A 55943-nucleotide genomic window follows, 5' to 3' on the forward strand; every position below is an offset into this window, starting at 1 on the left:
CCGGATCCGCCGGTCCCTTCAGCGCGGCGGCCGTGGCGCCGCCCTCGGTCAGCAGTTCGTCGCCGTCCAGGTCGTCGGGCAGGCCGAGCAGGCCGAGCAGGACGCCCCTGGCCGAGGGCCGCCGGGCGGGATCCCGTGAGAGCGCCGCGGCCACCAGCCCGCCGAGAGGCTCCGCCAGGCCGTTCAGATCGGGCCGGAAGCCGAGCACGCTCCCGATGACCGTCACGGGGTCCTGATCCTGTACGGCGTCGCGCCCCGACGCGGAGAACAGCACCACCAACGCCCAGGCCCAGATGTCGGCGGCGGCCGTGGCGCCGCGCCCCGTCAGAACCTCCGGCGCCATGTAGGTGGGCGTGCCCATGATCGGACCTGTCGTGGTCGGCCCCACCTGCCGGGCCACACCGAAGTCGATCACTCGCGGCCCGTCGGGGCCCATGATGATGTTGTCGGGCTTAAGGTCGCGGTGGACCACCTCGACCTGGTGGATGGCGGCCAGCGCGGTGGCGACCCCGACGGCCAGGCGCCGCAGCGCGTCCCCTTCGTACGGGCCCGTCTCGTTGACCACCTGGCGCAGGTTGGGCCCGGGGACGAACTCGCTGACGATGTAGGGCTGGGCCGCATCGAGACGGGCCTCGATGACCTTGGCGGTGCAAAACGATGCCACCCGCTGCGCGGCCGCGGCTTCGGCGGCCAGCCGACTTCGGGAGGCCGGGTCGTCGACCCTGGGCACCTTGACCGCGACCCGCTCGCCGGCCTCGCCGTAGGCCTCATAGACCACTCCCTGACCGCCGGCGCCCAGCCGCCCCGCCAGCCGGTAGCGGCCCAACCGCTGCGGATCAGAAGGAGTCAGAGGAGTCATCAATATGGAATTCTGAGGACCAAATGATCATCTGTCCGTCGCATTGAGGAAATTCACATGGAATTTCGCATCATGGGCGCGCTTGAGGTGCGCGACGGTGCGGAGGACCGCACCCCGACCGCGCCCAAGCACCGGGATCTGCTGGCGCTGTTCGTGCTGAACGCACGGCGGCCACTGACGGTCGGGCGGCTGCGCGCGCTGCTGTGGCCCCACGAGGACGGGGAACGCTCCGACTCGCTCGTGCGGGGATACGTCGGCCAGCTCCGGCGGCTGATCGGCAAAGATGTGATCACCACTGTGTCGGGGACCTACACGCTCGCCATCGAGGAGGACCAACTCGACGTCGAGCGTTTCCGGCGGCTTGTGGCGCGGGGATCGCGGGAGGACCTCCGGGAGGCGCTCGCCCTGTGGCGAGGGCCGGTGCTGGAGGACGTCGACTCCGACGCCGGTCGCTGGGCGGAGACCGGGCTGCTGCGTGAGGAGCTGCAGGAGCTTCGCCTGCTGGCGCTCGAACGCCGGATCGGCTACGAGCTCGACGCGGGTCTTCATCGTGAGGTCCTGGCGGAGCTACGGCGGCTAGTCACCCAGCACCCGCTCTGGCAGGGTTTCCGCGGCCAGTACATGCTCGCGCTCTATCGCAGCGGCCGCCGGGTGGACGCGCTGAACGCCTACTCCACGCTGCGCGACGAGCTCGACGACGGACACGCCATCGAGCCCGACGCGGACCTTCAGCTGCTCTACCACCGGATACTCCACGACGACGTCTCGCTGCACGTCTCCGCCGGCCCGCCCGTGCTCCTGCCTCGTGACGTGGCCGACTTCACCGACCGACGGGACCTGGTCGACCGGGTGATCGGCGACCTGGTCGTCGTCCACGGCCCGGCGGGCGTGGGTAAGTCGGCGCTGGCCGTGCACGCCGCCTGGCGGCACAGGGAACGTTTCCCCGGGGGAATCCTCTACGCCGACCTGCGTGAGACGACCACTCCCGCCGCGGTGCTCGAGGACTTCCTGCGCTGGCTGGGCTGTCCCGCCCAAGCCGTCCCCACCACCCTCGAACGGCGTGAGCGGCTGCTGCGTACATACGCGGCCAACCGGCGGCTGCTCGTGCTGCTGGACAACGCCACCGACGAGGGCCAGGTCCGGCCACTGCTGACCTCGTGCCCGACGGTCGTCACCAGCCGGTCCACGCTCGGCGGACTCACCGGCGCGACCCACGTGCCCGTCGGCGTCCTCGGTGATGACGACGCCTGCGCCCTCATCACCCGGCTCGTCGGGCCGCGGCGGGCGGCTCCGGACGCGACGGCACAGCTCGTGCGCCTGTGCGGCGGCCTGCCGATCGCGCTGCGCGTCGCCGGGGCCCAGCTCGCCACCCGCCCCGCCTGGACGGTCGATCACCTGGTGGGCCTGCTGGAGGACGAGCATGGGCGGCTCGATCGATTGCGTGTGGGTGACCAGGCCGTCCGCGGGGTGTTCCGCCTCGGCTACGACGGCCTTCCCGAACCGGCCAGGCGCGCGCTGCGCCGGCTCGGCGCGCTGTCGGCGCCCGACTTCGCCGACTGGGTGGCTACGGTCTTCGGCGACCACGCGGAGGCGCTGGTGGAGGCGGGACTGCTGGAGACGCACGTGATCGATGTCGCCGGCCAGGTCCGTTACCGGCTGCACGACCTCACCCGGCTCTTCGCGCGAGAACAGCTAGACGCCGGCACCGCCCAGGAGGCGCTGTCGGATCTCGCGGCGGTCGCGATGGCAAGGGGCAGGGCCTCACGATTCACCCTCGTCTCCGGCGAGCCGGTCTCCTCGCCCGCCGCGACGACGGACATCAGACACTCGATGGAGTGGCTCCACGCCGAGCGGGTGTTCCTGGTGAACCTCGTCGACGACCTGCACGAGGCCGGACTATGGGAGGAGAGCTGGCGGCTGGCGCACCTGCTCACCCCCTTCCTCGAACGACAGCGGTTCCTGTACGACTGGCGGCGGATCTGCGAAACCGGCCTCGAAGCCGCCCGCCGCGCGGGCAGCGCCCGCGGCGTCGCCCTGAGCCTGCGCGACCAGGGCGACCTGCACCGCGCCGAACAGCGGTGGGACCTGGCGCACGACCGGCTCAGGCTTGCGCTGAGCGCCTTCCTGCGCGAGGGCGCCGTGCGGGATGTGGCTCGCACCCGGCACAGACTAGGCCTGGTCTACCTGGAGCAGGGGCGACTTGACGAGGCGGAGCGTAGCCTCGTCAAGTGCCTGGCCGTGGCCGAGAACGCGAAGGACACGGCGGAGACGATCTGCGCCCTGGGCTCGGTGGCGCACCGGGCGGGCCGCCTCGCGGAGGCGGCCGAGCGGCTTGCGGATGCGGCCTCGCGCCTGGCCGGTCTGGGCGACCGCCACCAGCACGCGGACGCGCTGCTGGAGCTGACCGCGGTACGGCTGGCGCAGGGCCTGGTTCCCGACGCCAGGCAGGCGGCGCAGCAGGCGAGGGGCATCGCCGTACGCCTCGGCGATCGGCTGCTCGACGCCGATGGGCTGGTGATGTTGGCGCGCGTCAACCTCGCGGAAGGCGTTGCGAGCCGAGCGCGCGACCTGGCCGAGGAAGCACTGAAGATCTTCGACGGAGTCGGTGACGATCGGGGCAGGGGGGAGGCGCTCGACGTGCTTCACCGGGCCTGACGGATCCTCGACGTTTTCTCGACACGCACGGCCCGCCTTCCTCTCACACCGCACGACACGAGAGGAAGACGGCGTGAACCGCTGAGGTTGAAGGGCTGAAGTTACCTCGCTGAGAGCGTGATGATCGCTCCATAGCGGTCATACCGGAGGCATGAGGTACCCCGAAGGCGGCGGGCTGACCGCCGCCGCACGCGCCAGACGAGAACAGCTGCGTTTCGAGGCCGCTGGCCTGTTCGCCCAGGGAGTTGCGGCACCGGAGGTGGCCCGCCGGTTCAGGGTGAGCCGGATGTCGGCCAACCGCTGGTACCGGGCCTGGCAGGCCGGCGGCACCACGGCGCTGGCCTCCAAGGGCCCCGGCGGGGAGAAGTGCCGCCTGGACGAGGCCCGGCTGAAGCGGTTGGAAGCCGAGCTGGAGCGCGGCCCGGCCGCGCATGGCTACACCGAGGACCAGCGCTGGACCCTGGCCCGGGTGGCGGACCTGACCGCCACGCTGTTTCACATCCGCTACACCCCTCGCGGGGTTTCCTATCTGCTGCATCGCCTCGGCTGGACTCCACAGATGCCCGTCCATCGCGCCGCTGAGCGCGACGAGGAGGGGAAGCGAGCAGTGGACCATCGAGCAGTGGCCGGCGATAAAAGGACGACGCTCGACCTGGGCGCCTGGCTGTGCTGGGAAGATGAGGCCGGACAGAACCTGAGACCGCCCAAGGCCACCACCTGGGCGCCGCGGGGCAGGACCCCGGTGATGCGCGTGACCGGCAAGGGCTACGGCCGGGTGGCACTGGCTGGGCTGGTGTGCGCCAAGCCCGGGCAGCGCACCCGGCTGATGTATCGGATGCTGATCCGGCGCGGGCGCCCCGGGGAGGTCAAGGGTTTTGATCCCCGGCGGTTCGCAGCTCTGCTGGATGCCGCGCACGCCCAGCTCGGCGGGGCGATCGTGCTGGTGTGGGACAACGACCGCCGCCACTTGTCGGCCGCGATGCGCGCGTTGATCGATGCCCGCCCGTGGCTGACGGTCTTCCAGTTGCCCGCTTATGCGCCGGAGCTGAACCCGGCCGAGGGCGTGTGGTCGGCGCTCAAGCGCGCTTTGGCCAACCTCGCGCCTCGCGACATCGACGAACTCGCCGAAGTCGTCGCCACCAAGCTCAAACGAATGCAGTACCGATCCGGCCTGTTGGACGGATTCATTGCTCAGACCGGCTTCATCCTCAAACCGCTGTAACTCCAGCCCTTCAACCTCAGAAGCACCCGATCCACGTGATCAAATACCGCTCTGCCCGGGACGAAGTTTCGGCGCGAGTTTTGCACAGGTCGAAACTCAGCACACAGCCCGAAGTCCTGCTCAGCATGTCTGCATCGCGGCCAAGCTTCGCGCAGCGGCCTCCGTGCTCACCTTCGCCGCGGCCAGGAGGTCGGCCAGCAGCTCCTGCGGCATCGTGCCCATCCCGAGCCCGGAGGCGGCCACCACCTTGGCCAGCGCCTCGCGCGGCGCATCGGTCAACCCCGTCAGAGGGCTCCGGTACCCGAGCACGTCGCGTGCGGCGTATCCGTCGCCGGCCTCGATCGCCTCCGAGGCCACCCGGGCGAGCAGGCGGCCGGCCGCATCCGGATCAGCGCCACTGACGAAGGTGACCACGGTCAGCCCGAGCCGGGCCCGGAAGAACGCATACCCCCGCACCGGCTCCCGTCCGAGGAAGTGCCCGACCATCGCGGCGATGTCCCGGTCGGCCGATGCCCCGTCAGGCTCCGCGCACATCACGGTCAGGCAGGCGGCGACCTGCTGCTCCCACGGCTCCGTCAGCGTGCTCTCCTCCAACACCGTGCGCGCTTGCGGCAGTGCACCGCGCAGGCAGTGAGCGATGATCGCGGCTTGCCGCCCTTCCATGAGGTGCAGCCCGATCCCCCCGTCCGCCTCGGCGTGCGTGACCGCCTCGTCCCAGCGGCCGGCGAGAGCCAGGGCGCGGATCCCGTCGGCTAGGTATTGCAGCCACACCCACTCGCGTAGCTTGCGATGCTCATGCTGGGTGCCGGTGAGGTTGGCCAGCGGCAGCGTGCGCCCCTCGACGACCAGGTCAGTGTTCGCCGTAACAGCTCGATGAACCGCTCCCAGCAGGTGCAGAGCCTGCCGGCCGTTGTCGGCACGGATCTGGAGCCGGGCGAGGTTAAGAACGGGTTCGAGCATGTATCTGGCTTCGCGCACGGTGAGCCGGGAACCGGCCTCGCGGTAGAGGTTGATGTGCTGCCAGCACAGGTCACGGGCGAGATTGGCCAGGCCGCAGTCGCTGGCCAGCAGCGCGGCCTTGTTCAGGGCGTGCGCGGCCTCGGCGATAACGTCTGCGCCCGGCCGCCCGGTGGCGTCGGCGATCTCGGTGACCTCGGTGACCCGGGCGGGAAGCGATGGGCAGACGGGCCGGGGCCAACCCACGAGCGGGAAGCGGCGTATGGCGGTCAGCACCGTGGTGTTCATGGTCAGCTCCTCGGGAGGGTAGCGGTGCTCGCGGCGCGGGCGAGGATGCCTTGAGTAGTGGCCGACAGGCCGAACCGGTTCCAGTGGAAGATCACTATGTGGGTGAGGAGGGCCCGCAGGCCGCGGTCGAGGCGCCCCTGGGTGGCTGCGTGGCCGAGCTGGCGGCCGACCGTCTGATGCGCGGCGAGCCAGGGCGCGGCGAACGCGGTCGGCCCGCCGGGCGCGAACAGGGCACTGTCGGCCTGAACGGGTATGGCCAGCAGGGCGCGCACGGAGTCGGCGAGGTTGGCGAGGCGGGTGTCGTCAGCGGGGGTGGGGCGTAGTCGGGCCACCCGGGCAAAGACGTCGCCGCGTTCGAACCAGTCCAGTCCGGCCGCGCCCAGCAGCGCGCTGATCAGCAGGAGCGACAGCTCCCGGCGGCCCAGGCCGGGCGCGCTGCGGCGCAGGTAGTCCAGCACGCCGCGGCTGTCGGCGCAAAACAGGCTGTGGGCGGCGTGCATTCCGATCGGTCCGCCGAAGGCGGTGGTCTCCGGCTCGTAGAGGGTCGGCCACCAGCGGGTGATCAGACCGGCGGCGGTCAACTCGTCGAGCAGGCCCTCTACGGCCGCGGTGTCGGTGCCGCGCAGCCGTAGCCGCCAGCAGGGGTATTTACGTAGGAACCACCATGCGGTCACGGCGCCGCTGCTTTGAAGCTGGTCCAGGTGCGGCCCGAGCTGCGTCGCGCCGATCGTCTCGGCGGCGCTCCAGTCGGTGAATTCGATGCGTAGCTGGCGCCATTGCGTGTCCGCGCGCCGCTCCAGCGCGGCGAGCCCGGCGGCCTGATACACCTGCAAGGCTTGGAGCAGGTCGGCGGGGTTAACGCCGGTGCTGGCCGCGGTGGCTTCAATGCCTGCGCCCGCGAGGATCGACAGGACGCCGGCCGCGAGCTCATGGTGTGAGGTGGTGGTCAGGTGATCAGTAGACATGCGTCCCATTCCGAGCGTGGTGGTGTGGTGTGCCGCACGGTTTCCAGCGCCAGGTCCACGCCGGCGCCTCCGGTTAGCAGCCCGGTCTCGTTGGTCCGGGTGGCTGCGGCGTGCCGGGCCAGCGCGGCGGCCACCGAGGGAAGGCGGTGGCCGATCGCGGGGTTGTGGGCGTCGCGGGCGGCTCGGTAGGCGCTCTGGTAGACCCCGGCCATGCCGTGGCACAGTCCCGCCTCGGTGATGCGGTGAAGCTGCCGCTCGCCCAGGCACGCGGCCAGAGCGTCTTCGGCGGCCGTGCGCCGGACCGCATCGTGGGTGGCGATGGCGGCGAGCTGCTGGGCGCGAGCGATCCCGGCCGCGCCGTAGCACCACGACGGTCGGCCAGGATCGTGTTGGGTGGGGCGGCCGGTGCGCAGGTTCTCGCGGGTGAGCCACTGCGGCCACCATGGGCCGTCCGCTGAGTCTTGGCGCCATCGGTCGAACCAGGCGCTCAAGCACCGCAGCGCCTGGTCTTGGCCATCGACCACGCAGTCGTGAAGGGTGGCCAGGGCGAGCAGGGCGAGTAGCCCGGCCGCGCCGTGCGCCATCCCCAGGTTCGCGTGCCCGCCGGGAGTCGGCAGGAGCGGGTCCGGGTCGTGGGCCACCCACCAGCCCGGCACCTCGCACCCGTCCTCACGCCGCGGTGAGGTCAGCCGGATGACGTAGCGCAAGACCTCGGCGAAGGTGTCGCTGCCGGGCGCCCGGCGCAGCAGTAGCACGCCGATCCCGGCCAGCCCGTAGAAGAGGTCGTATTCGCGGAAGGTCGCGCTCTGGCCGCGCTGCATCCGCTCCGCGGCGGCCGCCAGGCGCCGGTGGGCCACGCTCCGCACATGCTCATCCAGGGCTTCGGCCGCTGACCGGTAGCCGGGGTGCCCGCCGGAGCTGGCGGCGTGCAGCGCGAAGGCGACGGCCGGCGCCCCGTAGTACAGCCCGGCGTGCGGAGCGGCGTCGACCGGTCCGGCCGTGGCCTGCCGCAGGAGGGTGTGCGCGCTCCCCCAGTCTCCGGAGCCGCTCAGGGCTCGCTCGATATGAAGGAGCGCGGTCCCGATCGCGCCGGCGGCCAGGGATTGGCTGGTCACCTCGGCGGCGGTGAGCTCCACCGGGCCGGTGCCTGTGCCGGGCCTCACAGGGCACCGGCCAGGGCCAGGCGGCGCAGCGCGGCGGCACGGGCAAGACGGCCGGTCACCTTCTCAAACTCCGGATCGACGCCAACGGCGCGCACGTGATGCTCATGCAGCAGGGTCCGCAGCACAGTGGCCGGATCGCGCTGGGAGGTGAGGATGTGGTGGTAGGCGGCCAGCGCCGCATCCCGGGCCCGCCACGCGGTGGCCACCGCCTGGCCGCCCGGCAGCGCCCGTACAGCGTGGAAATCGTCGGCGGGGTCGGCCAGGCGGAGCGCGTGATCGCGAAGCGTCTGCTCCAGTGGCCCAGTCTGCTGTTTCAAGCAGCCGACCAGCGCCCGGTATCCGGAGGCGCTGTCGGCCGCGAACGCCGCGGCCAGCTGCGTCATCGAGGCGGCGGCCAGCGCTTGAGCGGGCAGCCCGGCGGCGGCGGCCATCGTGATCTGCGCGATGGCGGCCGTGGTGTCGGCGGCGAACACCTGCTCGGCCGCCGACAGCGCCGGACCGTGGCCGTAGCGGGCGGGATGCTGCGGGTAGGAGGCCAGGGTGAGCTGCGCGGGCAGGCCGCGCCTTTCCAGGGCGGCGGCGAAAGCGGCCAGCCGCGCGGCGACCGGCCCGTACTGCTCAGGGCAGGCAAGCCGCAGGGTCACGGCGAGGTACTGATCAGCATCGAGCCGGATCATGTCGCGGTGCCGGCGCACCCACCAGCGCTCGGTCAGGCCGCCCAGTTCGCCGACGAAGGCGGGCAGGTGAGCGGCCAGGAGCTCGTCGAACCGGGCGGGGTTGCCCACCAGGTGGGCGTGCACCAGCGCGCAGTCGCCCGGCCGAAGGACGGCTCCCGGCGCCGCCATCGTCGGGAGCCGGCGCGGCGGTGGGGCGATCGCGGTCATCGGGATCAGCAGCTCCGCCGGCCGGCCGACCCACCCCTGACCGCCCGGCGCGCCGTCCTCGGCGACCTCGATCCGCTCGGCGCGCTCCAGCCGCGTCCGCAACAGGGCACGGTCCATGGCCTGGTCCAAATCGAGCGGCAGGCGCAACTCCCCGCCGCACAGCACGATCCGCGCCGGTACCCGCCACCGCTGCCACCAGGAGCACAACGCCGCATCCCACGACTCGCCGGGCGGGGCGTCTGATAGGTCGGCGGGAGCGAGGATCCACCGGGCGGCGGCCAGCACGGTGCGCCGGTAGCGGATACGCGGCACGTACGGCAGGGTGCGGGCGGCCCCCAGGTTGAAGGGTCCGAATACCGCGCTGCGCGCGTCGGCGACCTCGGCCAGGAACCGCGCCAGCGGCGGACTGTGCACGCTCGTCTCCAGCGCATGCGGGATCCGGGGGAGCACGCGCCGACCGGTGGAGCGCTGCACCAGATACATCTGCTCGGCGTCGGCGGTGACCGCCAGATCATCCACACCGATCACGTCGCCATCGGGGTGCTCGCCCAAGGCCACCACGTCGGGCAGGAACCGCGGCACGCGGACCACGTTGGCGTTGTGCGGACGCCGGGGCGGAAATGCTAACTGGACCGCCACCACGGCGTCCCGCCCTGCGTGGGCACCGTTCACGCGGTAGGAGGCGGCGAGCCGTGCGCGGTCGTCGGCCTCCAGCAGGGGGGCGAACCGGCCGGCCATGCTCGTGTGCGCGCGGGGCGCGGCGGTGACCCACAGCTCGAACGCGCCGCGGTCGATCGCTGCGACGTTAGTGGCGTGCAGCGCGACGCCGAGCTCGATGCGCTGCGGCGGCACGAGGTCGGTGTGCTCGCCCACGGTCAACGCCTCGACATCCGCCTCGGTCAGAGTGATCTCCTCGGCCCCGTCCAGGGTAGCCTTTTGGATCAGCGCCAGCAGGGCGGCGTCGCGCTGGGTCAGCATCCGCCAGGCGGGCCGGGCGCGCGGCGCACCCAGATAGCCGCCGGGGTAGCCGAGCCCGGAGTCGGCCACCAGCTCCCGCACCGGCACCAGCGTGCCGGGGCCGTAGCGGGTGCGGAACCGAGCGTGGTAGTCGAGCCAGGCCGCCGAACCGAACGGCTGGGTGGAAAGGCGCAGCAGGACGTCGGCGGCGTGCGCGGCCTCGGCCAGCACTCGCTCGGGGACGACGATGTGGGCGTCCAGCCGTACATCGGTGGCCAGCACGGGCCCGGCGCCGGGGGTGAGCGCGCTCATCTGCGCGGCGGCCGACGCCCGGAGTGCCGCGGCCTGCTGCGGGTCGGCGCCGGCATTGTGGCGGGTCAGTTGCTCGCTGATCTTCTCAAGCCGCTCCAACACCGCCGCGATGTCGGGCAGGTGGTGTCCGCCGGCGGCGCGCAGTGCGCCGATCAGGTGGGTCACGGGGTCAGCGGCCGTCATCGGCGGACGCAGGCTGGTGATCAGGACGCGCTGGTCGACCAGGCTGTGCAGCAGGGTGTGGATCGTGCCGGGCGCGGTGGCCGGGAAATGACCAGCCAGCTTCTCGGCCAGCGCGTCGAAGCGGATCGGCGAGGCCGCCAGGGCGAGCACGGCCTGCAGGGGCCGGGTGTGGCCCACGGAGAGTTCTCGCGGCGACCCGGGAGTGTGGGCGCCGAGGTCTGCCTGCCTGGCCACGATGAAGCGGCCGTCGCGGACGACGCCGGTGTTGTCGGCCACCACCATCAGGTGCGGGCGTAGCTTCGGGTGCCGCTCGATCTGGTCGATCAGCATCGTGATCCACTCGGCGTCCGCGCGCACCATCGCCCGGTGCCTGGTGCCGATCGTCGCCGATGCCGGGCCGATGAGGGCGGTGGTCACCCCGGCGAACAGCCCGAACGGGGTCGCGCGTCGCTGCCAGCGCAGCAGGTAAGTGGCTGCGGACACGATGGCGCGGCGCAGGTCTCGGGCGGCGGCCGGGTCGGTGGTGAGGAGCTGGTCGATACGTGCGGCCAGGACGGGGCTGGCCATCTGCAGGGCTTCACGCACCTCACCGCGCGACCACACCCGCGTCAGCCACGCCCGGCCTTCCTGCTCGACCTGAGCCGTGGCCGTGTCGGAAATCTTCAGATGCGTCGGCGGGTCCAGGTTGCCGGGGTCGGTCGTAGCGCGTACCAGCACCAGGCCGGTGGGCTGATAGCGCGTAGGTGTGCTCACGTGATTCGCCTCCTGTTCGGCTGGGGGGAACCGCACCGCCGGCGCCCAAAGGGTGGGCGCCGGCGGCAGAAGGGGGCAGGGTCAGGACGGGTCGTTGGAGCCGGTGCTGCACGCGGAGCCGTTGCACGTGCTGCCGCACCCGTCGCCGGTGTCGCACATCATGGTCACGAGCGGCGTGGTGGCCTCCACCACGCACATGTCCAGCACGAACTCCTCATCGTCGACGACGCCTACCGCGGCGGTGTCGAAGGTCATCGTTGGTGCCATGACTCACACTCCTCACATGTGGGGGTTGGGTGTGGTGCACCTGGCCTACACCGAGCGGATGGTTCAGCTCGGTGTAGGCCAGGAGATCGTGACCTGGCCGTGGGTCTTCTCCAGGACCGCGGTGCCCTCGGACAGCTCGGGGCGAATGCCGGTCGGCCAGAAGGCGATCGTGGGCGCCGGACCGCTTCGAGCCTGGCGGTCCCACGCCTGGATCTGCTCGACCATCGCGGTCGCGGCCTGCTTGCCGTGCAGCCCATAGGCGCGTGCCCCGAACTCCACCCCGGCACCCTCCAAGGCCGGGCGCACCGCCAGGTAGGCGAAGCTGTCGCCGCGCACCACGGCGAAGGGGAACCAGGTGCCGCGCTCGCTGGCCAACTCGGTGTCCTCGTCGGCGGCGACCTTGCAGAATCCGGGCAAAAAGCAGGCGAACCACAGATGCAGGTCGGCGAACGAGACCCCGTTCTCGATCGTGACGCCGGACCACACCGCGGCGCGCCGGGTCGCGAGCACCCCATCGAGCAGGCCCGGATTCTCCGGCGCCCCGGAATCGAAACGGAGGCCGACGTGGCGGCCGCGGGCATCGGGCAGCTGAAAGATTCGATCGGCGTGCTCTCCGGCGCCCCGCATCGCAACTTATGGGGACCTCGGAGTTATGCGGACTCAGCCTGCACATGCTGGTTGCGGTAGGTGTCGTATCGGTCACATATCGGCATAATCGCAGGACCTTGGCCTGTTGTCTCTTTGGTTTGTGACCGAAGGGATGGCCATGGTTGATCTTTCTCGTGTAGTGGCTTCGGGGCCGCTGGCTCCGTTTGTCGAGGGCTATGCGGCCGAGTTGGCGGGTCAGGGGTACGCGGCCAGCTCGGTGTTGCATCACTGCCGGCTGATGGGTCATGTGAGCCGTTGGCTGGGGGTCCGGAAGGCCGAAGTCGGCGTGTTGAACGAGGAGAAGGCGCAGGAGTTTCTCGCTGAACAACATGCGGCTGGTCGTCTGATGGCCTTGAGGGTCGGTTCGTTGGAACCGCTGCTCGCGCATCTTCGCTCCGTGGGGGTGGTCGGGGCTCCGGTTGCGGTCCGGCCTGCGGGCGCGGTCGACGCCGTGCTCGAACGCTTCGCTGGGTACTTGGCCGAGGAGCGGGGGTTGGCGGAGTCGACGGTCGAGATCAGGGTGAAGTTGGCCCGCCCGTTCCTGGACGGACTCACTGACGGCGATGATCTGGACTTGCGCTCGGTGACCGCCGAGGAGGTGACCGAGTTCGTCGTCGGCCAGGCGCGGCTGCGGCCTGCGTCTTTGCCGCCGACGGTGACGGCGCTGCGGTCATTGCTGCGGTTCCTGCACCTTGACGGCGCCATCGACTCAGGGCTCGCCGCGGCAGTGCCGACGGCCAGCACCCGCAGGCTCGCCGGGCTGCCCAAGACGCTGACCAAGGACCAGGTCGTGGCGATGCTGGAGACATGCGATCCGGCCACGGCGGTCGGCCTCCGCAACATCGCGGTTTTGACGGTGCTGTCGCGTCTGGGGATGCGAGCCGGCGAGGTCGCCGCTCTCCTGCTGGACGACGTCGACTGGCGGCGCGGCGAGATCAGCATCGTGGGCAAGGGCACTCGGCACGAGCGGTTGCCGCTCCCGAAGGACGTCGGCAGCGCGATCGTCGCGTACTTACGAGATGCCCGGCCGGATACGGGCCAACGGGCGTTGTTCCTCTGCGCGAGGGGGCCGTTCCGGCCGATGAGCCCGGATGCGGTCAGCAACGTCGCGGCGCTGGCCGCCCGCAAGGCCGGGCTGGGGATCGTACGCGCGCACCGGCTGCGGCATTCCGCCGCCACCGCCATGCTCGAGGCGGGCGGGTCTCTTCCCGAGATCGGCCAGGTCCTGCGCCACCAGCACACGGCCACGACCGCGATCTACGCCAAGGTCGACATCGCCGGGCTGCGCAGCGTCGCCCGGCATTGGCCCGGAGCGGAGGCCGCAGCGTGACCGCCCTGCACCAAGCACTCGCCGACTATCTCGCCGTTCGCCGGGCGCTGGGATTCAAGCTGGAACGGGCGGAGAAGCTCATCGGACAGTTCCTCGACTATCTCGAAGAACGCGACGCCAACACCATCACCACCGAACACGCCCTCGGTTGGGCGACCGAACCCGCCGGCGCGGACCCGTGGTGGTGGGCGCTGAGGCTGAACGCGCTGCGCCCCTTTGCCACTTACCTGCACATGCGGGACGCCCGGAACGAGATCCTTCCCAAGGGCCTGATCGGCTACCAGCAGCCCCGAGCGACTCCGTATTTGTATTCGCCAGCAGAGATCGACGCCTTGGTGGAGGCAGCTGCCCGCCGCCCTCACCCCCTCAGCGCGGCCACCTACCCCGCTTTGTTCGGGCTGCTCTCCGTCACCGGAATGCGGATCGGAGAAGCACTCGCGTTGGAGGACCGGGATATCGACCCCGAACAGGCGATCATCAAGGTTCGAGACGGCAAGTTCGGCAAGTCACGGCTCCTGCCCCTGCACCCGACCAGCATCACTGCACTGCGGGACTACCAGCGGGCCCGAAGCCGGCTCCTGCCACGCAAGACCAACAAGACGCTGTTCGCCACCTCGACCGGCGCATCGCTGGACTACTCCTGGGTCCGCCGCGTCTTCCGGAAAGTCACCGACGAGGCCGGCATCACCGCCCGCTCCGCGTCCTGCCGGCCGAGGATCCACGATCTGCGCCACAGCTTCGCGGTCTCCACACTCCTGGACGCCTACCGCCGCGGTGACGACGTTCAAGCGCTCCTGCCCCGCCTCTCCACCTACATGGGGCACGCCAACCCGAAGAACACCTACTGGTATCTGTCGGCGGCCCCCGAGCTCCTCGCTCTGGCCGGTGACCGGCTGGAACATCACCTGACGATCGGAGACGCCGCATGAGCAGCCTTGCTCCGACCCTGCAGGCGTTCTTCACCGACCGGCTGATCCGGCAACGACACGCCAGCGACCACACGATCGCCTCATACCGGGACACCTTCAAACTCCTGCTCGCCTTCGCCGAACCCAGAACCGGCCGCGCACCCTCCAACCTGCGGATCACCGACCTGGACGCCCCCGTGATCGGGGCGTTCCTCGACCACCTGGAAACCGAACGCGGCAACAGCGCCCGCACCCGCAACGCCCGCCTCGCCGCGATCCACTCGCTGTTTCGCTACGCCGCCCTCCGGCACCCTGAAGACTCCGCCGTCATCCAGCGCGTCCTGGCGATCCCGACCAAGCGCTTCGACCGCGCGATCGTCACCTACCTCACCGACCCAGAGATCGACGCCCTGCTCGCCGCCCCCGACCAGACCACCCGGACCGGACGACGCGATCACGCGCTCCTCGCTCTCGCCATCCAGACCGGCCTGCGCGCCACCGAACTCACCACTCTGACCAACAAGGACGTCCACCTGGGCGCGGGAGCCCACATCAGCTGCATGGGCAAAGGCCGCAAACAGCGCGTCACCCCTCTGACCCAACCGACCATCACCGTGCTGAAGAACTGGATGCGAGAAACCGGCGGGCTTCCAGCCGACCCGCTGTTCCCCACCCGCACCGGCACCCCCATGAGCCGCGACGCAATCGAACGACGAGTAACCAAACACGCCGAAACCGCCGCGCTCTCCTGCCCCACCCTCTCCGAAAAGAAGGTCACACCCCACACCCTCCGCCACACCGCAGCCATGCGGCTTCTGCACGCCGGAGTCGACACCACCGTCATCGCCCTCTGGCTCGGCCACGAAAGCGTGGCCACCACACAGATCTACGTCCACGCCGACCTCGCCCTCAAAGAACGCGCCCTCGGCCGAACCACCCCCACCGGCACCGCACCCGGCCGCTACCAACCCACCGACGCCACCATCGCGTTCCTCAACAGCCTGTGATTATGCCGAGCAAGGAGCCATCTCCTCCAATGCCCTCCATTCACAGGAAGCCCACATCGGCATAATGCCGAAGTCCCCATAAGTTGCGTTATGCCGATGTCGGCATAAGGGGACGAACCCACACACCTGGGCGGAGGTGCTCACCAGGTGGTCGGCCTCGCGCCGGAACGCGATCGAGCGGGTGATGCCGTTCATCCGCAGCGGCACGACCAGACGACCCTGCGGGGCGAGTTGCTCCAGCCACGTCGGCGGGATGTCCCACGCGCCGACCGTCACGATGACCGCATCGAACGGGCCGCCGTCCGGTACGCCGTGCTCGGCATCGGCCAGCACGACCGTGACCCGGCTGCCGTAGCCGGTGGCGTCCAGTGCAGCGCTGGCGCGGTCGGTCACCTCCGGGTCGATGTCCACGCTGACCACCCGGCCCTTCGGCCCGACGACCTCGGCCAGCAGCGCGGCGTTGTAGCCGCCCGAGCCGATTTCCAGCACGCTCATGCCCGGCCCGAGCCCGGCCTGTTCGATCATCAGCGCCTGGATGAACGGCGCACTGATCGAGGAGATGATCGCTTTGTGCTCGTTGGTTTTGGTCGCTACGGAGTCGTTGGCGTTGTAGGCGACCTCCAGCGGCGTGCCGGCTGGGGTGAACTCGTGCCGGGGCACCGCGCGGACCGCGGCCTCGACTTCGGCCGTGGTGATGTGCCCGGCGGCAACGAGCTCGTCGGCGAGCTTGCCACGCAGCTCAGCGGCGTGGTCGGCGGTCGCTTCTATCACAGGTAGGAGTCCCTTCTAGGTGGACAAGTTCGATCACCAGAGGCTCGGTGAGCGATGGTCGGCGCTGAGCCTGCCACGCTCACCGCGATCTGCCCGCCATTGGCGCGCAGACCACGACCAGGTACCCCCGCGAGCGGCCCCTGGTCGTGCACCACCGCTCGCAGGGAGGTAGAGCGCGGCGGCGGCAGAAGGGGCGGCCCTTCTGCGCCACCACGCGGCTTATGGGCCGGTGAAGGCGTGGGTGGCGCGGAGCCGGTGAGCCAGCTCGACCTGATCGCTGAGCACAGCCGCAAGGCGCTCAGGAGCAGCCCGGATGATCACGTACTTGACTTTGGCTGCTCTCTCGCGATCAGACAGGGCCGTGTTGCGGGTGGCTGTCCAGCGGCCGAGAGTCGCGTCGTGCTCGATGTGGTAGCCCGGGTAGAGCTGCTGCAGCGCAGCGAGCTGCGCTGCCGCGTCGATCACCCGGGGCGGCTCACGCAGCGAGTCGCTCACGAATCCTCCGGGGAAACTTCGCGCGTGGGGCGGCTGCCGGCGGCCGCCGCTGAATCGTCGGGGGCTGGCTGGTCAAGCACCTGGGAAGCGCTTCAATTAGAGGGTGCGGACCGCCTCGCCCGGAGGTGAGCGGATTGGTCGCGGTGTGGTGCGGCACGAGCTGCCACAGGTCAGGCTGCGTGCGCGTCATGTTGTCCCACAGCTCAGCGGCGCTACAGCCCTCCACGACGCGGCAGCGCGTAGGGTCGCTGAGCTCCCACCCTTCCAGCCGACACCGGACAGGGCTCCACCTGATCATCCACCACGGTGGCGCGAGTGCCTGCACCAGCGCGGCGGCTTGAAGGGGATCAGCGTCCACAGCCACGGGAGTGTCCTTTCACGAGGAGGGGATGTGGCCCCGGGCCGTCTCCGATACGACCGGTACGGCCGTCCTGATCATCGGAGACAGAGCCCGGGGCCATTGGGAAGGGCGAGCCCTCCGGTGACCTCGCGGATACGGGGGTGGGGCGCGAGGTCACCATCGGAAAGAGAGCTGGCCGAAGGTCTTGCCGGTCCGGGTCGGCCGCCTGCATGAGAGCCAGCAGCCGGGCCGGTGCGGCTGTCTCGACGACAAGTCCAGCACCAGCCTGGCCAGCGAGAAACTGCCGGCCGTACAGGCGCCACATCACTACCCAGTGGTCCCCGGCGAGGTGCTGGATTCGCTCGGCCGTGACGGTGGCCATGAGGTCACTGGGGCGTCGCATGACGCCCCCGAATGGCTACGGCGAGTAGATCATCGGTCAGCAGCGAGCCCCCGAGGATGGTGGTAACCACGGGTTGGGCGCGTAACTGCGCGTACTGGCCGGCCAGCCGTGCGGCGGCGCGCGCCGACCGTCTCGCGTATGTCCACAACGGCCTACCGCGTTCTGCTTCCGAGCCGGGGACGACCCACCGGAAGCGGTACCCGTCGCAGCGAACGACCAGCCCAGCCCAGATGGAAATCAGCGCCTCCTCCTGAAAGAGGAAGGGCTGCACATCAGCGATGATGCCGTGCTCGCGGGCCAGCACCGCGGTGAGGCGCAGAGTCATCTGTAAGGCGGGAGGCAGGTCAACGGTGTCCATCTGGACTTCCCCCGATGTTGCGGGGAAGCCCCGAGATGACGCTGTAGATTGCCCCTTCGGCCCGTGCTCCGTGGCGGGAGGCGCGGAAACGCTGGTCATGACGGTGGTCTCCTCGTGACGGTTGTGCGGACCGGCAGGAGTGGGCGAGAACAGCCCGAGGCGCTGGCCTTGATCGGTCCCATAGGGCAGAAGGCGCGTTGCTTCCGTGGAGCTGAAGTTAGTAAACGCCCTCGACGCCCAGGCAGTCACCCATCGTGTCGACATGCTTTCTATGCATCCGCACACCCGGCTGACCTGCTGGTTTGAGGCGGGGCGGCCCATATTTATGTCGCCGGGCAGACATGTGTCCGATTTGCGTAGTTGCCCAACCGGGGTCACCGGCGGCAATCTGCTACCAGAGCCTCATTCCAGGGAGCCCCGTGGTGAGTGCATGGAGCAAGAGGGACATCAACCGACTACGCGCCGAGATGGCCCGCCAAGGCCGCGAAATGGAAGAGATCGCCGAGGAGATCCGCCTCGCATGCGGAGGCTCGCGCCTGGCAGCGTTTCGCATGGCACTCGGCCTCAGCCAACCCGAGGTAGTGGACCAGTACCGCCGGCAAATGCCGACATCGGTCATCGACCAGCCGCTGCTGTCGAGGATGGAGATGTTTCCGGCATCCGGGTCTCGGGCGCCGCAGGCAACGCAGATCATTGCGTTGGCCAGTCTCTACGGGACCACCCCCTTGCGACTGCTGGACCCGGCGGCTTTGAACCGGCTGGACCCATCGGAGCGAGACGTCCTGATCCGATGCAATACCGGTTTCGCCGCTTCCCCGACCGTCCCGGCCGGGGAGATTTCATCGTCAACCACTGCACGAGCGCGGCCGCTGGCCCAGGTGGCAGCATCCGACAGTCTGCAAAGAGAGGTAGAAATGGCCGCACGTAGAGCCTTGCGGTTCACTGTCGCTGCGGAAGGCAGCAACATCGGCCCCGAGACGTTGGATCAGCTACGCGCCGAGGTCACTCGCCTCACGCTGGCCTACCAGCAGCAACCCCTGACAACCCTGATGGGTGACCTGATTGGTCTGCAGGACGTCGCGTTCCGGCTGCTCGAAGGCCGACAGCGGCCTGCCGAGGCTGCCGAGATGTATCTGTTCGCCGGTGTCATCTCCGGCATGCTCGCCAAGGCCTCCCACGACCTCGGCGACCCTCATTCGGCGATGACTCAGGCCCGCGCCTCGTTCGTATGCGCCGACAACGCCGGCCACGATGGGCTCCGCGCGTGGACGCGCGGCCTGCAATCGATGATCGCCTACTGGGCCGGTTGGCCGCACGAAGCCGCCCGCTACGCCCAAGCCGGCGGCGAGTTCGCCGCTCGCATCCGGGGTACGGGCTCGGTGTGGCTGCCCGCGCAGGAAGCCCGAGTATGGGCCGTGCTGGGCGACGGCGAGCGGGCGGTCGCGGCGATCGAGCGCGCCAACGACGCTCGCGAACAGGTCGAGCTGGATGATCTGGACGTCCTCGGCGGCATCATGACGTTCCCAAGGGCACGCCAGCTCTACTACGCCGCCGACGCCCGCGTGTGGCTACCAGGTGACGAACAGGAAGCCGACCGCGTCGCCAGCGAGGCGATCACTGCCTATAACCAGGCCGGGCCGGAGGAACGCTCCTACAGCGACGAGGCGGGCGCGCGCGCCGATCAGGCCTTGGCCCGAGCTAACATGGGTGACCTGGACGGCGCAGCCGAGGCGCTGGCCCCGGTGCTGGAGCTGCCCGTCGGCCAGCGCATCGGCGGCGTCGTCGCCAGTGCCATGCGCGTGCACGCCGCGCTCCGCGCCCCTGGCTACCAGGGCGCGGCTACAGCGCAGAACCTACAGCAGCAGATCGAGGTCTACGGGCAGCTATCGGCTGGCGCCGCACTTCCCCGGGGTCGCTAGTCTCGGCGGCATGCATCCCGTCACGCTCACCTCTGCGCGCGTCAGCCTGCGCGAGTTCACCCTCGACGACGTGGACGAGCTCGCCGCCATCTACGGCGATCCGGTGGTTGTTGAGCACATGAGTTTCGAGCCGCGCACCCACGAACAGGTGCAGGCCACGATCTCCACCGTGATGGAAGCCGCCCGGGTCGTACCGCGAACCGAATACTCCCTCGCCGCGGTACGGCCCGGCGGAGACCTCATCGCCTTCGCCCGGCTGGCCATCGACACCCAGCATCCGGGTCAGAGTAGCGGGCAGATCGGGTTCGCCCTACGCGCCGACCAATGGGGGCAAGGCCTTGGTACGGACGTCGTACGCCTCCTGCTTCGCCTTGGATTCGGCGAACTCAGCCTGTATCGCATCTGGGGGGCGCGCAGCCCCACCAACGAGGCCTCCGCCCGGCTGATGGTCAAGCTCGGCATGATCGAAGAAGGACGCATCCGCGGGCACCTTCGAGTCCGTGACCAATGGCGGGACTCGGTCGTACATTCCGTCTTGGCGCCCGAATGGCTGGCGTGAGCCCTACCTCGCCCACTGACCAACTTGGCCTGTCAGGTTGGGTCGGACCGAGGCGCCCTGCCGTGATTGCTCACGGTGGATTTCCCCTGCCCGACCTAGTAGGGCTTGGTTAGGTGGGGACGGGCTGGGCATGTCTGGGCAACCTGCGATGGCAGGTGGGGCAGGCCCCGGCCCAACACGCCAGGAGCAGCTGCAACTCGGCGATGACCCGGTAGGTGCTCAAGCCATGGCCCGCGCTTTTGGGTTGAGCCGCTCAAGGGTGCAAAACGCGTGAGCGACCGAGACCAAGGTGACGTGGTGATACCAGCCACTCCAGGTGCGGCCCTCGAAGTGGTCCAGGCCCAGACCGGTCTTCAACTCGCGGTAGTCGTGCTCGACCCGCCAGCGGATCTTCGCCATTCTCACCAGGTGCCGCAACGGGATGTCGCCGGGCAGGGTGGACAGCCAGTACTTGGTCGGCTCCGGCTCGCCTGGCGGCCATTCAGCCAGCAGCCAGCACTCCGGCAACTCCCGGCCGGCGTGGGCGCGGCGGATCCGTACTCCCGCCGGGCGGACCCGTAGCGCGGCGAACCGGGAACGCAACGGCCCCTTGGACCCGGCCCGCCAGGTCACGGTGTGCAGCGCGCGCCGCCCGGCGGCGGTCACGATCTGCTGGGCCGAGCACGGCTTGTCCCGGTAACGCGGGACCGGCCGCCGCCCGGTCCCGCCATAGGCCGGGGCGGTGCGGCGGGCACCGGCGCCCAGCAGCGCGGTATCGGAACGCACCCCTACCACGTAGGGAATACCGCGCTCGGTCAGGCCCAGGCGGAAGGCCCCGTCTTGGCCGTAGCCCTCATCGGCGACCACCAGCGGCGCCTCCAGCCCCCAGCAGCACAGCTCATCGATCATGTCGATGACCAGTTGCCACTTGGGCACATGAGCGACGTCGGCGGGGATCCGGGCCCGGAGTCTGCGTGCCGCCACCGCGGCCGGATCTTCTGCCCGCGGCGAGGCCGCATCCCACTGCTCGGGCACGAACAGCCGCCAGTTCACCGGGCAGGAAGCGGCGTCGGTGACCAGGTGCACGCTGGGGGCGACCTGGCAGTTGGCGGTCTTGCCCAGCGCCCCGCAGTACTGCGCGGCCACGCCCGGCGACTCCTGGCCGTCCTTGACAAAGGACACATCATCGATCACCCACGCCACCGGGTTGATCGCCGCCTCCATCCGCCAGGCCAACTCGGCCAAAACCAGCTGATGCGACCAGGGGGCGTCGGTGAGGAACTGCTGCAGCCCCTGGCGATCCACGCCCAGCCGGGCCGCCATCGGCTCCATCGATTTACGCGCTCCGTCGGTCAGCAGCCCACGCACATACCGCTCGCCCCACCGCCGCTGATCAGCACGGGAGAAACAGGAGAACACCTCGGCGGCAAACGTCTCCAACCGCGCTCGTACGGCCTCAAGTTCTTGAGGGGTCATCGTCCCTCACCCCCCAACGCAGGGGACATACCGTCTCCTACCCGAGGTAACCAAGTCCTACTAGCGCGACGGCCGAGGCGTTAGCGATCTTGTCTGTCGCGGGGGTCCGCAGCGAACAGCTCGATGAAGGACTGCGGCTCAGCACACGTGATGTGCAGTTGACCGCTGATGCTTCCGTTCATGTTGGTGGCTGTTGCTGTCCACTCGGCGGTGATGCCTTCACCTTCGTCCTCCTCGACGAGAAGGACGAAGGGGGCAAGATCAGCATGACGGCCCGAGCGGAGGTCGACGGGCGGCAGCTCGATCGTGACAGGTCCGAAGTTGTCGATGCGGATAGGTGGCCCAGCGTGAGCGGACCGCAGGTTGGACAGCCCGGAGAGATTAGGAGAGAGCACGGCGTCAGGTCCAAAGCTCGAGCGGGCGCCTCGGCTGAAACTCGGAGGAACAGGAAGGGCCCGAGGGAACCGTTCGTTGATCGCGTAGGAAGGCCATTCCGGTTCCAGAGCTCGAACGTTGCCATGGATGCGCAGGAGGACTTGAACGCTTCCCAGGAACGTGTCCGTCTGGTTGTGCAGGCGCAAGATGAGGGGCTTGACGTTGACGGCGGCGGCTTCGGCGATCCCGTCAGGGATCGCGATGCGACACTCTCGGAGATACTCCTGAACTTCCTCCCTGAACCGCGCCTCGCGCCGTTCCTTCAGACGGTCGAAGGCCACGGCTAGGCCGGCCAGGGGCTCATCGGGGCCTTCCTGAAGGGTCGCCAGGGCCCTTGTCTCCAAGTAGCTCAAAACCTTCGCGACATCGTCCTCATGGCAGGTGATGGGCTTGGCCTCGCCTTGGGCGACGCTCAGCGCCAGGTCGAGAGAGGGTGCTCGGCGGATCAGCCGTTCGCCGAGAGCGTCAAGGTCAGTCGCGCGTGCTCGGGAGGTGGTGCCTTCGGTGCGGCGGACGAAGACGGTCGCTTCCGGGATGCTCTTGTCCTTCTTCGGCGAAGGTGCCTGTTTGCGCATGCAGAAGATCGGGTCACCCCAGCGCGGGGGGTCGATCATGATGACCAGGACGGCGACTGCCCCGTCGCCGCCTTCGACTTCCACATAGGTTGGCTGCCAGCGGATCGTCTCACCGACGTAGTCCCCGATCCAGCGGACGAGCTCCGTGATGTCGTGCTGCTCGACCCCACCCATGTTCTCGTGGCTCACGCCGGCCAGAAAGAATCCGTAACCTTCGACGAAGCGGCTCGCTTCATCGGGCATGCGATTGGCGAACCCGATGATGGCCCGCGCGATGTGGGCGCGGCCGCTTTTGTCAGCGGGGTCTTCAGGGTCGAGGTCCAGCTCGGACTTCCATTCCAGCCAGAGCGTCTCGTCGGCCTTGGTCGCTCCACGCACTGCAAGCACGAGCTTCTTGAGCTCAGCGTGGTTGCGGGGCGCCGTGCGAGTATCGAAGTTCAACGCCATGGCCTTGGTTTCTCCTCTGCTGGGGGCGGGGGTCACCCTAGTTAACGCTGGCCATTAGTGTCTTGCCTTCGTCTTGGGGAGCATCGGAGGCGAGCACGATGCGCCTTATTGACGACCGCGACGAGCTTCTTAGCTGTCCGGCCAGTTACTTCATGGACGTACTCCAGCCACCATGGCGAGTCGGGGCCGAGTACCCAGTTGATCGCGACGACGAACACCACGCCGACGACGGTGACGACGGAGAGGTTTCATGGCCTTCATCAGGGGTCTTGCGGGGTGTGCGGCAATCTTGGCTCCTGTCAGGCTGAGAGGCCGAGAATTTCCGGCATTTCCCAGGCCGTCAGCTGCCGGTCGGGGTCGGTTTCCTCGTTGGCGCAGTCAGTGATCAGCTGGACGAGGGTGCGCTTGTGGTCGTCTGAGAGCTCGTCCAGCCCAACGACGATTTCCATGAGCGCTCGGGTCAGCGCCCTCTCCAGCGTGGTCATGACGGGGCTCCTGGTCGGCTGGTGGGGAGGGTGGCGGTGCGGCCGACAATGTTGGGGAAGGTCGGCATGCCCAGGTGGATCGTGGTCGCGCGACGGGCCCGCTCATCGAGCTGAGCGAGCTTATGCTCGGCGGCGGCCAGGTATATCCGATGCTTCTCGACCTCGCCGCGCCAGCCCTCGCGTTCGGCCTCGGTGAGGCGGGCGATGATGTTGTCTCGGATCTCTTCCAGGCGGGGCCGTTCAGCTGGGTCCACCCGCAAAAGTGGACATTTAAGACAAGCTTAACCGAACTGATCTTGAAGTGGCCTCTGGGAATCGAGAGAGCCTGTCCGGTAACTGAAGGTGACCACAAAGAATCTGTCGATGTCCGGGTCTTCGGCGTGTCGCGGGCCGTTTGACTTCCGGCACAGTTTCAAGCCACATCACCATGCGAAGGCGGCGCCCCGGTGGTCCTCTGGAGCCACTCGTTGAGAGCAGCGTAGTCAGCGTCGGTGAGACCCTGACGGGGATCGACACGGTGGAGCAGGGCATGTCCTCGATGGTGTGCAGAGACCCAGATTCGATCGGTGTTCGTGATCTCGTCATCGACCCAGATGAATGAGCGCCCTGCTGCCCGGTGGACGAGGGCGCGGGTTTTCCAGTGCAGCCCGTTCCACTCGTTCTGCTCATCGGTGTCGGATGGCTCCGGCCAGATCACGACCTCCAGCTGGGGCAGGCCAATCCGCGGTGCGATGCACTCGTTCGCGTCGGCCATCCATGTCGTGGCCCAGACCAGATCGCACGGTAGCGCCGCCAACCTGCGCCCGTGCTCGGGATTGATCCTGGCCAGAAGCGGATTCGAGTCGGTTCCCTGTGATTCGGGACTCGCTTGATAGGTCGGATACTTCTGCGACACCGCGCCGAAGGGAATGAGTGGTCCGTCGACATCGAGGAAGAGCAGTGGACGCTGCCCGGAACCGGTCACGGCTGCACGATAGCGGCTCACCCCGACAGTCCGACCACCCGATGAGATGGTCCGACGAGCGGCTCTCCACCTCTAGCAGCGAAGAGCGGGTGTCGATCGGTATTCAGTCCTTGCACTCGGCGCTGGCTGGATGGCGTCCGCTGGTGGGAAGATGACTGGCATGACGATCACCAGAAAGGCCGATGCCGCGTAGACGGCCTGGCCGCGTCCGTACCGAGCTTTCGCGTCGGCCTCGGATGCAAGACGACATCACGACCATCCATGGCCTGTCCTCGGCAGCGCTCGCTGAAGTTCGACGGATCGAGCGTCAGAAGAAGTATCTGTGGTCGGGCTCGATCGGGTCAGCGATGGTGCGCTGGAGAAGCTTCGTTCACCAGCCGAATCGTCGCCTCTGGGACTATGAGAGCGACGGCTGCACGGAGTGGGCCTGTTGCGGAGCCCCGTGGCAGGCCCGCGAGCACCTTGAAGCGGTGATGCTGGCGATGACCAGGCGGCGGGCGCGCGAGCTCCGCAGCCTTGTTGAAGCCCTGGACAGACGCTACTGATTCGAGAGCTACTTCGGCCCCCTGGTCGTGGCCGACGAGGTCGGGCTGGCCCGCTGGCAGTTCGAGCGCGCCGAGGCGGCCGGCATGTTGCCCAAGCCGGGACACGCCCGCGGCTGGCTGCCCGACCAGCTCGACGCGGTGCGCCAGGTGGTGCCCGCGATCGTCGAGCCCTCCAACCTCAGCACTCTCGCCGAGGCGGGCCGCTTCGCCGTGGCCGACGTGTTCGAGAAGAAGGGCCGTTGCTACGACCTGTACGCGCCGGCCGACATCGACGCCTTGACCCCTGAGCGGGTGCGGCCGGTGATCGAGGAACGGGTCGCGTGGCTGGACCGGTCGTTGTCGCTCGACGAGGCTACGGAATCGCTGGGCTGGCACTACCGCGAGTTGAACCAGGTCATCTCCGACCGTGGGATCGAGGTCCGGCTGCGCCGCATCGCCCGTGCCGATGTGGACGCGCTGGCCGGTGACTGGCGCGGATCAGTATGTCAACGACCGGGCGGGTCCGGTCGGTCCGCACAAGGTGAATTTCGATCTCAGGACAGTTTCGCTTCGGGGGCGAAGGCGGGCAGCTTCTCGAGACTGCTGCGCACGGCCTCGGCACCGTACTCGAACATCTGCCGTTCGTAGTCGTCGACCGCGCTGAGCAGATCCTGGCGGCCTTTGTTGGCCTCGATCAGGCAGCGGCGCAGCAGGTCGGCATCGCGCAGCGCGGTGTTCGCGCCGTTGCCGCCGGTCGGGGAGGTGGCATGGATCGCGTCGCCGAGCAGCGTGACCGGGCCGGACGCCCAGCGCTCACCGGGCTTGACCACCCGGATGGACAGCAGCGTGCTGTTGCCCGGGTCGGCCTGCTCGATCAGCGCATGCAGCTCCGGGTGCCAATCTCCCATCCTGGACAGCACGGCGTCCTGCGCGGTCAGGTCCTCCAGCGAGCCGTTCGGCGGCAGGATCATGGCCCAGCGCACGTAGTCGCCGATGTCGGGCAGCGTGACTTCGGGGGCCAGTTGCTCGGCGGCCTGCTTCGGCGGGGTACGGAAGCGCATCGCGCCGAGCAGCAGGCTGACGCCGTCGCCCGTGATCTTCGAGCCGTAGGCCTTGGGCAGGCTGGCGAACTCGTCGGTCAGCGGGGTGCGGCCGATGACGAACCGGACGCCGGTGTCGGTCGGGGCGGTCTGCGGCGACAACACCCCGCGGACTGCGGAGGTGACGCCGTCCGCGCCGACGAGCAGGTCGGCGGTGGCCGGGTCGCGGCGGGCAAACTGGGCTTGGACATTGCCGTCGGCCAGCACGTCGTAGCCGGTCAGCGCGGCATCGGTGTGCACGGTGAGGCCGGTCAGCAACAGGTGTCGCAGCACCTGCCGGTCGACCACGATGCCGGTCCGGCCCGCGCCGAGCTTGCCGATCTCGTTCAGCTGCGGGTCCAGGATCAGCTGCTCGGCGGAGGCGTCCATGACGATCTCGTCCAGCAGCGGGTGCCAGCGCGTCGGCAGGCAGTCGCGCACCGCCTGGAAACCGATCAGGTTCAGCACGAGCCGGTAGCCCTGGAACCGTGCGACGATCCCCGGGTCGCGCTCGAACACGTCGGCCTCGATCCCAGCACCACGTAGACCCTGTGCGAGAGCCAGGCCTCCCAAACCGGCTCCGACAACGGAAACTCGAATCACACACCTCCGGGACATCGATACGAACTTAGTTCGTTCTGACGATCTAAGTTCTATTCAACGAACTTAGATCGTGTCAAGCTATAGTGGCCGGTATGTCCGCCGATCCCCGCCAACGCCGTGCAGCTCGCCACGCCCAACCCGCAGCGGAGGCCGCCGCGTCGGCACCACGCAAGAAGCCGATCACCGTCGAACGGATCACCGACGCCGCCCTGGAAGTCGTCGCCACCGAGGGGTATGACGCGCTGACCATCCGCCGGGTCGCCGCCGTGCTCGGCACCGGCCCGTCGTCGCTGTACGCGCACATCGTCAACAAAGACGACATCGACGACCTGCTGATCGGCAGGCTCTACGCCGAGGTCGTGCTCCCCGAACCGGACCCGGCTGCCTGGCGCGAGCAACTGCTCGGGGTGTACACGCAGATCCGCGACCTCTACCTGAAATACCCTGGAGTCTCGCGCGCCGCGCTGGCCACGGCGTCGACCAACCTGGAAACGCTGCGGGTCGGCGAAGGAATCCTGGCGATCCTGCTCGCGGGCGGCATCGAACCGAGGACGGCCGGATGGGCCCGCGACGCGCTGTCCCTCTACGTCAGCGCCTACGCACTGGAGCAGTCGCTGGTCCAGCAACGGCGCCAGCACCATGATCAGGAATGGGTGCTCAGCCACGAGGAGTTGCTAGACCGCTTCACCGCACTGCCGGCCGAGAAATTCCCGCAGACTCGACGCCATGCCGCCGAGCTGATCTCCGGCACCGGACACGACCGCTTCGAGTTCACCCTCGGCCTGCTCATGAACAATCTGCGGCCCGCATCCGGTTGACCTGCGGCGTGCACCTCATCGACGCCATGGTCTGGCTGGTCGGCCGGATGCTCACCGACCCAAGCACCTCTCCCGCTCCTACACCACCGCAGAACTGGACAGGATCATGACCGCACGCCCGACGACCAAGCCGGGCGTGCGCGCCCGGGAGATGAACCTCTACCGCCGCTACTTCGACCTGATCGCCAGCGGCACCAAGACCATCGAGGTCCGCGTCTGCTACCCCACCCTGCGCAACCTCACCGCTGGCGACCACATCCGCTTTGTCTGCGGCCGCGACGACGTTCTCACCCGCGTCAAGCGCGTCGCCCGCTACAGCTCGTTCGAGGAGATGCTCGACACCGAAGGCCCCGAGCGCGTCAATCCCGCCAGCCCCTGCGACCAGCAGCTCGCCAACATCCGCCACATCTACGGACCGGAGAAGGAAGCCCTCGGCGTCCTGGCCATCGAGATCGAGCTGGCTGGCGCCCCCTCCACAAACCGCCTCACCCGCAACGTTTAGCCTCGGTGTGCCGTTCAGACCCAGTCTCGGCCCGCTCCGTCGGAAAGGTCGGGGATCTCCCCGAGGTCGCGGAGGCCCTGGATGGGAGCGGAGGCGGTGATGGCGTAGCGGCCCAGGAAGTTGATGTGGGCGTGGCCGAGCGGACTGAGCCGGGCGACGTCCTCGTCTTTGACCGGGACGCCCTGGGCCCGGAGCTGGTCGACGGCGGCTGACAGGTAGCGGCTGTTCCACAGCGCGACGGCGTTGACGACCAGGCCGAGCGCGGCCAGCTGATCCTCCTGGCCCTCGCGGTAGGGCTGGCGGATCTGCCCGCCTCCGCCGTGACAGACCTTCCGGGCGAGCCGGTGCCGGGACTCCTGCACGGTGAGCTGCTTGTTCAGGCGCCGGTGGTAGGTGTCGTCGATCGGGTCGAGGACGCCGAGCAGGTGCAGCGTCTTGTCGATGCGGCCGTACTCGGCGAACGCCTGCCCGAGCGGGGTCGGGTTGCCGTTGCGGGAGAACATGCGCAACAGGTCGTAGGCGCGGACCTGGTTGGTCACCAGCGACCCGGCGACCCTCACCATGTCCGACCACTGCGTGTGGATCTTCTTCCGGTTGATCTTGTTGCGGGCCAGCGCCTCCAGCGGCCCGTAGCCGCTCGGGGCGTCGCTGCCGGGGACGTCAGCGCGCCAGAACCGCTGGTCGCCCAGGTCGGCGAAGCGGGGCGCGAACCGGTAGCCGAACATAGAGAAGATCCCAAACACCATGTCCGAGTTTATATGGACACTGTCAAGCGGCTCCCAGCTCAGGATGCGGGCTCGGTGGGGTCCTGGTTGGCAGGGGCGCCGGTGTGGGTGTGGTCGGGAACGAGGTCGGTGAGCAGGCTTTGGAGTCGTCTGGCGATGGCGTTGTGCCGTTCGACTTCGCGAGTCCAGCCGCGGTCATCGGCGTCCTGGACGAGCTGCTGTTCGACCTCCAGCCGGGCGCGGAGCCGTGGCGCGTAGTCGGGAGTGGTGACGAACTTGGCGCAGGTCAGATAGAGGTCACACTCGCAGGGGCCTTCGGCGGGTAGGCGCAGGCAGTGGCCGAGTTCGAGTTCAGTCTTGAGGAAGTTGCTCTTGAGCCAGTCGACGGCCTCGGCGGGCAGGGTTCCGGACTTCAGCTCGTCGGCGGCGGGGTCGGCGATGATAGCGCCGGGTTCGAGCACGGACTTGTAGTCGCGCAGCACCTCCTGGTCGCTGACCTGGACATAGACCAGTGCCATGGAGACCGAAGAGTGGCCGAGCACCTTCATGATCGTGTGGAGTTTCGCGCCGCGTTCGGCGAGCTGGGTTCCGACGGTGTGCCGGAATCTGTGCGCCGAGACGGTGCCGCGTTGTTTGCCGTTCCAGCCGGTCGGGCCGACCATCCCGGCGGCCTTGCTGACCGCTTGGAGCGGCTGCTCGAACAGGTAGGTGGACGACAGCAGGATGCCGTGGTGCAGGAACAGGTAGCGAATCTGCTCGCCGGCGCGTTCGTTGGGGAGGGGCCGGTCGTGGCACTGCTTGCGCATGTCGATGAGCGTCTGGAGGGCGGCAGCGGCGTCCTGGTGGATCGGGACCATCCGTTCCTTGTAGGTCTTGCCGGCCGGGATCCGCAGCCGAGGCGTCCCGTCTGGGTAGCGGTCCAGGCAGTCGAGCGGGAGCCGGCGGATCTCATCGCGGCGGGCCCCGGACCAGCGGACGGCCAGCAGCGCGGCGCGCTGGAATGGGCAGGAAATCGCCTCAATGATCGGCATCAGCTGGTCGAGTTCATGGTCGGGGATGAACCGTGGCACTCGCTGTGGCACTTTGGGCGCGTCACCGACGGTGATGAGCGCGCGTCCGGGAACGTCGTCGTACTGCCAGGCCACCGTCTCCTGGAACAACTGCGACAACGCGGAGATCCGCCCCACACGGGTTTTCGCACTCAGCAGCTTCCCGGTCGCTTTGGACGGAGTGTCGGCCAAGAACTGGATCCATTCCAGGCAGTGGTCCCGGGTCACCTCAGTCCAGGAGACAATGCCGGGGTAGTTCTCGGTGATCCAGTCGCCGAAGCCGCGCACCGCGAGTTCCAGCCCTTCGACGGTGGACGGTGCGTCGGTCAACCGCCGGGCGGCCAGCCACTTCTCGGCGACCGCCTGCATCCGGGGCGGTAGCGGCCATGGCGGCTTGCGGCCGGGCATCCGCTTGCGGGGCCCGGTGGGGACCTGGCCGCGGTGGAATAGAACCACGTGGAGCTGGTGCAGGCGGGTGACCCATGACTTCTGGGCGTTGTCGCGGTATTGCCGGACGTCGGGGTAGAACAAGCGCAAGTCATCACGTTCGCTGAACAGCCGGACGGCCTCCAGGGCTTCGTTGATGTGGTCCTCGGTGAACCCATCGGCATGCAGGATGCCGGTGCGCGCCGCGATACGGGCAATGGCCCAGATCATCGACTGCTGCGCCGTCTTTGGGTGGAAGCCGAGCGCGATGGCCTCCTTCACCAGAGCGTCGACGCCCATGTCCCTGCCCAGTGCCGTGGCGGTGTCCGCCACCTTCAGGTGCCCGGCGGCGAGGGTGTAGGGGTAGTCGAGCGTGGCGTAGCCCTGCAGCACCAGGTAGACCAGGTAGGGGCGGGCCCGGTATGACAACGGGTAGGACGGCTGATGGCTCAGCTCCCCTGCCAGCCGGCCGACCCGCTCCGCCAACGGCTCGGGGCAGCCCTCCCGCCGGTCTGAAGTGCCGTTACCTGTTCGGCGCAGGTGACGGCATCGGCCGGGAGCAGCGCGCAGCCGTACCGTTCCTGGCCGATGTTGGTGGGATGTCGGGGGCATCTTCACCTCAGGAGAAGAAGGAGCCCTCACCATCCCCACGTCCCCTCCACAGGGAGGGCATCCCGCCAGGCGTCCCAAAACCCGGACAGGCCCCGCCCCGTTGGGCAACGCTTGGACACATGTCCGTCCATCGGCTCGGCTTCCATCTGATGACGCCCGCAAGATTGGCGGCATCACCCACACTCCCGGCCCGACCACCGCTGGACCGCTGCTGGTGTTCACCTGCGACAGCTTCACCACCCCGCATAGACGGCACCGACCACTATTCGGCCAGATGACCAACCGATCGGCCAAAGCCCCCACCACACCAGGGAGAGACAACCGTTGAGCTACCCGCATCCGGACCTGAACCTCACCGACCCCGGCAAGGGGTTTGCCCACTTCGTCCTCCGCATCGAGCCTCGGAACGGTGCCGCGGGCGCCGCGTGGAACGCCACGGTCTCCATCGAAGGGGAGACCCCGTACGTGCGGGAGTGGCTGAGCAGGCTTGAGCGGTGTGAGCCGAACCCGTTGCACACCACGCTCGTGGACAACCAGAAGATCCCCACGTTGTTTCACCCGTGCGTGGACGAGGACAAAGACAGCCCCTCGGCGGTGTCCGGGCTGGGCTGCGTCTGCCGTCGCACCTGGCATGACCCGGAGTTCGGCCTGCCCGTTGTCGGCGAGCATTTCCGTGGTGTCGGTGGCGTTAACGACCGCTGGACCTATACCACGTACACGCCGCTGGGCCTGCGCCCCGGCGACGTCCTCGGCTGCGTGGTCATCGACCGCGGCGGCCTGTTCTGGTACGGACCGCCGCTGGCGTGTTGTCGTTCCTGCCGCAGGTGGAAGGGCGTGGCTACGGCGCCGGACCTGGCTCTGGCGCCGAGGGTAGCGCCGCGTTCGCCGCCTACCTCCAGCAGTTGGCCGACTCGGACGGACGAGACACCGCCGCCCACGTCCGTCCGACGGCCTGGACCCGCGGATCCTCTCGTGGGTTCGCAGCGAGGACGCCGGAGGAAGCCAGGAGTTGACGCTGGGGGACCTGAAGGTCATCCAACGCCGCTGACCACCGTCCCGGACACCGTGCGGCCCCGGGGTCTCGGGTCCACACGAACGCATCCTCGGCAGGCGGGCTGATCGGCCTGCTCCATGCCTCGTCGCCACTCCGTCGGCGGCTGAGCATCCTCCTGACGCATTGGAGAGTGCATGCGCGAACGCCTGACCGGAGCCTTTGAGCTGCTTGGCAGCAACTCCCGCTATCGGTGGTACTTTCTGGCCCGGTTCTCCTCCGTCACCGGGACGACCGTGGCTCCACTGGGCCTGGCTTTCGCCGTGCTCCAGGCCGGGGGCGGTCCGGCGGATTTGAGCCTCGTCCTGGTTGCCGGTCCCGTGATCTTCCTGCTGGTCATGCCCGTGGCGGGCGTCGCCGCCGACCGGTTTCCCCGACAGGTGATCATTATTACCTGCCAGGTCGTCAGCGGCCTCACCCAGGCAGCCACCGCCGCCGCGATCCTCACCGGCACGGCCGACACCGAAATGCTTGCCGGGCTAGCGTTGCTGACCGGGGCCGCGGGTGCCTTCTTCCAGCCCGCGATGAAGGGGTTGTTGCCGCAGCTCGTCGACGGCCCCATGCTGGCCCACGCCAACGCGCTACTGCAGCTGGCGGGCAACGGCATCGCGATCGGCGGACCTGCCCTGGCTGGGCTCGTCATCGCGGGAATCGGGCCGGGGTGGGTGCTGGCCTTCGATGCCCTCAGCTTCGGCGTCTCCGCCGTGATCTTCTTGACCCTACGGCTCCCACCCATCTCTCGTCCGCGTCCTCGGCAGGGGGTCGTCGCCGACCTCGCTGCGGGCTGGTCGGCCTTCACCTGCCGCCGCTGGCTATGGGTGCTCACCGTCCAAGGAGCGCTGACGGCGGGCTGCTGGGCGGCCGGCGTCAGCGTGCTCGGCCCCGTCTACGCCGACCGCTACCTGGACGGGGCCATGGGCTGGGGAGTGGTCAACTCCGCCATCGGCGTCGGCCTCGCCGCCGGATCGGTAGCCTCTCTGCTACTGCGCCCGGCCAGGGTCGGTCTCATCGTCTGCGGAGCCGCGCTCGTCGAGGCGCTGCTGTTGGTCGCGATGGCCGCCGGCTGGCCGCTACCGCTGATCGCCGTCGCCGGCGCGTTCACCGGTGCCGGCGGCACTATGCAGCTCATTGCCTGGACTTCCTATATGCAAGAGCACGTCCCCGATGAATACCTCAGCCGGGTCCTGTCCATCACCGCGCTGGTCGGCACGCTGCTGGTGCCAGTGTTCTACGCCCTGGCCGGACCGTCCGCCGAGGCGTTCGGTATCCAGCCGGTCCTGTGGGCGTGCACCGCCATCGTCATCGCAGCCGCCGCCGTATCGATCTTCGTCACGGAGGTCCGGCAGCTTTCGACCTGTCAGACGTCCGCGCTGGAGCGACAGCTTCCCGACCTGTATGCACAAAACACCCCAGCATCCGGCGCTCGGCACCTGCCACCAGCGGATTCACCGACCATCCCGGACGGGGCTTGACTAGGCTGACCCGATGCGCACCGGATACGACTTCCCGGGTTCTGCCCACCTGATCGTGCTGCGCGGCAACTCCGGCTCCGGCAAGACCAGCATCGCCCGAGTCCTGCAGGCCGCCCGCGACCGGGATCTGGCCGTGGTCAGCCAGGACGCCGTCCGGCGCGACATCCTCCGGGAGCGCGATGTGCCGGGCGGGGCGAACATCGAGCTCATCGACACCATCACCCGCCACTGCCTGGAGCGCGGCTACCACGTGGTGATCACCAAGAGAACCTGTACGCGGACCGGTACGCGCCGATGCTGGCCGCGCTGCGCCGCGACCACCCCGGGCCGGCATCCTTCTTCTACCTGGACATTCCCCTGGCCGAGACCCTGCGCCGACACACCACCCGGCCCCAGCGCTCACAGTTCAGCGGCGAGCAGATGCGCCAGTGGTACCGGGAACGCGACCTGCTGCCCGAAGGCGACGAGACGATCATCGGGCAGGACAGCCCGCTGGAGACGACCGTGCAGCAGATCCTGCGGGAGAGCGGACTGGCCGCCGGTGAGCAGATCGTCAGCGGCCAATCCCGATGAGCACCCGGCATGCCGGAGAGCATGCCCCTGGCCGTCGTCTCACCCGTCCGCAAGGTCTGCATGCCCACCTTCACCGACTACGCCGCCTACTGGGATCACCACGCCCAGCGGGTGCCCGAGGAAACCCCCGCCGACGCATTGCGCGGCGCCGTCGGCTGGACCCAGTACGCCGGCCACGGCACCGGGATGGAGATCCTCGGACATCCCGCCACCGCTCTGGAGCTCGGCTCCGGTCGCGGTAACGCGGTCGCCGCGCTGGCCAGCCGCGAGGTGCGGGCGACCGGCGTTGACTTCTCCCCCGACCACTGCGCGCAGGCCCGCACCCGGTGGAGTCACCTGCCCGGCGCCCGGTTCGCCCAGGCCGACGTTCTGGACTACCTCGCCGCCGCCGACCAGCGGTAGGAGGTGATCTACTCGATCTGGGGAGCGTGCTGGTTCACCGATCCCGTTCGGCTGCTGCCGTTGGTGCGGGAGCGGCTCGCTGCAGGTGGCAGGTTCGTCTTCGCGCATGCTCCCGCGGTCCCGGGCAGCTACGGCAACGGGTTCGCCGGCTGGCAGTTGTGGGCGTATCGGTGGGCCTACGAACCCGGCACCTGGGCCGATCTGCTGCGCGAGCACGACTTCGATGACGTCCACGCCCGCGTTGAGCCTGCCCCTGAACCCGACCACGTCAGCACCCTCATCGTCGAGGCCATCGCCTAGCCACTCAGCAGAACCCGGGCAGAGGAGATCGTGGTGGATTCCGACACACCAGCCACAGACCTGATGGAGGCGTTCGCCCGTACCGGCCCGCCGCGCCGAGACCACCGAGAAAACACCAGGTTCCATGCGGGTTCGCCCGCCGCGGCACCCCAACCTGACCGCGTAGCCGTACTGTCCGGAAAGAGCCCATCACCGTGAACTCGTTGACCGACACCCTCTTGACCCGCTGCGCCGAGACTCCGCTGCGGATCGGCACCCGAACCTCCACCATGGCCAGAGCCCAAACCGATCACGTCGTCACGCTGATCACCGAGCTCCTGCCCGGTGTGTCGACCCAGGTCGTGCCGATCACCGTCGGCGCCGATCGGTGGCCCGGCGCCCTCACCGATATCGGCGGCAAAGTCGCCTTCAGCAAAGAGATCGACCACGCTCTGATCTGCGCCCAGATCGATCTGGCCGTTCACTGCCTGAAAGACATCCCTGGCGACGTGCCCCTGGCGGAAGGCACCGCGTTCGGCGCTTACCTGCCGCGCGACGACGTCCGCGACGTCGTCATCACCCGCGACGGTGTGCCCCTGGCCGACCTGCCCGCCGCCTCGCGCATCGGCACCAGCTCCGTACGGCGCCGCGCGCAGCTGTCCATCCACCGGCCCGACCTGCGCATCGAACGTATCCGCGGCAACGTCGACACCCGCCTGGACAAACTCGATGAGGACGGCCGGTACGCGGCACTGATCCTGGCCCGCACCAGCCTGAGCCGCCTCGGCCTTTTGGATCGCCATCACGAGGTCTTGCCCGCAGAGTTTCACCCCGCGGGCGAAGGCGTCGTGTCCATGGTCCCGCCCGTGGGCGCCGGCGTCATCGCCCTCCAAGCCCGCGACACTGACCTTCCCGTCATGCAGCTCCTGCAGCATCTGGACCACCCCGCGACCGCCGGACACGTCCTGGCCGAGCGGACCATGCTGCGCCTGCTGCGCGGCCACTGCAACTCCCCCATCGCCGGGCACGCCTGCCCCACTGGGGACGGGCGGATGAGCCTGTACGGGATGGTGTTCAACCTCGACGGCTCTCGGTTTGTTCACGCCCATGCCTGTGGCGATGCGTCCGACCCCGCCGCGCTCGGCTCCCGCGTCGCCGCCGACCTGCTCCAGCAGGGCGCCGGCCAGCTGATCGCCGCTACCCATCAGTGATCGGCGAGGAGAAACCCGTGCCCTGGCATCAGCACGCTGAGCGGCTCGCCGCCGCCGTCGTCCCCGCTAGGTCCCGATGGCATCAGCCGATTGCCGCCACCCCACGGCATGTGTTCCTGCCGTGCTGGTGAGCCGCCCCGGATGGCGCACCATGGGCGAGGTGGCAGGCGCGCGCCGGCGCCGATGATGAGCACGCGTAGCTGGCGGCGGTGTACCGCAACGCCTCCTTGCCCACCGAGATCGACCGCCGACACGCCGACCACTGCCGGCCCGGCACCCTGGTGAAAGGGACGCCGACCTCGTCGTCGACGATGCCGAGTCTGGTGGTGCGGATGCTGCGCCACGGCCAGGTCTACCCGGGCGACGACCTGCTGCACATCGCCACCGGCTCCGGCTACAGCACCGCGCTGGCCGCCCGGCTGCACGGCGATGACCGGGTCACCAGCATCGACGTAGACCCCTACCTCGCCCAAGCCGCCATCGGCCGGCTGGACGCGATCGAGCTGCACCCGCGGGTGTTGTGCGTTGATGCGATGGGTCCGCTGCCCGGCAGGGGTCCCAGTAGTACTGGGAAGATTCTCGACGGATACGCAGGTCGGAACGCCCGTGAAGACCTTGGACCACATTCTGGAGGACTGGCCGCTGACCTGCGTATCGGTTGTTTTCTTCGCCGTTACGACTGACTCCCCGACACGCACGACCGCTCCCGGCCGCATCTCGATACGTCATCCCCCGCAATGCGATTCTGTCCCCAGAGCTTGTGTGCGCGTTCGCCCACACCTGCGAAAACACATCAAACGGGAGAATCAGCGATGACTGTTATCGGAACGTGGAATGTGGAAAACCTGTTCAAACCCCAGCCGGCAAGCGCCTTCGGTCCGACCAGCGACGCCGTCTACCACGCCAAACTCAAAGGGCTCAGCGCGACGATCACCGCTGCGGGCGTCGACGTCTTGGCCCTGCAGGAGGTCGGCGATCCCGACGCGCTCGCCGAACTGGCCGATCACCTGGGAAATGACTGGCAGCACGCCACCTCCGGCATCTTCGATCCCAGGCACCCCATCCGGGTGGGCTTCTTGTCCCGGCTGCGGTTGGCGATCCTCACCGACCGCGCGACCTTCCCCGCACAGCTGGGCCCGATCCAGGCCGGTGATGATGGCGCAACCGCCCACCAGATGGGCCGCGGCGCCCTGGCGGTGCGCGTCACCGAACCCGACGGCCGCACCATCGACCTGATCGCCGCGCATCTGAAGAGCAAGCTGCTGTCCTTTCCACCCGGGCCGAACGGGCACTCCCGGTTCCAGACCGATGATGAGGGCGAACGGGCCCGCGTGGCCGCCTACGCCCTCTACCGGCGCACCGCCGAGGCCGTCACCGTGCGCGCCCTGGCCGATGACCTGCTGGACGGCCAGGGGCCGGCCCGCCAGGTCGTGGTGCTGGGCGACTTCAACGACGAGCCCGAGGCCGCCACCACCCAGATCCTCCTCGGCCCGCCCGGCTCCGAACTGGGCACCCCCGGCGCCGACCGGCGTGATCGGGGCGACAGGACACGGTTGTGGAACCTAGCTCCTCGTGTCCCGGCCGGCGAGCGCTTCTCCCGGGTGTTTCGCGGCCGCGGTGAACTCATCGACCACGTGCTGGTCTCCCACGCCCTCCGCAAGCGCGCCCAGGACGCCCACACGCTGCGCCCGCTCAACGGCACCGGCCTGCACGACGAACTGCCCTCGGTGACCGAGGTCCCCACCAAGCGCCGCGACGACCCGGCCTCCGACCATGCCATGGTCTTCACCCGGCTCAGCAGCTGACACCTTGAGCTCTACAAAGTCGGCGAAAGGGGGATTTACCCAGAGCGGGACTCCTGGGCGATCGCAGGTTGGAGGAGGCGGACGCAATAGGGCAGTGCTGTTTTCGACCCCGCCGACCGAAAGATCAAGTTCTGGTCGGGGCTGAACTGTCGTTGCCTGCCCGCTCCCCTGCCACACGACATCTCCGACCAGTCGATCCCCGCGAAAACGCGGGGCAATGTCGTCTTCCACGAGGGGGCGGGGTATAGGGATGCTACTGGCCGTGAGAATCTTCATTCATCCACATAAGACGGGGCAGCCTCGCCAGGGCGCACGGCCTGCAGGACGAGAAGATACTCGCCGTGCGGCAAAACACTCTTGCGGTGCAGGCTCAAATTCGCAGAGCTGAATAGGTCGACGTATTCCTTCAGTGTGCGCATTCGGCCCTGGCCTGCACTCAGCGATAGCAGATCTAACGCGATCCCCGAATGCAGCTGCGCTGTGCGTGAACTATCGGCATTGGGAAGAACTGGCTGCACGCACCACAACTCGGCGTGCCGGCCGGTGCCGGCGCGAGCGCCTGGAGGTGTTCGACTGCCGGGTGTTTCATGCGTTGTTCCGCGGCCCGATCCGGGGTGAGGCACATCGACACTCGCAGGGCGACCTCGGTTTGGGGGCGCCCCCGTCACCCACCAGATGTATGTGCCGTCGGTAACGGCGAGCAGGCCACGGGCGACGGAAAGCGCGACCCGATCTGAGGCAAGCAGATGCGCATCGATTGGCACGTCACCTTCGTTCAGCGCGGCGTGGGGGCGATGCGCCAGCTGTAGCGCGCGGTCACCCCGGTGACGACGAACCATCACCGTGTGCTCCTTGAGGCCCTGCAGCACGATGACCCGAGCCCTTCCACGACCAGCCCGGCCGGTCAGCAGAGCGCCAAAAACCGTCAGGGTCGAGTCACACGACTCTCTCCCATCGAGGAGAGCGGCACCCCGCTCGCCCATCGCGTCATTGCCGGTGAGATCGCCATAGACGCGAGCTTGGGTGGTGCTGCCCAGGCTGAGGGCGGCGGGGATGGTCATGGTTGAGACTTTCCAGGCGAGACGATAGAAGCATCGGGTAACGCTGGCCGAGAGGCATGATCGATAACTGAAAGCAAACACCTGCAAATAGGTGCTGTCAGGAGGAGACTGGAGGAAGTAAGAGGAGGACCCGCAGGTGACGATGCTTAGGTGAGCCCATATGAGCGATGATGAATACAGGCCAGCGTGGGCAGAAGAGATCCGCGCGAAGCGGGAAGGCCTCTGTTGGACGCAGAAGGAGTTAGCCAGGCAGTTAAAGCTTGCCGCCGACAGCAAGACCCGTGCGCGTCTGCCAAGCCCCGCTTCGATCATCCGGGAAATCCGTTTCCATGAAAGCGGAACCCATCATCCCGGTCCGATGTACGCCGAGCTCTACCGCCGCGTGTGGGCAAAACACGCAGCGCTCAATGAGACAGAGGCGGAGCTCGGGAAAGACCCCCTCCTGCTTTCGTGGACCGTAGGACGACTCAGCCAACGAGTGGACCGACGCACCCTCCTACAGCTCGCCGCGGCCACGACAGCAAACGCCGTACTGGACCCGGCAGAACGACTCATACGGGCACTGGTAGGTGATCACAGACCGGACGAGGTCACCGTCACTCACCTGGAGGACCGGACAAAAGGCTTCCACCGGCTCGAGGAACACCTTCCGGCGAAAACCCTGCACCCGGCACTCATGACCCACCTGGGCGAAGTGAGCGCATTACTCGAAAGCGGACCACCCGAGCATCTGCGCCGGCGCCTGGCAGTGATCGCCGGGGAAGGCGCGATCCTGGCCGCCTGGTACGCGTGGGAACTAGGAGACGGCCCCCAAATGGCGATCTCGTCTCGGCTGGTAAACCTCGCCGCGCGCCATAGCGGAGACAACGCGCTCGCCGCATGCATGACCGGCTACCGCACCTACATGACCGGCGGCGACAACGCGCACGGTAGTCGCCTGGCCGCGACCGCCCTTGAACGCCTTGGCAACGCCGACCTCGCGACCCGAGCATGGCTGCTGGCGCGTCACGCAGAAGAAGCGGCCCTGCTCGGCGACCACCAGAGCGCGTTGAAGTCAATCCACCGAGCCGAAGAGGCCTACGACGGAGCGGACATCAACGCGCGCCCCTGGACCTGTTTTCTGGACCCCGGACGCTTCGCGTCCATGACGTTGTCCGTTTACTCCCGCCTGCGACGCGAAGAAGACGCCATCAGAGCCGCTGACGAGATCATCATGCATTTGGGGCCAAACACGGAAATCAAGAAGCTCTGCGTCGTCAAAGCAGACCTCGCGCTCGCTCGCCTGCGCCTTGGCGATATGAGCCAAGCCGTGAAGTACGCGCGCACTTCCCTATCAGCGACATCAGCGATGGCCTTTCCCCTCGGATGGGATCGGCTCGACCACGTCGTAGCGGAACTCGCACCTTCCCGAACACAGGTGGCGCGCGAGTTCCGCACAGAGTACGCCGCTATGCGTCCGAAGCAGGTTCAGTCGTCTCTTCAGTGATCCAGTTCAGATAGTCAGCCAAGCCGCCTTCGATCGGCACGGCGACGATCTCCGGTGTGTCATAGGAGTGCGCAGCCCTCACCACGGCCACCAGATCCTCCAGCCGTGCCGTGGTGGTCTTCATAAGGATCAGGCGCTCCTCAGCGCGCTGGATCTCTCCCTTCCACCAGTAGGTGGAGGTGATGGGGCCGGTGATCTGAGCTCCTGCCGCCACACGCCCCTGCACGGCCGCCGCGACAATGCTCTCGGCTTCTTCCAGAGAGCCGGCCGCTACACGAACTTCAACATGAAAGGACATGCCACCGAGCCTACCTCCGAGATGATCACGCCCTCTGATCTCCTTCAGCGCGCTGGAACCGCCGGTTTTCCCTACCCAGTTGGTTCAGCCGTGACCCGATGGCGGTGCGGCTACGGCCGAAGAAGGTCACCTGATCGCCATCGACGATCCCCGACCGGGCCAGCTCACAGCTGTTGCCCTACCGCACCGCCTCGCTCACCTCCAAGCGCGCGGCCTACAACGCATCGACGACGGCATGGCCCCGGCGGCGACGAGCAGCCCCGAGCCGATGCTCCGCCTCGATCGCCTCGCGGATTTCCTCACCCAGCTCGTCCAGAGCGACCACCAGATCCATCAGATACCGGCTCATTCCGAAGGTCCCGCTCGACAGCCGAGCGACGAGGCGCTCGTGGGTGCCGTTCCGGCGCCTTTTCTGGGTCTATCGCGAAACCCCTACGCTCCAGAAAGCCAAGCCGCTACGCGGTCGCCTACGGCGAGCTTTCCTCCGCTCCGGGAACCCGCGATCAAGACGACCCAGGCGCCGGAACGGCACCCCCGAGGAACCCACGTCGAAAAGACGCCCTCCGTGGGATCCCGTCATCACAAAAACTCGATGACCGCCCTCATCACAATGCTGAAACAGCACGGTGGCAAGCAACCTGCCGTCCTCGTCGCGTCTTTCCCACAGAGCCTTCGCAGACCGGCCTGTCCATCCAATAGGCGACCGCTGCCTCCCAGAAAGAGACACATATGCCTGCAGTTCCCTTCTTCCTCGGCCCGTATTACGTCGACAATGTCGACTCCGCTTTCGGCGAGGCCGTCAACGCCTCTCGCCTTTTCCTCGGCTCCGGCGGGATCACCGATAAAGACGACTACGTCGTCATCGGCGGCAAGCCCAGAAGCCTGGAGGCCGCGCAGGAACTCGCCGCCAAGCTTTCCACTACCGACCCTGCGGTCAGCGATGTTCACGGCCCGGCCGCGGCAATCGAGATCGAAGGCGGCGGCTGGGTGTTCTGCGGTGTGGCCACCTGACCTCGCTCCTCAAGCCAGCTGCCCCGCCATTGACGACATGCTGCGTGAGCTCGGACTGGACGCGCACACCCGCATTCGTATCGCCATCGACGCGAACCGGGTGAAGCCCACCGCGTCCAGTTACGACTGGGACAAGGTCGCCTATGTCGAAGATCTGGGTGACGAACTATGGGCTGTGCGGCTCGGTCCTGGAGGGCCGATCTACAACCCCGTCGATCAGGCGTGGACCTTTCTTGACGACGAGCGGGGCGAGGCGGCCTTTTACTTCCACAAGCGCGCGGAGCGGGCCAAACACGGGATGACGTTGTCCGCCGCGATCGATCTCGCCTGCTTCCTCGTCGACCTCAAGCCGGAGCGCAGGAAGAAGACCGAACGAAAAGGGAACCGGAAGCTTTGCCCTGCCCCTGCGTCTGTAGCTCCGGAGGCTGGTGCGGTGGATGCGGGCACGCCGGCTGCAGTGGTCGGCGATGACGATGCTGGAGGACACGCTGCGACATGAACCAGGAGAGCGGCGACTGGCGGCTGGAGTTTTACGCCCCGGATGGTAAGCCGCTGCGCAGCTCCGTCTCCGATGGCCACCGCAGCGCCCCCGCGGCCGCGCTGTACGAGCGGCTGCAGAAAGTCCACGACGTGCCTTACCGGGAGATCGGCGAGTACACCACCCGCACCGAATTACTAGTGAAGGAGGAACAGATGGAGCGGCACTATGTGAAGGCCGGGGACGTCGTCACCGTGCTTGGCAAGTCCACCGAGGCAGGCTTGCACATGCGGTTCGCTGGCCGCCGCCTGGAGGTAGAGCTCCGCCAGCGCCACAACGGCGAGCTGTACCCGGCGATCCGGAAGCCATGGGATCCGGACCACCCGCGGACAGATTGCTCGATGGCCGAGGTCGCCTTCTACCCGGACGGCGACCGGTGGTTCTACATGCAGCGCGACGCCGAGCGCGCCGAGAATGCCCCCGAGTGGGAGGGCTGACCGATGGCCAGCACGGACCCGATCAGCCACGAGATGAAGCTTGTGGCCATCGCCCTCAACTCGGTGTACGAATCCGCTGACGGCTGCGGCATGGACCGGATCGCGACCCAAGACGCGATCAAGGCCATCGCCGAAGCCGTCTACACCGAGACACGAGACAAGGACGAGGCCACCGCGGCGGTGCTGCGCACCCGGTGGCTCGACATGTGCACCGTGACGACTGCCATCGAGGAGATCCGCTGACATGGCCATCTCTCTCATCGCCGCAGGTTCGGCCGTCATCGTGCACCGCGACTTACAGCCCATCGGGCGCGTGTGGTGGAACTCCACGTCCGAACGGTGGCACGCCGAAACCACGGATGGCGACCCAATCGACGAGCATCTGCTCCGCACCGCCGCCATCGACCTCGTCGCCGAGGGGACCCAGAAGCTGCAGCAGGCGATGCAGCCGGCCGACCTACCGGTCGAGCTCGTCGCGGACGCCGAGGAGCCGTGCTCACACCGACCTGGCGGTGATCATCCCTCGCTGGGGGACGCTGCCAGCGGTGCGTGAGCGGCGGGGCGATGACGGGGTTTGTCCGGGTCGGTCATGCAGCCCGCCAGCGGCCCCTCCGGAGACCGCAGGACGGCCAGGGCAGGCTCCAGGTGCTCGTCATGCCAGGTCTGGGGCCGGTGTAGCCGCCCAAGGCGGGAGTGGTGAGTTCCTGCCAGGCCATCCATAGCACGTGCAGTCACGCCATCGCCTCGGGGGTTCCCACCAGCGGGGGCACCATGGCCTGTTCGGTGTCGGTTCGCCGATGTAGATCAGAATCAGAACCTGGTGCACCCACACGGCCGAGGGCGGAAGTTCCTCCGCGGCCGCGACGCCTGGTGCTCACGCTGGAGACCATATCGGTAGATGAAAACGCGCCACCATGATCGTCTCGTTCCCGTTGCGGCGGGACGGGACCTGCGAGACGACATTCAACGTGCACGTGCATGGTGAATGGCGCTGCGACCGGCACCGGGAACCGGCCGCCGCAGGACCTCAGAAGCCCTCGTCGCCTTTCGAGCGGCGAGGGCTTCGTCCGGGGAGGGTTCAGTGAGGCAATCCGTAGCGACGCAGGTGACGGCTTGCCTCGCTGAGGGGTTCTTGCAAAGAAGGCAGGAAGTCCACCCACGCTAGGGCTGAGTGATCACCTCGTTTCGCCCGGCGCCATAGCTCGTCGGCGTCCCCATGGGTGAACAGCAGGGCGGCCAACCGCTCGGCGGCCAGGGGATCACCGTCGTTGTCAGCGAGCTTGGCCAGCAACTCCAGTTCCCCTTGCGCCGTATAGGGGTCTGGGCGCCGGTGCTGGGGGCGGCTGGGATCAGTGGTGCAGTCGATCAACGGCCCGTCTGGGGCACGCAGCACCGCTAGCGTGGGAGTGAGGCAATGGGTGTGCCAGTTGATCGGGCCTGTCCATGCCCCTCCTTCCGGGTCGGTCTCCTTTTGCCAGGCCAGCCACAAGGCATGCAGCCACGCCACTGCGACGGGATGCTCCCACCAGATCGGACACCACGGTGAGGTCGGTGTCGGCTCGCTGAGGTAGACCGGAACTAAGACGTTGTGCACCCAGCCGGCCAGCGCCTTCATCTCGAGAAAAAGCTGCTCGTCATCCAGCAACAGCAAGAAGGTCGGCCCCGCCGCGGAGGGCGGTTGATCAGGCGGAGATTCCTGCTGGGCGGTGGGGCCAGCCGTCTCGGCTTGGCCTTGATCGGCTGGGGTGGTCGGAGCTGCGGCTAGCGCGTACAGCTGCCGGGCTTGCTGGGTGACGATCGCCTCCAGCTCCAGCAACTGGCTGCGCAACTCGGCCAGATCCGGCTGCGGTGATGCCGGGCCGGCCGAAGGCCGGGCATCGTGACCAGCAGGCTCCTGGCCGTTGGGTGACATGTCGTTCATCGTCTCCTTTCCCACTTGCGACCTTGGACGGGGATCGTGGGCTTCGCAGGGTTTCTCGGCGACGGGGTGGGGGCCGGCCGGCTAGCGGGCGCCGAGGGTGAGAAGGCTGCCGCAGCCGCCCGGCGACCGGGAGGACGACCCGGGCTGACCGAAGCAGACGGAGCACCGCTACGGGCGGGTGCCGGAGCGGCGGCGACCAGCCGGCCGGGTGGCCGCCGCGGTGAGTCGGGAGACTCGGCTTGTTGGGGAGGCGCCGGTTTGGCCGATGACGGCCTCGCCGCGGGTCTGGAAGCACTGCTCAGCCGTTCGGCCGTCCGGTCGACGTCCTCGCGCACCTGCTGCAGCGACTGCAGCGTCTTGAGGGACTGCAGGGTCTGGTAGCTGGTCGCGATACCGTTCATACGCTCGTGCAAGGCCTGGGCGGCGGTGTGCAGGGACCCTGTCGCCCGCGCGATGGTCTGAGTGACGCGGGCTCCCACCGTGGCCAGGAACGCCTGGGTCCGGCCGTCGGCCAGGAAACGCGGGTAATGCTGGCCTGCAGCGCTACGCAACCCCTTACCCAGGTCGGCGAGGGCATCGTAAACCTCACCGATGCGCTGTCCTTGCGGGCTGCCGGCCACGCCAGGAGAGCGCAGCGCAGCTTCCAAGCCGGCGGCGGGTGGAGTGACCTGCCGCCATTCCGGATCCAGCGCGGGCAGCACCCGCTGACCCTGGTCGAGTACCAAGGGGGGAATGCCGAGCTGCTCACGCATGTGCTCCAGACCGGCGCGGGCGATGTCCCATTCATCGCTGGGCATGCTCGTCAGGTGTTTCAGCCGGCGCAGCTGGGCGAAGATGTCGGAGAAGTCCGACAGATCCGGCGTGGGATCTTGCGCTGCGGCCGAGTCCATCGGCCGTGGGTTCACATGCTCGGTGAATGCTTCGAGCATGCCGGAGACGGCACGCTCGAAGGTCTCGTCAGTGGCCGTCATGGTGCGGCGCCGTTTCGATAGGGCGCCAAGGCGTCCTCAGCGGATACCGCTGAGGAGCGATACGGGATGGTCATGATGGGGGTTGTCCTTTCCGGTGGGCGCGGCGGGTCAGGGCATGCTGCGCGCGTTCGGCGGCGGCGGCGAGCCTGGCGGCGTACGGCTCGGCCATCCAGGGCCGCAGTTTGATCACCGCGGGCCGGACGCCCGTGAGCAGCAGCAATGCCGTGCCTTTGGGCAGAGCGCGCACGTCAGCGGCTTGGTAGATCCGTTCCAGACGTGGTGACAGGCTGGTGCTGCGGCCGCTGCTGCTGTGGGAGACGCTCGCCTCGATGACTTTGTGTTCACCGATCAATCGGGAGATCTTCTCGGCGAAGTCGGCGTCGTCCAAGCCCGCGCCGAGGATTTTGACGGTTGCCGCCGACCACAGGGCGTCCATCCTGGCTTCGCCCCACACGTCGGCGCCCTGCTTGTAGGACTGCAGGATCGTTGTCACGGGGATGCCCATCGATCCGAGGTAGGAGTAGTAATCGGGAAGCTTCTCGATGGGGCAGATGTTGGCGGCCTCATCCAGGATCGGCAGGACCGGCGGGTCGCAGCGGCCGCCGGCGCGCTCGGCGCGCGCGATGGCAGCGTGGAAAACGGAGTCGGTGAGGGCGGCGACCAACGGTGCGGCCGAACCTGCGCCTTTGTCGGAGAACAGATACAAGGTGTCGGTGGAGGCGACGAAGGCGTGTGGGTCGAACAAGACCTTGTCGGGATCGGGTTGCACCCACCTGGCGATGGCCGGATCCAGCAGGCATGACGCGCACTGAGCGGCGGTTTCGTAGATGCCGTCGCGTGTCTCGGGTGCGCCTCGAATGGTGCGTTGGAGGTGGTCGGCCAACCCCTCGGCGCCCGCTTTGCGCAGCAGGTCCATTGGAGTGCGGTCAGCGGGGTTGCCCAGCCAGATCAGTACGTCGGTGATCGTACGGTCAGGTGATTGAGCGGCGGCGTGCAACAGCGCGGTGAGCACGTTGCCGGCCGCCAGGCTCCAGAAGTTGCCGCGGTCGTTCGCCGACAGGGAAGAGGAGATGAAGTGCCCGGCCAAACGGCGGGCGCCCTCGATCGTGTGGGCTTCGCTGAGGATGTTCCACCAGAACGTCTGCGGGGCGTAGGCGATCTGCTGAGGGTCGAACGTCCATAGCCGACCGCGGGCACGTCGGGGGGCGGACGTGATCAGCAGCACATCGGCCTTGCGGGAGGTGATCAAGACCGCGCCGGGGGCCCGGAGGGCCCGCGGGACGGCGATCGCGGTGGTTTTGCCGCTTCGGGGAGCCATGAAGGCGAGTTCGACGTCTTCGAAGCTGCTGCGCAGCTCCACTCCGGCGTGCTCACCCAGCAGCATCCCGGTTTCATCCGGTGCCGGGCGGTTCACCTTCGCCAGCGAAGGGCGCAAGCTTCGAGCACGCTTGGCGGCGCCACGTGAGGTGAACTGCTTCAGGTCACGCTGCCCGGCCAGGCCCGGGGTGACCTTGAAGCGCCGGTACAGGGCGAAAGCCGCCGGCACCAGCGTGCCGGCGCCTACGGTGCCGACCACAACGATCCCGATGCCGATCGCGATCGGTGAGGTGTGCGGCCACAGCCGGTCGGCATGTCCGGACAGGAAATGCAGCAAGGTGGCGATGGAGAACGGCGGTGGCCGCCAGGGCGCTCCGGCGATCCAGGCGCCGAGGCTGCCGCCGAGCCAGATGACGCCCAAAACGCCGAACCCGGTGGCCATGACAGCGGCAATGAGCCACGGGGAGGGGTCGGTAAAAGGACTTCCGGAGGTGGGGGAAGAGGTCATGGGCGGTTGCGTTCGTTTGAAGCTGGATCAACGCCTGGCGTTGGCATGGGGGTCATCCTTCCCGCCGGGTGCGCATGGCGGCGTCGGTGTCGTAGAGGCGCCGCTCGGTGGCGGTCAGTTGCAGACGGACCGGCACACCGAGCCGCTGACCGATCTTGATCAAGTACTTGCCGCGGCCCGGGTGCAGCTGAGAGCTGCCGTCCAGGCCGGTCGCGGTCGGTGCCGCCCACGAGGCCACCAGGTCGACCTCGGCGTTGGTGAGGGGTTTTTGCTGGCTGATGCGGTGCAGCTCCCCCACCGACAGCGCCGCGAGGATCACGGTGTCGCAGCGCTCCATCAGTCCTCTGGCCTTGGCGCGGTCCTCCTCGGTCGGCAGCGCCTCGAGGTCTTGCAGACTGTGGGTGATCATGATGGAGACCTCACCCTTGCTGCGGTTCAAGCGGGTGATGCCGTCCATGGCGGCGACCATGCCGGGTCCGGCGCGCAGCGCCCGCCACAGCTCATCCAGCGGCAGCACCACCGGGCGTGGCATCAATCCCAGCGCCCGGGCGGTGTCGACGGCCGTATAGGAGTAGGCCCAGGTGGCCAGCAGTCCGGCGGCCACGACGTCGTCACCGGCCGACAGCAGGTGGGACAGGTCGATCGTCAGGGCGGGCTTGGCCAGGTCCAAGGGCCTGCTGGTGGGCCGGTCGAACAAACCGGACAAAGGGCCGTCGCACAAGTTCTCCAGGGCCGCGATGACACCGCGGACCGCACGCAGGTACTCGGCCTCGTCGGAGACGATGAGCCGCTCTTGAATCGCGGCCGGACGGGTGCGCAATACGCCGATCACGTCCGGGATCGTCGGATCGGCCGGGCCGGCCTCGGCGGCGATGCGCACCGCGGCGTTGACGGCGGAGCTCTCCTCGGCGCTCGGTCGCCGACCCAGGCCGTGCCCGGTGGCCAATAATGCGTGCAGCAGCTCGCCGCGCCGGCCGTTGATCTCGGCGCGGACCCGTTCGGCTTCGGCTGCGGGCAGCTGGTTGAGGCGGCGGCCCAGCGGACCGGAATCCAGGGGGTTGATGGCGTCCAGACCCCGGCCGACGCGCACCACCTGCCCGCCGAGCTCAGTGACCAGCCCGGCGTATTCACCCTTGACGTCGCCGGGGCACAGCAGGGTATAGCCATAGGCGGTCAATCCCAGGCACAAACGCTTGGCCAGGCTCGACTTACCGGTGCCAGGGGATCCTTGTAGCCACACGCTCGGATTGGTGGTCAGGTTGCCGACCCAGCCGGGCGGGTCCAGGCATACCAGCTCACCGGTGAGCAGGTCAGCGCCGATCGGCACACCTTCGGTGGGCAGGCCACCGGCCTGCACGAAGGGGAACAATCCGGCGACCTGCACGCTGGTGCCCAGGTAGATGGTGCCGGGGGCGAGGTGGGCGGCGCGGCCGCGTGGCCAGCCGCGCTGTGGCGCCACCTGGGAGGCGTCGATCGTCAGGTGCGGCGGCAGCGAGCGGGCGGCGCGGGCGCGGGGGTTCTTAGCCATCGCCGGGGTAGACCCCGCATCCCAATCCGACGGCGAAGGCGGCGGCCTGGCCACCGTAGGCCCGCCGCAGCCGCAGCCGCGAGTGCCCGGCCGCCTGTTCGACCTCCCGGCACGCTTCGGCCAGCTGGGAACGGCCGCTGCAGGTGACGGTGACGTACAGCGATACCTGCACCAGTCCGGCGCCGGCGGCTTCTTCGGCGGCGGCACGGGCCGCGCGGGTGGCATCGGCGCGGTCGCGGGCGGTGGCGTTGCGCCGGGAGCGGCGGGCCAGCTCCTCCCGGGTGGCGGCGGCGTTGACTTCACGCTCCAGCAGGCGCGCGGCCACCTCCCGGGGCAGGGTCCGGTAGGCCAGGGTGACGCGGCGGCGGTGGCGGCCGGGACTGAGCAGGCGCAGCAGCACGTCATGGGTGACCTGCTGGCGGGGAAGCTCCTGCAGAACCCAGGAGACCGAGTAGCCGCCGTCGTGGCGGTAGACCTCGTAGCCTTCGCGCGCGTGGATGGGGCCGGCCTCGTGCCAGCGCAGGTCGCTCCAGCCCTCGCTGACGGCTTCGCTGGCCGGGTCGTAGGCGGTGTGGACCAGGCGGATCATGTCGCTGGCCGAGGCCCGTGTCATGATCTCTGCGCCGGCGGCGGAGAGCGCCAGCCCGCCCAGGGTGCGCAGCAGCTCGGCTATGGCGTCAGGTACCTGCCGTGAGGTGGCGGCGCCGACGGACGGATCACACGTCACCGTCAAGCGGGTGCGGACCTGGGCGGAGGTGCGCGGCGCGGTGGCCACCAGCTCGCCCATCACCGCCCGGGCCAGCGTCGGGCTGGCCGGATCCAGCCGCTCGTGCACATGGTCGGCCAGCTGGGTGCCGGGTTCGGGCACCAGTTCGACGGTGACGGCGGCGTGGCGGATGGTGGCGTCATCGGCCAATCCGGCCAGCAGCGCTCCCCAGCCGGCCACGCGCCGATTGACGTCGTCGGTGTCGGCCAGCAGCGCTCCGGCCGGGCTCAGCATCAGCGTGGCCGACATCTGACCGGTGCGTTGGTTCCACACCACCGCGGTGCGGCCGCGGCCCGGGTCGTCGACATCCAGCAGCCGAGTCGCGGCCAGCACACCGGGCAGGTGCCAGGGGCGGCCGACGGGGGTGAAGACCGATGCGGTGTAGGTGGTGTGGGTGCGCCATTCGGCCCAGCGCCAGCGGGCCCAGGCACGGGCCGAGTCGACGATCAGCACGCCGTCGCGGCGGGCGATCGCCAGCACGCCGACGACCATGGTGACGGGCAGCAGGTACACGGTCAGGCCGATGCCGCCGATGAATCCGATGAAGATCGGCACGAGGATCGCGGTGAAGACGACGATGGTCTGGCGGCCGTCCAGCGGGCCGATGCCCGCGCTGCGCGCGGCGCGCCAGCCTCCGTAGGTGCGCGGTTGCGACGTGCTTGTCATGGGTGCCGTTTCGTTAGCTGCGGTCGTCGATGGTCAGGCCACCGGTGGTCGATATCGGCGGCGTGCCGCCGTCACCGGGCGGCGGGCTGATCGCCAAAGGTGCTTGTTCGGCGGCCAGCGGCGGCGAGCCGGGGATGTTGATCTGCCCCGGCCCGTGATGGGCGCCGGTGAGCGCGGCACCGCTGGCGACATGCGGTGCGCCGGTGGGCGCGTGGGAGCTGACGGTGGCAGGTACCGCGCCACTAGGGGCGCTGCTCTCGGCCGGGGGTGGCCCCGGCGCGGCCGGAACGAAGGGGGCTGCCGGCGTCGCCGGGGGTGGCGACACCACGGGAATTGGAGCGGTGTCGGCGACTGATGCGGTATCGGGCAGCGCCCCAGCGGGCGTGCTGGTCGAGGGGGGCGTGGCGGTGCGCTCAACCGGAGCCGACTCGGATGCAGGCCGGGCCGGTTGGGACGCAGGAGTGATCGGCTGGGATGGCTGCTCGGGCGATGCGGCCGGTTGAGGTGATGCGGAATCGACGTGCGTCGGTGTCGTCTTCGATGTGGTTGAGTCCCCGCCGTCGCGCTCGCGGTTGCGCGCATGGTCGGCGGCGGTGGTCGCGGCCGCGGCCGCGCTGCTGGCTCCGCCGCTGGCGATCCCCCCGGCCATCATCAGCAGGTCCCCGGCCATCCGCAGCATGCCTCCGCCTCCACCGCCGCTCACCGCCAAACCGAGCGGGGCGAAAGCCCGCATCAACGCGGGCATCGCAATCAGTGACAGCAGGTACATCAGCAGGCCGTACAGCATGCCGGAGACCGAGGTGCTGTTGCGGGTCTGCCGGACGGCGGCCACGATGATCAGCGCGACCATGGGTTTGTAGCAGATCACCGCGGCGACCGCCGTGATGATCTTCGGGAGCCACTGCCGGGTCGCTCCCCCGCCGACCTGCCCGGCCGCGGCGATCGGCAACAGGACCGCCAGGATCGGGATGGTCGCGTTGCGGAGCAGCAGGACGACCAGCTGCACGATCATGATCAGGATCAGCAGGATCGCCAGCAGCAGCGTGAACAGCGTCGCTGTACTTCCCGTGACAGGAGCGAGCTTGGGGTCCTGCAGCATCAAGGACACCAGCTGCTTCTTCAGCACACCGTTCTTGGTGAGATCTCCCATGATCGCCGCGGCGACGGCGTCGGAGAACTGCAGCAGGAACGCGGTCGCCCCGACACCGCCGATGGCGACCAGGCCGGTGATGACCAGCCCCCGCAAGGCCTGCAGCAACGGAGTCGCCCGGCCGACCACCATGGTCTGAATCGCCTGGCCCATGAGCAGCACTGCGGCGATCAGCCAGCCGAGCCCCAGCGTGGTGCTGTACAGGGTCACCGCGCCCTGGCTGCCCAGCTCCAGGACGGAGAGGTTCAGCCACAACTCCACGAAGGCGTCCAGGACGCTGTTGATGGCCTTGATCCCCACGGTGGTCAGCGGCTGGATGACGGTCTTGTTCACCACGACCGTGGCGGCCTCGTCGGCCTGGTCGACGGCGACCTCACCGGCCGCGCACGCCAGTGACGCCCCGGGAATCGCCGCCAGCGGGCACGGAGGCCCGCCGTTGAGCCTGGCCGCGGTTGTCTGCGCGCCAGTGGGGGTGGCGGCCGCGGCCGCGGATCCCCCTGCCGCGACCAGTACCACTACCAGCGCGACCATCAGCGCCAGCAGGGCTGGGGTGCCTGCCACCGGCCGTGATCCGGTCACCGCGCTCACCCGCCCGGCCGGATCGCCATCCAGCCGGCCGCATTGAACTGAGCGGTGCCGACGTCGGCGCGCTGGGGCTGGGGCATCTGCTCGGCGGGGGTCTGCACCACCAGCCAGTCACCTCCGCGCACTGCCGGATGCCAGCGCATGTGCATGGTGGAGGCCGCAGGGACGGTATGTAGGGGCGCTCCGATGCCGGCCAGCAGATCCAATCGCATGTTCACGCTGACGTAGGCGTTGCTGCTATCGAGGACCTTCCACTGCACGCCGGTGATCTGCACCGCCACGCTCGCATCCGGCGGCAGCTCCCCGGTGGCCGGCAGGCCGATCTGCTCGCGCATCCACGCCGCGTTGGCGACGGTGTGCTGGCGCGCGGCGGCACGGGCGGCCGGGGCGAAGTAGACGTCCACGGCGCGGGCCGCCTCGGCGGGATCCAGCCGCCACAGGAACTGAAACATCGCCGATGCGGCCGCGGCGGCCCCTTGCGGAGTGCGCGGGAAGGACACCCGGTAGGTGCGCTGCAGGAAATCACCCGCATCCGGCAGCGTCGTCCCCCGCTGGGGGGCCACATACCCGCTGGCCGGCGGCGAGGCCACCGGCGCCGGCGTCGGCTTGATGGTGGTGGGCGCAGCGCTGGCGGCCGCCGACGGCGCGGCGTCCGGAGCCGGATCGGAACCGCGCAGCAGCGACACGATGACCGCTGCGAGGATCGCGATGATCACACCGGCGCCGATCAGTGCCCGCATCCGCTGCTGGGCCAGGCGGTCAAGGTCAGAGGCAGAAGGCATCGGCGGTCCTTTCACAGGCCCTGGGAGAAGAAGTTCACCAAAGACACCGCGCCGAGCAGCATGAGCAGCCCGGTGACCACCGATACGCCATTCGACAGGCCCTGGGCGGACATGTTGTGGCTGCGGCCCTTGCCCATCATGACCATGATCCCGGCGGCGGCGAAGCAGACCACGGCGACTCCCAGTCCGGTGGCCTTGACCAGGCCGAAGATCTTCTCGCCGAACTGTTTGACCTCTCCGGGAAGCTGAGGAGGCGCGTCCTTGAAGTCGAACGGGCCGCCGTCACCTCCGGTGGTGGTGCCGGTGCCGGTACTGACGCCGGGGTTGTCGGGACCGGGCACCAGCGTCGTCCAGTCGATCTCGTGCAGGTGCAGTGCCGAGTTCAGCGAGGAGGTGAGGGCATCCAGCAGGTGGGGAGTCGTCATGGCGAGGTGTCCTTTGCGCAAGCAAGGCGCGCCAGGGTGCGATGCAGGCCCCGGGCGGTACGAGTCGTTTTGCGGTCATGGCGTAGGGCGGCGGCGACGTCACCGAGGTTGCGCAGGGCGAACAGGTAGGGCAGGCCGATGACGGCGCTCACCTGACGGCTGATCGCCTTGATCCGGTGGCGGGTCAGGCGTGAGGCAGGAAACGGCAGGTCGGCTACCAGGCACAGCACCGGCCGTTCGGCCAGCGGCCAGTCGGTCACCATCCGCGCGGCCGCTTCGGCTCCGTCCGGGGTCGAGCGCGCCACGAGCACGACCTTGCCCTGGCCGGGCGGCAGATTCGGGACGAGTTCGGCGGCGAAGCTGGCATGGCGGTGGTTGAGCAAGGCGGCCAGCGTGCTGGTGCCGGCCCCGGGATGCGCTCCGATCAGTGTCCACTCTCCTGTCGCTCTATTCGCGTACTTTCCATCGAGTGTCATTTTGTCCCTTACGCCAGATAAGCGCATGACTTAGTGTCTTACCACTTTGACAACAATTGGTCGATAGGACATTAAGCGTGAAATCGGTCAAACAATGCGGATCGTGATCATCGGTGTAGCCGCAATGGCCCTCTTCGCCGTAGTAGCCGTCCTCGGCTTGGTGGCGGTACTGCTGTTGCCACTCGGTCTGTCGGCCGGCGCCGAGACCGGCTCCGAACCTGAAGCGACACCGGCCACGGTCGACGGCATCCCCGACGAGACGCTGCGGCTGTATGTGGCCGCCGCACGCACCTGCCCAGGCCTGTCATGGACGGTGCTGGCCGCGGTCGGCAAGATCGAAACCGACCACGGCCGCTCCCGACTGCCCGGCGTCACCAGCGGCACCAACTACGCCGGGGCCGCCGGACCGATGCAGTTCCTCATCCCCACCTGGGGCGGAGCACCGAAGATCAAGATCGGTTCACCCTTCACCGGCTACGCCACCGACGGCGACGGCGACGGCTGGGCCGACATCTACAACCCCGCTGATGCGATCTACGGCGCGGCCAAGTACTTGTGCTCCTCCGAAGCCGCGACCGATGTGCGCAAGGCTCTGTTCGCCTACAACCACTCCGACGCCTACGTCAACAGCGTCCTGGCCGTCGCCAAGGACTACCAGGCCAAGGCCGCGCCGACCGCGACGGCGCCGTCGGCCGGGGCCCTGGCCCCGGAGCGGCCCGGCGGCCCCGACAACATCACCCCCCGGATGCGCACCGTGCGCGACCTGGTCAAGCAGCAGTTCAGCCCGCGTTATGGCATCGGCTGCTACCGCGCCAACGGCGGCATCGCCGGAGGCGGCGAGCACCCGCTCGGCCGGGCCTGCGACTTCATGCTGTCGACCGGAGGGCGCATCCCCGCCCCCGGCGAGCAGGCCCGCGGTGATGCGATCGCGGCCTGGGCCCAGACCAACGCCGAACGCCTAGGGATCCTGTACGTCATCTGGAGGCAGCGGATCTGGAACGTCACGCGCGCAGGTGAAGGCTGGCGCCCCATGGCCGACCGGGGCAGCCATACCGCCAACCATCAAGATCATGTTCATATCTCCATGCGCTAAAAGTGCGTCCACAGGAGCACAGAAGCCGAGGCTCAGGGATTTTCTAGCCGATTTTCTATGAGTCAATAACCTTGTTACCTTGCGTGGATCTTGTCTAAGATCTGCCACCATGCGCGAAGATCAGGACCTTTCGGGCGGGCGGCGATTGACGGGCTCGGCCGCGCTGCGGCACCTGGCCGGGGCAGCCGACGCGACAGGTCCGACCCGTGCCCAGCCCGAGCCCGTAGCCGCCGACGCCGGCGGCACCGACGATGAGCCCTCCCTGGGCGTCCTGGGCGACGTCGATCCCGATCGCGAGTTCTGGAGTGAGGACGGCGACCCCAGACCCAGGTCGTGGTGGCGGCGCAACCACCGAGATGACCAGGACGATTCGGCACAGCCTTCACGTCCGATCGTCACAAGCGACGAGGACGATGAGGACGAGGACGAGGCCGAGGAGTGGGACCTGAGCGGTCAGCGTCGCCGTCGCGTATCGCCGATGGCGCTACAGGGGGCCCTGCTCGGCGCGGCGGCAGCCGCAGTGATCGCGGCGTGGGCACTGTGGCCGAGCGGTTCCAGCAGCGAACCCAAGCTGCCTGCCGCCGAGCCGCCTGCCGCCAGCCCACTGACCAGCGAGCAGCCGGTGACGCTGGAGACGCTTCCCCCACTGCCGAAGATGTCTTCGCCGACCCCGTCGATGGCGCCTTCGCCGACCCGTCGTCCCACCGTCCGCCCCACCCGCCAGCCCATCACCCGCCCGGCCCGGCCGCACCGCTCCGCCGAGCCCACCCCTTCGCCCACCCGCAGCACCCGGCCCACCACCAAGCCCAAACCGACCTTGAGCGCCGCTCCTTTGCCCAACACCGGGCCCAGCGAGGCGCCGCCGGTGCCGTCGGCCGAGCCCGCGCCCACCACGGCGACCGAGCCGCCATACACCGGGCCCAGCGACCCGCCGCCGGTGCCGTGAGGACCCGCCTGCCTGCCGATGCCGCATCAGGAGATGCCATGACGATGACTCAAGCGACTGTGCCAATGCGGCCGCCGCGATCGCGGACCACCACGGTCGCGCCGGTGGTGCGCACTCCGAAACCGACACCCGTGCCCTATCTCGGACCGAGTGAGCCGCCTGCGCCGCCCTCCCCTCGCCTCCGCCCGTGGAGACCGAACCACCCTGCAGCGGGCCGACCGAACCGCCACCGCTGAACTGATCATCTTTCAGGAGAACGTCGATGACCATGCCGCCCAGTCCT

54 protein-coding genes and 3 pseudogenes (1 of these 57 only partly in view) are annotated in these 55943 nt (G+C 68.6%); 27 read left to right on the forward strand and 30 right to left on the reverse strand.

Annotated features, from left to right (window positions below):
* Positions 1–859, reverse strand: the start of a protein-coding gene (locus ACQPYK_RS48820) for a serine/threonine-protein kinase (RefSeq protein ID WP_433259674.1). 2615 nt of this gene lie to the left of the window's left edge; 859 of the gene's 3474 nt are visible here — the first part of the coding sequence; the start codon lies at positions 857–859; the stop codon falls past the left edge of the window.
* 57 nt (positions 860–916) lie between these two features.
* On the opposite strand from ACQPYK_RS48820, the gene ACQPYK_RS48825 reads away from it, so the two are divergent.
* Positions 917–3514, forward strand: coding sequence for a BTAD domain-containing putative transcriptional regulator (locus ACQPYK_RS48825; RefSeq protein ID WP_433259675.1), 2598 nt, complete (start codon positions 917–919; stop codon positions 3512–3514).
* A 151-nt stretch (positions 3515–3665) separates the two neighbouring features.
* Positions 3666–4736: an IS630 family transposase gene (locus tag ACQPYK_RS48830; protein ID WP_433259624.1), complete on the forward strand. Its 1071-nt coding sequence runs from the start codon at positions 3666–3668 to the stop codon at positions 4734–4736.
* A gap of 120 nt (positions 4737–4856) precedes the next feature.
* Here the strand turns inward: ACQPYK_RS48830 and ACQPYK_RS48835 are convergent, their stop codons facing one another.
* The 6 genes from ACQPYK_RS48835 to ACQPYK_RS48860 form a co-directional block, all read right to left on the reverse strand.
* Entirely contained in the window at positions 4857–5981 is a 1125-nt protein-coding gene (locus tag ACQPYK_RS48835; RefSeq protein WP_433259677.1) for a hypothetical protein, read from the reverse strand.
* A 2-nt stretch (positions 5982–5983) separates the two neighbouring features.
* Positions 5984–6946 carry a thiopeptide-type bacteriocin biosynthesis protein gene (locus tag ACQPYK_RS48840; RefSeq protein ID WP_433259679.1) on the reverse strand — a complete coding sequence of 321 codons (963 nt, stop codon included), beginning with the start codon at positions 6944–6946 and terminating at the stop codon, positions 5984–5986.
* On the reverse strand, positions 6928–8109 hold the full coding sequence (locus ACQPYK_RS48845) for a lanthionine synthetase C family protein (RefSeq protein WP_433259681.1): 1182 nt from the start codon (positions 8107–8109) through the stop codon (positions 6928–6930). Before ACQPYK_RS48845 ends, ACQPYK_RS48840 begins: the two co-directional genes overlap by 19 nt.
* Complete coding sequence (locus tag ACQPYK_RS48850) at positions 8106–11198, reverse strand: lantibiotic dehydratase (RefSeq protein WP_433259683.1); 3093 nt, start codon at positions 11196–11198, stop codon at positions 8106–8108. The genes ACQPYK_RS48845 and ACQPYK_RS48850 overlap by 4 nt, the downstream gene beginning before the upstream one ends.
* Before the next feature lie 81 nt (positions 11199–11279).
* Entirely contained in the window at positions 11280–11465 is a 186-nt protein-coding gene (locus ACQPYK_RS48855) for an FxLD family lanthipeptide (protein WP_433259685.1), read from the reverse strand.
* A 63-nt stretch (positions 11466–11528) separates the two neighbouring features.
* On the reverse strand, positions 11529–12092 hold the full coding sequence (locus tag ACQPYK_RS48860; protein WP_433259687.1) for a hypothetical protein: 564 nt from the start codon (positions 12090–12092) through the stop codon (positions 11529–11531).
* A gap of 121 nt (positions 12093–12213) precedes the next feature.
* On the opposite strand from ACQPYK_RS48860, the gene ACQPYK_RS48865 reads away from it, so the two are divergent.
* Genes ACQPYK_RS48865 through ACQPYK_RS48875 form a run of 3 tightly spaced genes read left to right on the forward strand, consistent with a single transcriptional unit; the run spans position 12214 to position 15358 of the window.
* Positions 12214–13443, forward strand: coding sequence for a tyrosine-type recombinase/integrase (locus ACQPYK_RS48865; protein WP_433258223.1), 1230 nt, complete (start codon positions 12214–12216; stop codon positions 13441–13443).
* Positions 13440–14372, forward strand: a complete 933-nt coding sequence (locus ACQPYK_RS48870; protein ID WP_433258225.1) for a tyrosine-type recombinase/integrase — start codon at positions 13440–13442, stop codon at positions 14370–14372. Before ACQPYK_RS48865 ends, ACQPYK_RS48870 begins: the two co-directional genes overlap by 4 nt.
* The gene (locus tag ACQPYK_RS48875; RefSeq protein ID WP_433258226.1) at positions 14369–15358 is read left to right on the forward strand and encodes a tyrosine-type recombinase/integrase; all 990 of its coding nucleotides are present in this window, start codon (positions 14369–14371) and stop codon (positions 15356–15358) included. The genes ACQPYK_RS48870 and ACQPYK_RS48875 overlap by 4 nt, the downstream gene beginning before the upstream one ends.
* 105 nt (positions 15359–15463) lie before the next feature.
* Here the strand turns inward: ACQPYK_RS48875 and fxlM are convergent.
* The 3 genes and pseudogenes from fxlM to ACQPYK_RS48890 form a co-directional block, all read right to left on the reverse strand.
* A pseudogene (gene fxlM / locus ACQPYK_RS48880) lies at positions 15464–16129 on the reverse strand (methyltransferase, FxLD system); the annotation flags it as partial.
* A 219-nt stretch (positions 16130–16348) separates the two neighbouring features.
* A complete protein-coding gene (locus ACQPYK_RS48885) occupies positions 16349–16624 on the reverse strand; it encodes a hypothetical protein (protein ID WP_433259689.1) in 276 nt (91 codons plus the stop codon).
* A 726-nt stretch (positions 16625–17350) separates the two neighbouring features.
* On the reverse strand, positions 17351–17725 hold the full coding sequence (locus tag ACQPYK_RS48890; protein ID WP_433259691.1) for a hypothetical protein: 375 nt from the start codon (positions 17723–17725) through the stop codon (positions 17351–17353).
* 422 nt (positions 17726–18147) lie between these two features.
* Between ACQPYK_RS48890 and ACQPYK_RS48895 the strand changes: the two genes are divergently transcribed.
* Together ACQPYK_RS48895 and ACQPYK_RS48900 are read left to right on the forward strand one after the other, a co-directional pair.
* On the forward strand, positions 18148–19644 hold the full coding sequence (locus ACQPYK_RS48895) for a hypothetical protein (protein ID WP_433259693.1): 1497 nt from the start codon (positions 18148–18150) through the stop codon (positions 19642–19644).
* Positions 19645–19654: 10 nt separating this feature from the next.
* Positions 19655–20203, forward strand: a complete 549-nt coding sequence (locus ACQPYK_RS48900; RefSeq protein WP_433259695.1) for a GNAT family N-acetyltransferase — start codon at positions 19655–19657, stop codon at positions 20201–20203.
* A gap of 219 nt (positions 20204–20422) precedes the next feature.
* Here ACQPYK_RS48900 and ACQPYK_RS48905 read toward each other — a convergent pair whose 3' ends face one another.
* The 5 genes from ACQPYK_RS48905 to ACQPYK_RS48925 form a co-directional block, all read right to left on the reverse strand.
* Positions 20423–21658, reverse strand: coding sequence for an IS701 family transposase (locus tag ACQPYK_RS48905; protein ID WP_433241018.1), 1236 nt, complete (start codon positions 21656–21658; stop codon positions 20423–20425).
* Between the two features lie 80 nt (positions 21659–21738).
* Positions 21739–23115 carry an AlbA family DNA-binding domain-containing protein gene (locus ACQPYK_RS48910; protein WP_433259697.1) on the reverse strand — a complete coding sequence of 459 codons (1377 nt, stop codon included), beginning with the start codon at positions 23113–23115 and terminating at the stop codon, positions 21739–21741.
* Between the two features lie 299 nt (positions 23116–23414).
* Positions 23415–23600, reverse strand: coding sequence for a hypothetical protein (locus tag ACQPYK_RS48915; RefSeq protein ID WP_433259699.1), 186 nt, complete (start codon positions 23598–23600; stop codon positions 23415–23417).
* On the reverse strand, positions 23597–23854 hold the full coding sequence (locus ACQPYK_RS48920) for a recombinase (RefSeq protein WP_433259701.1): 258 nt from the start codon (positions 23852–23854) through the stop codon (positions 23597–23599). The genes ACQPYK_RS48915 and ACQPYK_RS48920 overlap by 4 nt, the downstream gene beginning before the upstream one ends.
* Positions 23855–24012: 158 nt before the next feature.
* Positions 24013–24564, reverse strand: coding sequence for an HAD domain-containing protein (locus tag ACQPYK_RS48925; protein ID WP_433259702.1), 552 nt, complete (start codon positions 24562–24564; stop codon positions 24013–24015).
* A 236-nt stretch (positions 24565–24800) separates the two neighbouring features.
* On the opposite strand from ACQPYK_RS48925, the gene ACQPYK_RS48930 reads away from it, so the two are divergent.
* A complete protein-coding gene (locus ACQPYK_RS48930) occupies positions 24801–25109 on the forward strand; it encodes a hypothetical protein (protein WP_433259704.1) in 309 nt (102 codons plus the stop codon).
* 27 nt (positions 25110–25136) lie between these two features.
* Complete coding sequence (locus ACQPYK_RS48935) at positions 25137–25736, forward strand: hypothetical protein (protein WP_433259705.1); 600 nt, start codon at positions 25137–25139, stop codon at positions 25734–25736.
* Here the strand turns inward: ACQPYK_RS48935 and ACQPYK_RS48940 are convergent.
* Positions 25643–26785 carry an FAD-dependent oxidoreductase gene (locus ACQPYK_RS48940; RefSeq protein WP_433257418.1) on the reverse strand — a complete coding sequence of 381 codons (1143 nt, stop codon included), beginning with the start codon at positions 26783–26785 and terminating at the stop codon, positions 25643–25645. The genes ACQPYK_RS48935 and ACQPYK_RS48940 overlap by 94 nt on opposite strands.
* A gap of 77 nt (positions 26786–26862) precedes the next feature.
* Here ACQPYK_RS48940 and ACQPYK_RS48945 point away from each other — a divergent pair, with 77 nt between their 5' ends.
* Complete coding sequence (locus tag ACQPYK_RS48945) at positions 26863–27588, forward strand: TetR/AcrR family transcriptional regulator (protein ID WP_433259706.1); 726 nt, start codon at positions 26863–26865, stop codon at positions 27586–27588.
* 106 nt (positions 27589–27694) lie between these two features.
* Entirely contained in the window at positions 27695–28090 is a 396-nt protein-coding gene (locus ACQPYK_RS48950; protein WP_433257414.1) for an ASCH domain-containing protein, read from the forward strand.
* A gap of 14 nt (positions 28091–28104) precedes the next feature.
* Here the strand turns inward: ACQPYK_RS48950 and ACQPYK_RS48955 are convergent.
* Positions 28105–28842 (reverse strand): annotated as a pseudogene (locus ACQPYK_RS48955) (Tn3 family transposase); the annotation flags it as partial.
* A gap of 32 nt (positions 28843–28874) precedes the next feature.
* Positions 28875–30776, reverse strand: a complete 1902-nt coding sequence (locus ACQPYK_RS48960) for a tyrosine-type recombinase/integrase (protein ID WP_433259708.1) — start codon at positions 30774–30776, stop codon at positions 28875–28877.
* A gap of 1314 nt (positions 30777–32090) precedes the next feature.
* Between ACQPYK_RS48960 and ACQPYK_RS48965 the strand changes: the two genes are divergently transcribed.
* The 8 genes and pseudogenes from ACQPYK_RS48965 (at position 32091) to ACQPYK_RS49000 (ending at position 37695) form a co-directional block, all read left to right on the forward strand.
* Positions 32091–33425, forward strand: coding sequence for an MFS transporter (locus ACQPYK_RS48965; RefSeq protein ID WP_433259710.1), 1335 nt, complete (start codon positions 32091–32093; stop codon positions 33423–33425).
* A gap of 13 nt (positions 33426–33438) precedes the next feature.
* Positions 33439–33672 (forward strand): annotated as a pseudogene (locus tag ACQPYK_RS48970) (AAA family ATPase); the annotation flags it as partial.
* A 47-nt stretch (positions 33673–33719) separates the two neighbouring features.
* Positions 33720–33998, forward strand: a complete 279-nt coding sequence (locus ACQPYK_RS48975; protein ID WP_433259712.1) for a hypothetical protein — start codon at positions 33720–33722, stop codon at positions 33996–33998.
* A 9-nt stretch (positions 33999–34007) separates the two neighbouring features.
* A complete protein-coding gene (locus ACQPYK_RS48980; RefSeq protein WP_433259714.1) occupies positions 34008–34400 on the forward strand; it encodes a class I SAM-dependent methyltransferase in 393 nt (130 codons plus the stop codon).
* Positions 34401–34403: 3 nt separating this feature from the next.
* The gene (locus tag ACQPYK_RS48985; RefSeq protein WP_433259716.1) at positions 34404–34700 is read left to right on the forward strand and encodes a hypothetical protein; all 297 of its coding nucleotides are present in this window, start codon (positions 34404–34406) and stop codon (positions 34698–34700) included.
* 203 nt (positions 34701–34903) lie between these two features.
* A complete protein-coding gene (gene hemC, locus ACQPYK_RS48990) occupies positions 34904–35890 on the forward strand; it encodes a hydroxymethylbilane synthase (RefSeq protein ID WP_433259718.1) in 987 nt (328 codons plus the stop codon).
* A 227-nt stretch (positions 35891–36117) separates the two neighbouring features.
* Positions 36118–36573: a hypothetical protein gene (locus ACQPYK_RS48995; protein WP_433259720.1), complete on the forward strand. Its 456-nt coding sequence runs from the start codon at positions 36118–36120 to the stop codon at positions 36571–36573.
* A gap of 129 nt (positions 36574–36702) precedes the next feature.
* Positions 36703–37695: an endonuclease/exonuclease/phosphatase family protein gene (locus ACQPYK_RS49000; RefSeq protein WP_433259722.1), complete on the forward strand. Its 993-nt coding sequence runs from the start codon at positions 36703–36705 to the stop codon at positions 37693–37695.
* Positions 37696–37967: 272 nt separating this feature from the next.
* Here ACQPYK_RS49000 and ACQPYK_RS49005 read toward each other — a convergent pair whose 3' ends face one another.
* Positions 37968–38756, reverse strand: a complete 789-nt coding sequence (locus tag ACQPYK_RS49005; RefSeq protein WP_433259724.1) for a hypothetical protein — start codon at positions 38754–38756, stop codon at positions 37968–37970.
* A gap of 160 nt (positions 38757–38916) precedes the next feature.
* Between ACQPYK_RS49005 and ACQPYK_RS49010 the strand changes: the two genes are divergently transcribed.
* Positions 38917–40242: an XRE family transcriptional regulator gene (locus ACQPYK_RS49010; protein ID WP_433259726.1), complete on the forward strand. Its 1326-nt coding sequence runs from the start codon at positions 38917–38919 to the stop codon at positions 40240–40242.
* Here the strand turns inward: ACQPYK_RS49010 and cutA are convergent.
* Positions 40205–40540 (reverse strand): divalent-cation tolerance protein CutA, encoded by a 336-nt coding sequence (gene cutA / locus ACQPYK_RS49015; protein ID WP_433259728.1) that lies wholly within the window; start codon positions 40538–40540, stop codon positions 40205–40207. The genes ACQPYK_RS49010 and cutA overlap by 38 nt on opposite strands.
* Before the next feature lie 729 nt (positions 40541–41269).
* On the opposite strand from cutA, the gene ACQPYK_RS49020 reads away from it, so the two are divergent.
* Genes ACQPYK_RS49020 through ACQPYK_RS49040 form a run of 5 tightly spaced genes read left to right on the forward strand, consistent with a single transcriptional unit; the run spans position 41270 to position 43079 of the window.
* Complete coding sequence (locus ACQPYK_RS49020; protein ID WP_433259729.1) at positions 41270–41551, forward strand: hypothetical protein; 282 nt, start codon at positions 41270–41272, stop codon at positions 41549–41551.
* A gap of 37 nt (positions 41552–41588) precedes the next feature.
* Positions 41589–42050 (forward strand): hypothetical protein, encoded by a 462-nt coding sequence (locus ACQPYK_RS49025; RefSeq protein ID WP_433259730.1) that lies wholly within the window; start codon positions 41589–41591, stop codon positions 42048–42050.
* Positions 42047–42526 (forward strand): hypothetical protein, encoded by a 480-nt coding sequence (locus tag ACQPYK_RS49030; protein WP_433259731.1) that lies wholly within the window; start codon positions 42047–42049, stop codon positions 42524–42526. Before ACQPYK_RS49025 ends, ACQPYK_RS49030 begins: the two co-directional genes overlap by 4 nt.
* A 3-nt stretch (positions 42527–42529) precedes the next feature.
* Positions 42530–42769 carry a hypothetical protein gene (locus ACQPYK_RS49035; protein ID WP_433259732.1) on the forward strand — a complete coding sequence of 80 codons (240 nt, stop codon included), beginning with the start codon at positions 42530–42532 and terminating at the stop codon, positions 42767–42769.
* A gap of 1 nt (position 42770) precedes the next feature.
* The gene (locus tag ACQPYK_RS49040; protein WP_433259733.1) at positions 42771–43079 is read left to right on the forward strand and encodes a hypothetical protein; all 309 of its coding nucleotides are present in this window, start codon (positions 42771–42773) and stop codon (positions 43077–43079) included.
* Here the strand turns inward: ACQPYK_RS49040 and ACQPYK_RS49045 are convergent.
* The 10 genes from ACQPYK_RS49045 to ACQPYK_RS49090 form a co-directional block, all read right to left on the reverse strand.
* The gene (locus ACQPYK_RS49045) at positions 43043–43246 is read right to left on the reverse strand and encodes a DUF4913 domain-containing protein (RefSeq protein ID WP_433259796.1); all 204 of its coding nucleotides are present in this window, start codon (positions 43244–43246) and stop codon (positions 43043–43045) included. The genes ACQPYK_RS49040 and ACQPYK_RS49045 overlap by 37 nt on opposite strands.
* 358 nt (positions 43247–43604) lie before the next feature.
* Entirely contained in the window at positions 43605–44447 is an 843-nt protein-coding gene (locus tag ACQPYK_RS49050; protein WP_433259734.1) for a DUF4913 domain-containing protein, read from the reverse strand.
* Positions 44444–45418 (reverse strand): hypothetical protein, encoded by a 975-nt coding sequence (locus ACQPYK_RS49055; protein WP_433259735.1) that lies wholly within the window; start codon positions 45416–45418, stop codon positions 44444–44446. Before ACQPYK_RS49055 ends, ACQPYK_RS49050 begins: the two co-directional genes overlap by 4 nt.
* A 70-nt stretch (positions 45419–45488) precedes the next feature.
* Positions 45489–47177, reverse strand: a complete 1689-nt coding sequence (locus ACQPYK_RS49060) for a type IV secretory system conjugative DNA transfer family protein (RefSeq protein WP_433259736.1) — start codon at positions 47175–47177, stop codon at positions 45489–45491.
* Between the two features lie 118 nt (positions 47178–47295).
* Positions 47296–48771 carry an ATP-binding protein gene (locus ACQPYK_RS49065; RefSeq protein ID WP_433259737.1) on the reverse strand — a complete coding sequence of 492 codons (1476 nt, stop codon included), beginning with the start codon at positions 48769–48771 and terminating at the stop codon, positions 47296–47298.
* On the reverse strand, positions 48764–50203 hold the full coding sequence (locus ACQPYK_RS49070; RefSeq protein WP_433259738.1) for an SCO6880 family protein: 1440 nt from the start codon (positions 50201–50203) through the stop codon (positions 48764–48766). The genes ACQPYK_RS49065 and ACQPYK_RS49070 overlap by 8 nt, the downstream gene beginning before the upstream one ends.
* 13 nt (positions 50204–50216) lie before the next feature.
* The gene (locus ACQPYK_RS49075) at positions 50217–51914 is read right to left on the reverse strand and encodes a hypothetical protein (protein WP_433259739.1); all 1698 of its coding nucleotides are present in this window, start codon (positions 51912–51914) and stop codon (positions 50217–50219) included.
* Positions 51915–51937: 23 nt separating this feature from the next.
* Entirely contained in the window at positions 51938–52720 is a 783-nt protein-coding gene (locus ACQPYK_RS49080) for a hypothetical protein (RefSeq protein ID WP_433259740.1), read from the reverse strand.
* Between the two features lie 11 nt (positions 52721–52731).
* Positions 52732–53145 (reverse strand): TrbC/VirB2 family protein, encoded by a 414-nt coding sequence (locus tag ACQPYK_RS49085; RefSeq protein ID WP_433259741.1) that lies wholly within the window; start codon positions 53143–53145, stop codon positions 52732–52734.
* Positions 53142–53528: a hypothetical protein gene (locus ACQPYK_RS49090; RefSeq protein ID WP_433259742.1), complete on the reverse strand. Its 387-nt coding sequence runs from the start codon at positions 53526–53528 to the stop codon at positions 53142–53144. Before ACQPYK_RS49090 ends, ACQPYK_RS49085 begins: the two co-directional genes overlap by 4 nt.
* Positions 53529–53724: 196 nt before the next feature.
* Between ACQPYK_RS49090 and ACQPYK_RS49095 the strand changes: the two genes are divergently transcribed.
* Positions 53725–54714, forward strand: coding sequence for a lytic transglycosylase domain-containing protein (locus tag ACQPYK_RS49095; RefSeq protein ID WP_433259743.1), 990 nt, complete (start codon positions 53725–53727; stop codon positions 54712–54714).
* Between the two features lie 109 nt (positions 54715–54823).
* Positions 54824–55660 carry a hypothetical protein gene (locus tag ACQPYK_RS49100; protein WP_433259744.1) on the forward strand — a complete coding sequence of 279 codons (837 nt, stop codon included), beginning with the start codon at positions 54824–54826 and terminating at the stop codon, positions 55658–55660.
* Positions 55661–55943 lie beyond the last annotated feature (283 nt).

It is taken from the genome of Streptosporangium sp. CA-135522, assembly GCF_050949235.1.
In the GTDB taxonomy this organism is placed as follows: Bacteria; Actinomycetota; Actinomycetes; order Streptosporangiales; family Streptosporangiaceae; genus Streptosporangium.

Bases quoted from the DNA above. Each gene is read 5' to 3' on its own strand.
- ACQPYK_RS48825 (WP_433259675.1), top strand. From the start codon at position 917: ATGGAATTTCGCATCATGGGCGCGCTTGAGGTGCGCGACGGTGCGGAG.
- ACQPYK_RS48830 (WP_433259624.1), top strand. From the start codon at position 3,666: ATGAGGTACCCCGAAGGCGGCGGGCTGACCGCCGCCGCACGCGCCAGA.
- ACQPYK_RS48835 (WP_433259677.1), bottom strand. From the start codon at position 5,981: ATGAACACCACGGTGCTGACCGCCATACGCCGCTTCCCGCTCGTGGGT.
- ACQPYK_RS48840 (WP_433259679.1), bottom strand. From the start codon at position 6,946: ATGTCTACTGATCACCTGACCACCACCTCACACCATGAGCTCGCGGCC.
- ACQPYK_RS48855 (WP_433259685.1), bottom strand. From the start codon at position 11,465: ATGGCACCAACGATGACCTTCGACACCGCCGCGGTAGGCGTCGTCGAC.
- ACQPYK_RS48860 (WP_433259687.1), bottom strand. From the start codon at position 12,092: ATGCGGGGCGCCGGAGAGCACGCCGATCGAATCTTTCAGCTGCCCGAT.
- ACQPYK_RS48875 (WP_433258226.1), top strand. From the start codon at position 14,369: ATGAGCAGCCTTGCTCCGACCCTGCAGGCGTTCTTCACCGACCGGCTG.
- ACQPYK_RS48890 (WP_433259691.1), bottom strand. From the start codon at position 17,725: ATGGACACCGTTGACCTGCCTCCCGCCTTACAGATGACTCTGCGCCTC.
- ACQPYK_RS48900 (WP_433259695.1), top strand. From the start codon at position 19,655: ATGCATCCCGTCACGCTCACCTCTGCGCGCGTCAGCCTGCGCGAGTTC.
- ACQPYK_RS48905 (WP_433241018.1), bottom strand. From the start codon at position 21,658: ATGACCCCTCAAGAACTTGAGGCCGTACGAGCGCGGTTGGAGACGTTT.
- ACQPYK_RS48910 (WP_433259697.1), bottom strand. From the start codon at position 23,115: ATGGCGTTGAACTTCGATACTCGCACGGCGCCCCGCAACCACGCTGAG.
- ACQPYK_RS48915 (WP_433259699.1), bottom strand. From the start codon at position 23,600: ATGACCACGCTGGAGAGGGCGCTGACCCGAGCGCTCATGGAAATCGTC.
- ACQPYK_RS48930 (WP_433259704.1), top strand. From the start codon at position 24,801: ATGCAAGACGACATCACGACCATCCATGGCCTGTCCTCGGCAGCGCTC.
- ACQPYK_RS48940 (WP_433257418.1), bottom strand. From the start codon at position 26,785: ATGTCCCGGAGGTGTGTGATTCGAGTTTCCGTTGTCGGAGCCGGTTTG.
- ACQPYK_RS48945 (WP_433259706.1), top strand. From the start codon at position 26,863: ATGTCCGCCGATCCCCGCCAACGCCGTGCAGCTCGCCACGCCCAACCC.
- ACQPYK_RS48950 (WP_433257414.1), top strand. From the start codon at position 27,695: ATGACCGCACGCCCGACGACCAAGCCGGGCGTGCGCGCCCGGGAGATG.
- ACQPYK_RS48965 (WP_433259710.1), top strand. From the start codon at position 32,091: ATGCGCGAACGCCTGACCGGAGCCTTTGAGCTGCTTGGCAGCAACTCC.
- ACQPYK_RS48975 (WP_433259712.1), top strand. From the start codon at position 33,720: ATGCTGGCCGCGCTGCGCCGCGACCACCCCGGGCCGGCATCCTTCTTC.
- ACQPYK_RS48980 (WP_433259714.1), top strand. From the start codon at position 34,008: ATGCCGGAGAGCATGCCCCTGGCCGTCGTCTCACCCGTCCGCAAGGTC.
- ACQPYK_RS49000 (WP_433259722.1), top strand. From the start codon at position 36,703: ATGACTGTTATCGGAACGTGGAATGTGGAAAACCTGTTCAAACCCCAG.
- ACQPYK_RS49005 (WP_433259724.1), bottom strand. From the start codon at position 38,756: ATGACCATCCCCGCCGCCCTCAGCCTGGGCAGCACCACCCAAGCTCGC.
- ACQPYK_RS49010 (WP_433259726.1), top strand. From the start codon at position 38,917: ATGAGCGATGATGAATACAGGCCAGCGTGGGCAGAAGAGATCCGCGCG.
- cutA (WP_433259728.1), bottom strand. From the start codon at position 40,540: ATGTCCTTTCATGTTGAAGTTCGTGTAGCGGCCGGCTCTCTGGAAGAA.
- ACQPYK_RS49020 (WP_433259729.1), top strand. From the start codon at position 41,270: ATGCCTGCAGTTCCCTTCTTCCTCGGCCCGTATTACGTCGACAATGTC.
- ACQPYK_RS49025 (WP_433259730.1), top strand. From the start codon at position 41,589: ATGCTGCGTGAGCTCGGACTGGACGCGCACACCCGCATTCGTATCGCC.
- ACQPYK_RS49030 (WP_433259731.1), top strand. From the start codon at position 42,047: ATGAACCAGGAGAGCGGCGACTGGCGGCTGGAGTTTTACGCCCCGGAT.
- ACQPYK_RS49035 (WP_433259732.1), top strand. From the start codon at position 42,530: ATGGCCAGCACGGACCCGATCAGCCACGAGATGAAGCTTGTGGCCATC.
- ACQPYK_RS49040 (WP_433259733.1), top strand. From the start codon at position 42,771: ATGGCCATCTCTCTCATCGCCGCAGGTTCGGCCGTCATCGTGCACCGC.
- ACQPYK_RS49045 (WP_433259796.1), bottom strand. From the start codon at position 43,246: ATGGATGGCCTGGCAGGAACTCACCACTCCCGCCTTGGGCGGCTACAC.
- ACQPYK_RS49050 (WP_433259734.1), bottom strand. From the start codon at position 44,447: ATGAACGACATGTCACCCAACGGCCAGGAGCCTGCTGGTCACGATGCC.
- ACQPYK_RS49055 (WP_433259735.1), bottom strand. From the start codon at position 45,418: ATGACGGCCACTGACGAGACCTTCGAGCGTGCCGTCTCCGGCATGCTC.
- ACQPYK_RS49060 (WP_433259736.1), bottom strand. From the start codon at position 47,177: ATGGCCACCGGGTTCGGCGTTTTGGGCGTCATCTGGCTCGGCGGCAGC.
- ACQPYK_RS49065 (WP_433259737.1), bottom strand. From the start codon at position 48,771: ATGGCTAAGAACCCCCGCGCCCGCGCCGCCCGCTCGCTGCCGCCGCAC.
- ACQPYK_RS49070 (WP_433259738.1), bottom strand. From the start codon at position 50,203: ATGACAAGCACGTCGCAACCGCGCACCTACGGAGGCTGGCGCGCCGCG.
- ACQPYK_RS49080 (WP_433259740.1), bottom strand. From the start codon at position 52,720: ATGCCTTCTGCCTCTGACCTTGACCGCCTGGCCCAGCAGCGGATGCGG.
- ACQPYK_RS49085 (WP_433259741.1), bottom strand. From the start codon at position 53,145: ATGACGACTCCCCACCTGCTGGATGCCCTCACCTCCTCGCTGAACTCG.
- ACQPYK_RS49100 (WP_433259744.1), top strand. From the start codon at position 54,824: ATGCGCGAAGATCAGGACCTTTCGGGCGGGCGGCGATTGACGGGCTCG.